The 57671-nt window shown below is 71.4% G+C and carries 48 protein-coding genes and 1 tRNA gene (1 of these 49 running past the window's edge); 29 read left to right on the forward strand and 20 right to left on the reverse strand.

What is annotated here, in order from left to right; translation table 11 throughout:
• Together NYZ98_RS27190 and NYZ98_RS27195 are read right to left on the reverse strand one after the other, a co-directional pair.
• The coding region (locus NYZ98_RS27190) for a hypothetical protein (RefSeq protein WP_262846381.1) at positions 1-768 on the reverse strand (768 nt) is incomplete at its 3' end.
• Positions 765-1385, reverse strand: coding sequence for a hypothetical protein (locus tag NYZ98_RS27195; protein WP_262846383.1), 621 nt, complete (start codon positions 1383-1385; stop codon positions 765-767). The genes NYZ98_RS27195 and NYZ98_RS27190, both read right to left, overlap by 4 nt.
• A gap of 650 nt (positions 1386-2035) precedes the next feature.
• Between NYZ98_RS27195 and NYZ98_RS27200 the strand changes: the two genes are divergently transcribed.
• Positions 2036-5770, forward strand: a complete 3735-nt coding sequence (locus tag NYZ98_RS27200) for a glycoside hydrolase family 78 protein (RefSeq protein ID WP_262846385.1) — start codon at positions 2036-2038, stop codon at positions 5768-5770.
• 58 nt (positions 5771-5828) lie between these two features.
• Here the strand turns inward: NYZ98_RS27200 and NYZ98_RS27205 are convergent, their stop codons facing one another.
• Positions 5829-6491, reverse strand: a complete 663-nt coding sequence (locus NYZ98_RS27205; RefSeq protein WP_262846386.1) for a hypothetical protein — start codon at positions 6489-6491, stop codon at positions 5829-5831.
• Positions 6492-6905: 414 nt separating this feature from the next.
• Here NYZ98_RS27205 and NYZ98_RS27210 point away from each other — a divergent pair, with 414 nt between their 5' ends.
• From NYZ98_RS27210 to NYZ98_RS27225, 4 genes are all read left to right on the forward strand, one after another.
• Positions 6906-7889, forward strand: a complete 984-nt coding sequence (locus NYZ98_RS27210; RefSeq protein WP_262846387.1) for a fimbrial biogenesis chaperone — start codon at positions 6906-6908, stop codon at positions 7887-7889.
• The gene (locus NYZ98_RS27215) at positions 7882-17040 is read left to right on the forward strand and encodes a DUF7927 domain-containing protein (protein ID WP_262846389.1); all 9159 of its coding nucleotides are present in this window, start codon (positions 7882-7884) and stop codon (positions 17038-17040) included. The genes NYZ98_RS27210 and NYZ98_RS27215 overlap by 8 nt, the downstream gene beginning before the upstream one ends.
• A 184-nt stretch (positions 17041-17224) precedes the next feature.
• Positions 17225-17734 carry a hypothetical protein gene (locus NYZ98_RS27220; protein ID WP_262846391.1) on the forward strand — a complete coding sequence of 170 codons (510 nt, stop codon included), beginning with the start codon at positions 17225-17227 and terminating at the stop codon, positions 17732-17734.
• A gap of 174 nt (positions 17735-17908) precedes the next feature.
• On the forward strand, positions 17909-18571 hold the full coding sequence (locus NYZ98_RS27225) for a DUF11 domain-containing protein (protein WP_262846392.1): 663 nt from the start codon (positions 17909-17911) through the stop codon (positions 18569-18571).
• A 76-nt stretch (positions 18572-18647) separates the two neighbouring features.
• Here the strand turns inward: NYZ98_RS27225 and NYZ98_RS27230 are convergent, their stop codons facing one another.
• Together NYZ98_RS27230 and NYZ98_RS27235 are read right to left on the reverse strand one after the other, a co-directional pair.
• Positions 18648-19337, reverse strand: coding sequence for a DUF4230 domain-containing protein (locus NYZ98_RS27230; RefSeq protein ID WP_262846393.1), 690 nt, complete (start codon positions 19335-19337; stop codon positions 18648-18650).
• A 73-nt stretch (positions 19338-19410) separates the two neighbouring features.
• Positions 19411-20787, reverse strand: a complete 1377-nt coding sequence (locus NYZ98_RS27235; RefSeq protein WP_262846394.1) for a hypothetical protein — start codon at positions 20785-20787, stop codon at positions 19411-19413.
• A 352-nt stretch (positions 20788-21139) separates the two neighbouring features.
• Between NYZ98_RS27235 and NYZ98_RS27240 the strand changes: the two genes are divergently transcribed.
• Positions 21140-21715, forward strand: a complete 576-nt coding sequence (locus NYZ98_RS27240; RefSeq protein ID WP_262846458.1) for a MarR family winged helix-turn-helix transcriptional regulator — start codon at positions 21140-21142, stop codon at positions 21713-21715.
• Positions 21716-21721: 6 nt separating this feature from the next.
• Here NYZ98_RS27240 and NYZ98_RS27245 read toward each other — a convergent pair whose 3' ends face one another.
• Complete coding sequence (locus NYZ98_RS27245) at positions 21722-23440, reverse strand: S8 family serine peptidase (protein WP_262846396.1); 1719 nt, start codon at positions 23438-23440, stop codon at positions 21722-21724.
• 165 nt (positions 23441-23605) lie between these two features.
• Between NYZ98_RS27245 and NYZ98_RS27250 the strand changes: the two genes are divergently transcribed.
• Complete coding sequence (locus tag NYZ98_RS27250; RefSeq protein ID WP_262846398.1) at positions 23606-24571, forward strand: tetratricopeptide repeat protein; 966 nt, start codon at positions 23606-23608, stop codon at positions 24569-24571.
• Positions 24572-24807: 236 nt separating this feature from the next.
• Entirely contained in the window at positions 24808-26217 is a 1410-nt protein-coding gene (locus NYZ98_RS27255) for an NAD-dependent malic enzyme (RefSeq protein WP_262846399.1), read from the forward strand.
• 79 nt (positions 26218-26296) lie between these two features.
• Here the strand turns inward: NYZ98_RS27255 and NYZ98_RS27260 are convergent, their stop codons facing one another.
• Positions 26297-27121, reverse strand: coding sequence for a hypothetical protein (locus NYZ98_RS27260; protein ID WP_262846400.1), 825 nt, complete (start codon positions 27119-27121; stop codon positions 26297-26299).
• A 184-nt stretch (positions 27122-27305) separates the two neighbouring features.
• Between NYZ98_RS27260 and NYZ98_RS27265 the strand changes: the two genes are divergently transcribed.
• On the forward strand, positions 27306-27884 hold the full coding sequence (locus tag NYZ98_RS27265; RefSeq protein WP_262846401.1) for a YqgE/AlgH family protein: 579 nt from the start codon (positions 27306-27308) through the stop codon (positions 27882-27884).
• Here NYZ98_RS27265 and NYZ98_RS27270 read toward each other — a convergent pair.
• The gene (locus NYZ98_RS27270) at positions 27827-28489 is read right to left on the reverse strand and encodes a TetR/AcrR family transcriptional regulator (RefSeq protein WP_262846402.1); all 663 of its coding nucleotides are present in this window, start codon (positions 28487-28489) and stop codon (positions 27827-27829) included. The two genes, NYZ98_RS27265 and NYZ98_RS27270, sit on opposite strands and share 58 nt — an antisense overlap.
• Before the next feature lie 138 nt (positions 28490-28627).
• On the opposite strand from NYZ98_RS27270, the gene NYZ98_RS27275 reads away from it, so the two are divergent.
• The 5 genes from NYZ98_RS27275 to NYZ98_RS27295 all read left to right on the forward strand — a co-directional run bounded on the left by NYZ98_RS27275 (position 28628) and on the right by NYZ98_RS27295 (position 34446).
• Complete coding sequence (locus tag NYZ98_RS27275) at positions 28628-30199, forward strand: DHA2 family efflux MFS transporter permease subunit (protein ID WP_262846403.1); 1572 nt, start codon at positions 28628-28630, stop codon at positions 30197-30199.
• Positions 30200-30335: 136 nt separating this feature from the next.
• The gene (locus tag NYZ98_RS27280) at positions 30336-30593 is read left to right on the forward strand and encodes a DUF3039 domain-containing protein (protein ID WP_262846404.1); all 258 of its coding nucleotides are present in this window, start codon (positions 30336-30338) and stop codon (positions 30591-30593) included.
• 101 nt (positions 30594-30694) lie between these two features.
• Positions 30695-31561: a zinc metalloprotease gene (locus tag NYZ98_RS27285; protein ID WP_262846459.1), complete on the forward strand. Its 867-nt coding sequence runs from the start codon at positions 30695-30697 to the stop codon at positions 31559-31561.
• Positions 31562-31745: 184 nt separating this feature from the next.
• The gene (locus NYZ98_RS27290) at positions 31746-32426 is read left to right on the forward strand and encodes a hypothetical protein (RefSeq protein ID WP_262846405.1); all 681 of its coding nucleotides are present in this window, start codon (positions 31746-31748) and stop codon (positions 32424-32426) included.
• 262 nt (positions 32427-32688) lie between these two features.
• A complete protein-coding gene (locus tag NYZ98_RS27295; protein WP_262846406.1) occupies positions 32689-34446 on the forward strand; it encodes a DEAD/DEAH box helicase in 1758 nt (585 codons plus the stop codon).
• 87 nt (positions 34447-34533) lie between these two features.
• On the opposite strand, the gene NYZ98_RS27300 is transcribed toward NYZ98_RS27295, so the two are convergent.
• Together NYZ98_RS27300 and NYZ98_RS27305 are read right to left on the reverse strand one after the other, a co-directional pair.
• Complete coding sequence (locus NYZ98_RS27300; protein WP_262846407.1) at positions 34534-35109, reverse strand: isochorismatase family protein; 576 nt, start codon at positions 35107-35109, stop codon at positions 34534-34536.
• A gap of 79 nt (positions 35110-35188) precedes the next feature.
• Positions 35189-36475 carry a nicotinate phosphoribosyltransferase gene (locus tag NYZ98_RS27305; RefSeq protein ID WP_262846408.1) on the reverse strand — a complete coding sequence of 429 codons (1287 nt, stop codon included), beginning with the start codon at positions 36473-36475 and terminating at the stop codon, positions 35189-35191.
• A 45-nt stretch (positions 36476-36520) separates the two neighbouring features.
• Between NYZ98_RS27305 and clpS the strand changes: the two genes are divergently transcribed.
• The 5 genes from clpS (at position 36521) to NYZ98_RS27330 (ending at position 39236) form a co-directional block, all read left to right on the forward strand.
• Positions 36521-36811: an ATP-dependent Clp protease adapter ClpS gene (gene clpS, locus NYZ98_RS27310; protein ID WP_262846409.1), complete on the forward strand. Its 291-nt coding sequence runs from the start codon at positions 36521-36523 to the stop codon at positions 36809-36811.
• A complete protein-coding gene (locus tag NYZ98_RS27315; protein ID WP_262846410.1) occupies positions 36808-37335 on the forward strand; it encodes a DUF2017 domain-containing protein in 528 nt (175 codons plus the stop codon). Before clpS ends, NYZ98_RS27315 begins: the two co-directional genes overlap by 4 nt.
• 9 nt (positions 37336-37344) lie before the next feature.
• On the forward strand, positions 37345-37755 hold the full coding sequence (locus NYZ98_RS27320; RefSeq protein WP_262846411.1) for a M67 family metallopeptidase: 411 nt from the start codon (positions 37345-37347) through the stop codon (positions 37753-37755).
• Positions 37756-38007: 252 nt separating this feature from the next.
• Positions 38008-38286 (forward strand): MoaD/ThiS family protein, encoded by a 279-nt coding sequence (locus NYZ98_RS27325; RefSeq protein WP_262846412.1) that lies wholly within the window; start codon positions 38008-38010, stop codon positions 38284-38286.
• Between the two features lie 2 nt (positions 38287-38288).
• On the forward strand, positions 38289-39236 hold the full coding sequence (locus tag NYZ98_RS27330; protein WP_262846413.1) for a PLP-dependent cysteine synthase family protein: 948 nt from the start codon (positions 38289-38291) through the stop codon (positions 39234-39236).
• A gap of 208 nt (positions 39237-39444) precedes the next feature.
• On the opposite strand, the gene NYZ98_RS27335 is transcribed toward NYZ98_RS27330, so the two are convergent.
• Positions 39445-41253 (reverse strand): DUF3352 domain-containing protein, encoded by a 1809-nt coding sequence (locus NYZ98_RS27335; protein ID WP_262846414.1) that lies wholly within the window; start codon positions 41251-41253, stop codon positions 39445-39447.
• Between the two features lie 200 nt (positions 41254-41453).
• On the opposite strand from NYZ98_RS27335, the gene NYZ98_RS27340 reads away from it, so the two are divergent.
• The 8 genes from NYZ98_RS27340 (at position 41454) to NYZ98_RS27375 (ending at position 48558) form a co-directional block, all read left to right on the forward strand.
• Entirely contained in the window at positions 41454-42245 is a 792-nt protein-coding gene (locus tag NYZ98_RS27340) for a thioesterase family protein (RefSeq protein WP_262846415.1), read from the forward strand.
• A 92-nt stretch (positions 42246-42337) separates the two neighbouring features.
• Complete coding sequence (gene murI, locus NYZ98_RS27345; protein WP_262846416.1) at positions 42338-43240, forward strand: glutamate racemase; 903 nt, start codon at positions 42338-42340, stop codon at positions 43238-43240.
• A gap of 9 nt (positions 43241-43249) precedes the next feature.
• On the forward strand, positions 43250-44002 hold the full coding sequence (locus NYZ98_RS27350) for an MBL fold metallo-hydrolase (RefSeq protein WP_262846417.1): 753 nt from the start codon (positions 43250-43252) through the stop codon (positions 44000-44002).
• Positions 44003-44007: 5 nt separating this feature from the next.
• A complete protein-coding gene (gene rph / locus NYZ98_RS27355; RefSeq protein WP_262846418.1) occupies positions 44008-44724 on the forward strand; it encodes a ribonuclease PH in 717 nt (238 codons plus the stop codon).
• Entirely contained in the window at positions 44721-45338 is a 618-nt protein-coding gene (rdgB, locus tag NYZ98_RS27360) for an RdgB/HAM1 family non-canonical purine NTP pyrophosphatase (protein WP_262846419.1), read from the forward strand. Before rph ends, rdgB begins: the two co-directional genes overlap by 4 nt.
• A 138-nt stretch (positions 45339-45476) precedes the next feature.
• The gene (locus NYZ98_RS27365) at positions 45477-47192 is read left to right on the forward strand and encodes a molybdopterin-dependent oxidoreductase (RefSeq protein ID WP_262846420.1); all 1716 of its coding nucleotides are present in this window, start codon (positions 45477-45479) and stop codon (positions 47190-47192) included.
• Between the two features lie 116 nt (positions 47193-47308).
• On the forward strand, positions 47309-48277 hold the full coding sequence (locus NYZ98_RS27370; RefSeq protein ID WP_262846421.1) for a toxin glutamine deamidase domain-containing protein: 969 nt from the start codon (positions 47309-47311) through the stop codon (positions 48275-48277).
• Entirely contained in the window at positions 48274-48558 is a 285-nt protein-coding gene (locus NYZ98_RS27375) for a hypothetical protein (RefSeq protein ID WP_262846422.1), read from the forward strand. The genes NYZ98_RS27370 and NYZ98_RS27375 overlap by 4 nt, the downstream gene beginning before the upstream one ends.
• A gap of 88 nt (positions 48559-48646) precedes the next feature.
• Here the strand turns inward: NYZ98_RS27375 and NYZ98_RS27380 are convergent, their stop codons facing one another.
• From NYZ98_RS27380 to bcp, 8 genes are all read right to left on the reverse strand, one after another.
• On the reverse strand, positions 48647-51196 hold the full coding sequence (locus tag NYZ98_RS27380; RefSeq protein ID WP_262846423.1) for an ABC transporter permease: 2550 nt from the start codon (positions 51194-51196) through the stop codon (positions 48647-48649).
• A 2-nt stretch (positions 51197-51198) separates the two neighbouring features.
• On the reverse strand, positions 51199-51957 hold the full coding sequence (locus NYZ98_RS27385; protein ID WP_262846424.1) for an ABC transporter ATP-binding protein: 759 nt from the start codon (positions 51955-51957) through the stop codon (positions 51199-51201).
• A gap of 180 nt (positions 51958-52137) precedes the next feature.
• Complete coding sequence (locus NYZ98_RS27390) at positions 52138-52815, reverse strand: response regulator (RefSeq protein WP_262846425.1); 678 nt, start codon at positions 52813-52815, stop codon at positions 52138-52140.
• On the reverse strand, positions 52812-53993 hold the full coding sequence (locus tag NYZ98_RS27395; RefSeq protein WP_262846426.1) for a sensor histidine kinase: 1182 nt from the start codon (positions 53991-53993) through the stop codon (positions 52812-52814). Before NYZ98_RS27395 ends, NYZ98_RS27390 begins: the two co-directional genes overlap by 4 nt.
• Positions 53994-54309: 316 nt before the next feature.
• Positions 54310-55371 carry a hypothetical protein gene (locus NYZ98_RS27400; RefSeq protein WP_262846427.1) on the reverse strand — a complete coding sequence of 354 codons (1062 nt, stop codon included), beginning with the start codon at positions 55369-55371 and terminating at the stop codon, positions 54310-54312.
• A gap of 95 nt (positions 55372-55466) precedes the next feature.
• Positions 55467-55589, reverse strand: a complete 123-nt coding sequence (locus NYZ98_RS27405; protein ID WP_262846428.1) for a hypothetical protein — start codon at positions 55587-55589, stop codon at positions 55467-55469.
• Positions 55565-55638: transfer RNA gene (locus NYZ98_RS27410), tRNA-Leu, on the reverse strand. The genes NYZ98_RS27405 and NYZ98_RS27410 overlap by 25 nt, the downstream gene beginning before the upstream one ends.
• 55 nt (positions 55639-55693) lie before the next feature.
• Positions 55694-56167 (reverse strand): thioredoxin-dependent thiol peroxidase, encoded by a 474-nt coding sequence (gene bcp / locus NYZ98_RS27415; protein WP_262846429.1) that lies wholly within the window; start codon positions 56165-56167, stop codon positions 55694-55696.
• A 123-nt stretch (positions 56168-56290) separates the two neighbouring features.
• On the opposite strand from bcp, the gene NYZ98_RS27420 reads away from it, so the two are divergent.
• Together NYZ98_RS27420 and NYZ98_RS27425 are read left to right on the forward strand one after the other, a co-directional pair.
• Positions 56291-56650: a DUF3618 domain-containing protein gene (locus tag NYZ98_RS27420; protein WP_262846430.1), complete on the forward strand. Its 360-nt coding sequence runs from the start codon at positions 56291-56293 to the stop codon at positions 56648-56650.
• 233 nt (positions 56651-56883) lie between these two features.
• A complete protein-coding gene (locus NYZ98_RS27425; RefSeq protein WP_262846431.1) occupies positions 56884-57363 on the forward strand; it encodes a subtilase-type protease inhibitor in 480 nt (159 codons plus the stop codon).
• A gap of 119 nt (positions 57364-57482) precedes the next feature.
• Here NYZ98_RS27425 and NYZ98_RS27430 read toward each other — a convergent pair whose 3' ends face one another.
• A protein-coding gene (locus NYZ98_RS27430) for an amino acid deaminase/aldolase (protein WP_262846432.1) crosses the window boundary here: on the reverse strand, positions 57483-57671 show its 3' end. The gene runs 999 nt beyond the window's last position; only the last 189 of its 1188 coding nucleotides appear in the window; the start codon falls outside the window, past its right edge; its stop codon occupies positions 57483-57485.

The raw sequence follows: 57671 nt of genomic DNA on the forward strand, positions 1-57671 counted from the left end.
CGGTCCCCCCTCGACCGCCCCGCCCGGTCCCCCCTCGACCGCCTCGCCCGATACCTGCCCGGCCGTCACGCCTCCGCCGTGCCCGTCCGTGACCGGCCGATCCGTGACCCGCTCGTAGTGCGCCCGCCCGCCCGCGACCCGCTCGTCGTGGGGACGGGATGCCCGGCCGGTGGGCGGGCTCGCCGCCAGGGCGTGCAGGAACGCCTCGATCTCCGGCGTGCCGCGGTCGTGCTGGAAGACGAGTTCGAGGGTGTCGTAGGTCAGCTCCCGCGCCCGGCCGGCGTCGATCCCCTGGGCGCGCAGACGGTCGCCGAACGCGGCGGCGGCCCGCCCCAGCACCGCCTCGCCGTCCGTGCCCTGCGGCACCGCTCCGTGCGTCACCGGCCCGGTCGTGGTGGCCGGCGGCGGCGTTCCGGGGGCCGCCGGGGTGTCGGCCTGGTCGTCGGAGGGGGTCGCGCCCAGACGGCGCATGGCCAGCAGGGCAAGCAGGTCCACGAGAGGGTGGGCGGAGACCAGGTCCAGCAGGTTCTCGGTGATGTGCCGCAGGCCGTCCAGCACGATGGGCAGCTCGCCGGGGCCGACGACCCCGCCGAAGCCGCCCGGTTCGGCGCCGGCGGCGCGCAGCAGGTCGCGGCGCCGCCGTCCGCCCGCGACGTACGCGGCGCCGATCCGCCCGGCGGATGCCGCCTCGGCGGGGGTCACCCGCTCGGCGATCCGCCGGGACCAGGCGGCGACGGGGTCCACGGAGCCGCCCACCTGTGGGTTCACGCGGTGAAGACGACGCGGAAGGCGTAGAAGCCCTCGTTGGTGGAGCCGGTCAGCGTGAGCCGGGCCCCGCTGCCGCCGATCACGCCGGTGATGCGGGCGCCGGTCTTGAGCGCGTAGACCATGGGAATGCTCCCGAGGCCGTCACGGCAGGGGATCAGCGCCTGCTGGCCGTAGAACGTGTTGTAGGTCGTCGCCTTGTCGCTGTGGGTGGCGACCAGCCGTCCGGAGAACCGCCCGCTCGCGCTGTAGGTGCTGGTCCAGTAGCCGAGCAGGACGCCCGGCGGCTTGGCTACCGCCGCCGAGCCGAGCTGGAACGACCCGGTCGAGCCGATGGAGCCCGCGTAGAAGAGCCAGGTGAAGGGGTTCCGCTCGACGTACCCGCCGTACGACTTGCGCGGCCCGGTGCTGAACTGGGCGGAGGTGCGGTAGGTGGTCCGGCCGGTCAGCCGCCTGCCGCCGCCGCTGCCGCAGTAGTCGTAGGACTCCAGGGTCACGGTCGCCCGGCCACGGAAGACCTTGGCGGCGGCGGATTGCGCGGCGGCGGCGGCGGGGGTGGCCAGCCCGGTCGCCAGAGTCAGTGTGATCAGGGCGCCTAACGTGATCAGCCTGTTTCTCATCGGTGTCCTCCAGAGCCCATTGGTCCGAGAGCGCACCGCGATGCTGTCAGTTTTGGAACGGTTCAACCTCATCGAATGATGGGATTTTCCCGCAATCCCATTCGTGCCGGGTGCGGGCGTTTTTATGGAAATACGATGATTTATCCCCTGGCGCGCGGCACCGGCCGTCCCGTGCCAATGCGCCCCCGTGCCAATGCGCCCTCGTCCCGCCCCCCGCCGCCGAGCCGCCCACGGCGGGGGAGGGCCCGGCATCGACGGCGGACGGTACGGCGTCCGGCCGAGCGGGCGGGGCGTGAGCCCGCTGGGGATAGGGCGCGGGTTTCACAACCGGATGAGGTCGGTGGTTAAGGGGCTATTGACGGCTTCGACGGGCTGATTTATCGTCCTCTCGAAATTAAAACGTTTTTTGACGGCTGCCCTTGGAGACCCCATGACCGGCACTGCCAGCATGCGCGCGTTCGGACCAGGGACCCTCCCGGCCCCGGCCGGAACGGTCGATGATCCGACGTCGCGGCGCCGATGCCCGGCACCGTCACCGCGCGGCCGGACCCCGGCGCGGCCGTCCCGCACCGCCACACCCGCTTAAACCGTTTTACCAGCACCTGATCCGCCTGTTCCGTACCCCCCAACGGATCTTCAGGAGAGTCGGTATGCCCCCCACCCCCTCCCGTCCGCCACGCCCGCGCACGATCGCGGCCCTCTTCCTGGCCCTGGCCGCCCTGCTGTTCGGCCTGACCCCCGTGCCGACGGCCGCCCAGGCCGCCGCCCTCGTCGACCTCACCGGCGCCGGCTGGATCTGGTACCCCGAAGGAAGCCCCGGCCAGTCCGCGCCCGCCGGCACCCGCTACCTGCGGCGCACCTTCACCGTCCCCTCGGGCGCCGTCACCGACGCCCAGCTCGTCGTCACCGGCGACGACACGCTGGACGTCTGGCTGAACGGGGTGCCGCTCGCGGGCTCGTCCCGGAGCACCGACTCCTGGCAGCGGTCGATCTATGTCGACCTGGCGTCCGCCGTCCGCGCGGGGTCCAACACGGTCGCGGTCGCGGCGCGCAACACCTCGGCGGGACCGGCGGGCGTGATCGCCAGGCTGAGGGTGACCACCGCGGGCGGCACGACCGAGCTGGTCACCGACGGCGCCTGGAAGGCCGCGAACACGGTCACCCCCGGCTGGATCGAGCCGTCCTACGCCGACGGCTCCTGGCCGGCCGCGGCCGTCTCCGGCACCTACGGGGCCGCCCCGTGGGGCACCGGCGTGGCCGCCCCCGACCTCGCCGCCGCGTCACCGCTGGCCGTCACCGGCCCCGTCACCGAACGCCGGGCGACGCCCATCGGCATCGAGGCGACCGGCCCCCGCTTCGGCTGGACGCTGACCGGCGGGGGAGGCGCGCAGGTCCAGGCCGCGTACCAGATCGTCGTCGCCACCACCGAGGCCGCCGCCCAGGCGGGCACCGGCAACGTCTGGGACAGCGGCCGGGTGGTCTCCGGGCGGTCGGTGGACGCCGCGTACGGCGGCGCCGCGCTGGCGTCCGCCACGCGCTACTACTGGCGCGTGCGGGTGTGGGACTCCCAGGGCCGCACGGGCGCGTGGGGTCCTGTCACCTGGTTCGAGACCGGCCTGCGCGACCCGTCGGCGGAGTGGCAGGCCGGTTTCGTCGGCGCTCCCGCCGGCGCGCCCGCCGTGTCCGGGGCGAACTGGATCTGGTACCCCGAAGGCGACCCCGCGACGAACGCGCCGCAGGCCACCCGCTACCTCCGCCGCTCGTTCACCCTGCCCGCCGGGACGATCGGGCGGGCCCGGCTCACCGTCACCGGCGACGACACCGCCGACGTGTGGGTCAACGGCACCCAGGTGAGCACCTCGCCGCGCGCCGTGGACTCCTGGAAGTCGGCCGCCGTCCTGGACGTCGCCGCCCGCCTGCACTCCGGCGCCAACACCCTCGCGATCGCGGCGCAGAACACCACGGTGTCCCCGGCCGGGGTGCTCGCCGCCCTGGAGGTCGACGTGGCCGGGGCGGGCACCACCCGGCTGGTCACCGACACCGCATGGAAGGCGTCGCAGAGCGGGCCGTCCGGCTGGCAGCAGCCGGGCTTCGACGACTCCGCCTGGCCGGCCGCCCGCGTCGCCGCCGCCTACGGCAGCGGGCCCTGGGCCGCGAACGTGTCGGTGACCGAGCCCGCGCCCTACCTCCGCAAGGGGTTCAACCTGGCCAAACCGGTCGCGAGCGCGCGCCTGATGGTCACCGCGCTCGGCCTGCACGAGACCCGGATCAACGGCGCGAAGGTCGGCACCGAGGCGCTGGCGCCCGGCTGGACCGACTACGGCAAGCGCCTGGCCTACCGCACCTTCGACGTGACCGCCCAGGTCCACCAGGGGGACAACGCCCTCGGCGCGCTGCTCGGCAACGGCTGGTACTCCGGTTCCATCGGCTTCGCGGGCAGTCAGAGGTACGGCACCCACCCGTGGTACTCCGCCCAGCTGGCCGTGCGCTTCACCGACGGCACCACCCAGACCGTAAGGACCGACTCCTCCTGGCGGACGGCGCCGAGCCCGATCCGCTCCGACGACCTCTACCACGGCGAGGAGTACGATGCCCAGGCCGCCCGCGCGGGCTGGGACACGGCCGGCTACTCCGACGCGGGCTGGTCGGCGGTGACGGTACGCACCGGCGCGGTGCCGCGTCTGGTGGCCGCCGTCGACCCCGGCGTGGCCGTGCAGGCGAGCATCACCCCGGTGTCGGTGGCCCAGCCCAAGCCCGGCGTGTGGGTGCTGGACCTGGGGCAGAACTTCGCGGGATGGAACCGGCTGCGCGTGCGCGGGCCGGCGGGCACCACCGTGACGATGCGCCACGCCGAGGTGCTCAACCCCGACGGCACCATCTACACGGCCAACCTCCGCGCCGCGCGGGCGACCGACCGGTTCACCCTCGCGGGCACCGGCGCCGACGAGGTGTACGAGCCGAGGTTCACCGTCCACGGCTACCGGTACGTCGAGCTGACCGGCTTCCCCGGCACGCCGACGACGGCCAGTGTGACGGGCCTGGCCGCGTGGACCGGCGGCGCGGTGACCGGCACGTTCGACTCCTCCAGCGCGCTGGTCGACCAGCTCCAGCACAACATCCTGTGGGGGGCGCGCTCCAACATGCTGTCGGTGCCCACCGACTGCCCCCAGCGTGACGAACGGCTCGGCTGGACCGGGGACATCGCCATCTTCGCCGGCACCTCGACGTTCAACTTCGACGTGCACGGCCTGCTGGACAAGTTCGCGGACGACCTCACCGACGCCCAGCACGCGGACGGCGCGTTCACCGACGTGGCGCCGGACGTCTGCTGCGGCGCGGGCAAGGCCGGCTGGGCCGACGCCGGCGTCATCGTCCCCTACACCGTGTGGCAGCGATACGGGGACCTGCGGGTCGTCGACGAGCACTACACGGCGATGAAGCGCTGGGTCGACTACTCCAGGAGCACCTCGGGAGCGGACCTGATCCGCAACCAGGACACCTACGGGGACTGGCTCAACGTCAACGACAACACCGCGAACGACCTGATCTCCACCGCCTACTTCGGGCACGTCGCCCGGCTGCTCGCGCGGATGGCCGCCGCGACCGGGCGCACCGCCGACGCCGCCTCCTACGGCACGCTCGCCGACCAGGTGGCGCAGGCGTTCACCGCCAGGTTCGTGGCGGCGGACGGCACCGTCTCGGGGAACACCCAGACCGGTTACGTCCTGGCGCTGTCGTTCGGCCTGGTGCCCTCCGGCCGGGTGCAGGCGGTCGCCGACAAGCTCGCGGCCAAGGTGGCGGCCAGTGGCGGTCACCTCAGCGTCGGCTTCCTCGGCGTCGAGAACCTGCTGCCGGTGCTCGCCGACCACGGCCACCTCGACACCGCCTACCAGGTGCTCCTGCAGCCAGGCTACCCCGGGTGGGGCTACATGAGCGGCCGAGGCGCCACCACGATCTGGGAGCGCTGGGACGGCATCCGCACCGACGGGTCCTTCCAGGACCCCGGCATGAACTCCTTCAACCACTACGGTCTCGGGTCGGTCGGCGACTGGCTGTACCGCTCGGTCGGCGGGCTCGGGCCCGACGACCGCGACCCGGGCTACCGCCGGCTCGTCATCGCCCCGCGCCCGGGCGGCGGCCTGACCTCCGGCAAGTCCGACCTGCGCACCCCGTACGGCCGCGCGCTCAGCGACTGGTCCATCAGCGCGGGGACGCTGACGTTGCAAGTGGAGGTCCCGGCGAACGCCACCGCCACCGTCCGGGTCCCGGCGACCGCGTCCGCGACCGTCACCGCGCCGGCTCAGGCCGTGTCCATGGGCTACGCCGACGGCGCGGCCACCTACCAGCTCGGCGCGGGCTCCTACACCTTCACCACCCCTGCCTGACGCCGGACCGTACGGTGGGGCGGCCCGCACTCCGCGAGCCGCCCCACCACATTCGCGTTCAGCCCGGGGTCGGCCGGTCGCGCCTGGAACGCCGCCCGGCGGAGATCTGGAGCAGCAGAACACCCAGCAGGATCGCGCAGATCCCGCCGGCGACGGCGAGTCCGAGTACTCGGGAGTCCGTCCCGGTGAAAGGCAGCTCGGATTTACTCGGTCCGCGATATCCTGGTTTGTCGCCCGTCGGCCCCGTTTTCCCGGTCAGGTCGCCCGGCCCCGTTTTCCCGGTCAGGTCGCCCGGCCTCGTTCTTCCGGTCACCTCGCCCGATCCCGTGCTTCCGGTCAGGTCACCCGATCGGGTCGAGCCACCTGATTCAGGTGCCTCGCCGTATTCGATCGAACGGGAGTACTCCCCGGACGTGATGAATTCCCGGGGATCGCTGAATTCGAGCGAGCTACCGGATTCATCGGATTTGGGAACGATAGTGAAGGAAGTAGCTGTATCGCCGGATTTGGGGGGTTGTGGGATGGGGCCTGTGGAAGGATAGACGCGCACCGCCACCTGGCCGTCGGGCAGGCGGGCCGGGTCCTTACCGGAGGCCGTGTCGTCGGCCGCCCGCCTGCCGCCGTCCGCTCCGTCCCCGCCACGGGCGAATGCCGCCGTCGGAATGCAAAGGGCGAGCACGACCCCGATGCCGAGCAGGATTGGTATGAGCCGTCCGTACATTACTTTCCCCCGAAGAACCAAAAATTTCGTCCACTGACCGCCGGTTGAACATGTCAGGCTGTCGTTGGTTTACCCGTTTCTCATGGGATCTCACCACGATTGCGATGTATCGTGCTCGTCCGTACGTCTCTGATGCTTCGGGACGGATCGGGTGGGATGTGGCCGGATGTCGCATGCTTATAAGTGCCATGGTGGAGATGATGCTTAATGGCAGCGAATTCGCGTTTATCGAACAACAAATATTCGCCCTATCGGTGCGGATGCCGCCTGAATCGGAATTGCGGACGACACGGTCATAAGGCGAAGACCCCGTCCCACAAGCGGAGAACGACCCGCGTAGGCCACAATCCTTGACACTCTCTGTGATCATGCGAATACTTCCTGCTGTTGATCAACATGGGCCGCGGGGGCAGCATGTCAAGAGGTCGAAACCGCGTGGGCGTGCCGATGGTGGGCATCACGGGCCGGATCCGGCGAGCGGCGAGCGGTGGGCTGGCCGTCGTCTGCCTGCAGTGGGCGAACTGTCCGGTCCTCCTCGCCGACTCCAAGCCGGCACCCACCTTCTCGCTGCAGGTGAGCCCGACCCGTCTGGTCGTGCCGGCCGGCACGACCGCCACCTCGCAGCACTTCCAGCTGACCAACGGTGGCCGGTCGCCCTTCGTCGTGACCGTCGAGAAGGCCGACTTCACCGCGGACGTGCACGGTGCGCTGCGCTTCCGCCCCAACGCCCCCTACGCCGCCTCGAACTGGGTCGAAGTCCAGCCGACGAGCTTCCGCATGGCACCCGGCACCACGAAGGACGTGTCGGTGAGGATCAACGTGCCCGGCATGTCGGAACCGGGAGACCATCAGCTCGCCGTGCTCTTCAAGGTCCCGGCCGGCCGTAACGGGGCCAACATCAGGATCAACCGGGTGGTGGCCGCCCCGGTGCTGATCGCGGTTCCGGGCTCCATCGATGATTCGGTCGCCATAGCGGGCCTTCACGCGCCCGGGTTCGTCATGGGCGGCCCCGTCCCCATCACCACGACGATCCGCAGCGTCGGCACGATCCACCGCGACTTCCGGGGCGTCCGGCGGCTGCGGGTCCGGGTCGGCGGCGACAACGTCCAGTTCCCGGACTTCACCGTGCTCCGTGGCCTGGACCGTGAGGTCACCGCCCGCTGGAACCCACCGCTGATCTGCGTCTGTCACGCGACCGTGTCCATCACCGGCCCCGGTGGGACCAAGCGGGCCGCCACCGTGCGGATCGTCGTCCTTCCGCTGGACCTCCTGGCGATCATTCTCGCCGTGGTCCTGGCACTGCTCAATCTCGGCTGGTATCTGCGGCGCCGGTACCGGGCCAAGGTCCTGGCCGCCGCCGCCGCTCTGAACGCGCGTGAGGACGGCCTCGATGCCTAGGCCGCACCGCCGCCCCGTACCCGGCCGCCGTCGGTCCGCCCTGACCGTGCGATGGGCGCGGAAGCCGCGCCGCGCGATCGCGCGAGTAGCGCTGGTCGGCCTGCTCGGCTCAGTACTGGCCGTGCCCCTGAACGGGGTGCCGGCCGCACGCGCGGCCGGCACCCTGCTGTTCAACCAGCCCTTCCACAACAACACCGTGGACCCGACCTATCCGGTGACGATCCCCGCGCTGCCCACCGGCGCGGCCGGGACCAACGGCGCCTGCCTGACGGCGGTCGGCAACCCCAGCGGCGCCGGCCTGCACAGCTGCGCGACCAACACCGACGCCCAGGGGCTCGGCGCGCTCCGTCTCACCAACACGTCGACCTTCCAGGAGGGCGGCGTCTTCGGTGCCACCAGCGCGCCCACCTCCGAGGGCCTCGACGTGACGTTCAACGCCTACCAGTACGGAGGCGGCTCCGCGGACGGTATGACCTTCGTGGCGGCGGCCGTGGATCCCGCCGTCCCGCTGCCGCCCGCGAACATCGGCCAGCCCGGCGGTGCGCTCGGCTACTCGTCGACCAAGCAGGGAAACCTCGTGGGCCTGGCGAACGCCTACCTCGGGGTCGGATTCGACGTCTTCGGGAACTTCAGCAACAACGTTTACGAAGGCAGCGGCTGCACCGACCCCCCCTACATCAGCACGACGGGCGCCAGGGTGCCCGGGCAGGTGGTCGTGCGTGGTCCCGGGAACGGCATCGTCGGCTACTGCGCCATAAACAGCACCGCCACGACCGTCACATCCCCCGTGGTCCCCCTGCACGGGACCACACGTGCCGCGTCCAAAGTGCCGGTCGAGGTGGTCATCAATCCCACCGGGTCGAGTTTCACCACGGTCTCGGGTGTGGTGGTCGCCGCCGGCGCGTACAAGGTGGTGTTCACTCCGGTCGGCGGATCACCCAGGACGCTGGCGGGCACCTTGCCCACGGTCTCCTCCACGCTGTATCCCTCGACCACCTGGCTCAACGCCGCCGGCATCCCCCGCCAGCTGGTGTTCGGCTGGGTGGGGGCCACCGGGTCGGTGACCGACTTCCACGAGATCGACAACGCGAACGTGGTGACCTTCAACCCGGTCCCGAGCTTGAACGTCGCCCAGACCAGCTACAACGGATCCTCCCCGCAGCCTGGTGACCCGGTCACCTACACCGTCGTCCCCAGCGTCAGCTCGACGGGCAGCAACGAGACCTCGCCGATCTCGGTCACCGAGACGATGCCCGCCGGGACCGTCCCCGTGGGAGCGTTCGGGACGGGCTGGGTCTGCGCGGCACCCGTCGGTCAGAAGATCACCTGTACCAACAGCAACGCCCCCTTCGCCGCCGGGTCGTCCCTGTCGCCGATCACGGTCGTCGGCATCGTCACCGGCAGTAGCGTCACCCCCGCCCTGATCCAGTCCTCGTCCACCGTGACGGCCTCGTCGATCGACGCCGACCCCGGCATCGCGCTCACGACGACCGCCGGGACGATCCCCGCGAACCCCTCCGGCATCACCGTCACCCCGTCCAGCAGCACGATCGCCGGAGGGGTCGCCGTCACGGTGGGCGGGAGCAACCTGTCGGGCGCGACCGCGATCGAGATCGGTACCACCGCCGAGCAGCGCGCGGGCACGCCGGTGGTGCTGCTGCCGTGCGCGTCCGGCCCGGCCGCGGGGTGCTTCACCGTGAACGCCAACGGGAGTCTGCAGATCTCCTCGATGCCGTCGCGCACGTCGGCCGCCGCGGTGACGGTGACGGTGGTGACCCAGGGCGTCGCCGGTGCCGCGGCCTACGTGTACACCGACAAGCCCGCCACCCCCGCCGCCCCGGTCGCCACGGCAGGTTCGTCCAGCGCCACCGTCACCTGGGTGGCTCCGGCGAGCAACGGCAGTACCATCACCGGATACCTCGTGACCCCCTACCGCAACGGGGTCGCCCAGACCGTCCAGTCCTTCGACGCCTCCACCACCACCCGGACGCTGACCGGGCTGACCGTGGGGGCGACCTACACCTTCACCGTCGCGGCGGTGAACTCGCTGGGCACCAGTACGGCCAGCCCTCCGTCCAACGCGGTGGTCCCGTACACGGTGCCGGGCCAGCCGGCCGTCCCCACGGCGGTCGCCGGAGACTCGCAGGCCACGGTGACCTGGACCGCCCCGGCGACCGGCGGGAGTCCCATCACCGGATACGTCGTCACGCCGTACATCGGTCTGGTGGCACAGACCCCGCAGACCTTCACCGGTACCGCGACGACGCAGACGGTGACCGGCCTGACGCCGGGCACCGCCTACACCTTCACCGTGGCGGCGCAGAACGTGGCCGGGACCGGCCCTGCGTCGGCACGGTCGGCGGCCGTGACCCCCAACGCCTCACCGGCCCTGACCTTCGCGCCGCCGCCCGCCGGGCAGGTCGCGATCGCCTACAGCGACCAGTTGACGTTCAGCGGGGGGACCGGGCCGTACGTCTGGTCGGTGAGCGCGGGCACCCTGCCACCGGGTATCACCCTGAACGCGAGCACCGGTCTGCTGTCGGGCACGCCCACGACGGGCGGGAGCTCCTCCTTCACCGTCAGGCTCGTCGACGCGAACAACCAGAGCGACACCAGGGCGGCGACCATCGTCATCGCGGCCAGCCCGACGCTGACCTTCGCGCCGCCGCCGGCCGGGCAGGTCGGGGCCCCCTACAGTGACCAGCTGACGTTCAGCGGGGGGACCGGGCCGTACGTCTGGTCGGTGAGCGCGGGCAGCCTGCCGCCGGGTATCACCCTGAACACCGGCACCGGCCTGCTGTCGGGCACGCCCACCACCACCGGGAGCTCGTCCTTCACCATCAAGATCGTCGACGCGAACAACCAGAGCGACACCAGGGCGGCGAGCCTCGTCATCGGGGTCGGCCCCGTGGTGATCACCAAGACGGCCGACACCCAGGCGGCCACGGCGGGCACGACCGTTCACTACACGATCACGGTACACAACACCGGGACGAGCGCCTTCACCGGCGTGAGCTTCACCGACCCGCTGACGGACGTCCTGGACGACGCCACCTACAACAGCGACGTCACGGCCTCATCCGGGACTGCCGCCTTCACCAGCCCGAACGTGACCTGGACCGGCAACCTGGCGGCCGGCGCCACGGCGACGATCACCTATTCGATGACCGTCAAGCCCCTGGGCTCGGGAGACGGCGCGATGTCCAACACCGTCACCTCCACCACCCTCGGCGCCAACTGCGCGGCCGGTGTGCTCGACTCCCGATGCGCGGTCACGATCACCCTCCTCGGCCTGACGATCACCAAGCTCTCCGACGTCCTCACCACGACCCCGGGCACGACCGTGCACTACACGATCACGGTGACCAACACCGGGCAGACGGCGTACGCGGCGGCGAACTTCTCCGATCCGCTCGCGGGGGTGCTGGACGACGCGACCTACAACGCCGACGCCTCGGCCACCTCGGGCACGGTCTCGTTCGCGAGCCAGACGCTGTCCTGGACCGGAGGCCTGGCGCCTGGGGGATCCGCGAGCATCACCTACTCGGTGACGGTGAAGGACCCGGACACCGGAGACAAGAACCTGACGAACACGGTGACATCCGCCAGCGCGGGCAACAACTGCCCGTCAGGGGGCACCGACCCGCGCTGCACCACCACGATCACGGCGCTGATCCCGAAGCTGACGATCGTCTCCAGCACTGATGTGAGCACGGTGGTCCCGACGGGGGTGGTTCGGTACACGGTGACGGTGACCAACACCGGGCAGACCCCGTACACGGGTGCCAACTTCAACTTCTGGCTGGCCGGGGCGCTGGACAACGCGACCTACAACGGGGACGCCACCACCACCTCGGGCAACCTGGTATTCAACCTGGACGGGTCGGTCACCTGGACCGGGAACGTGCCGATCGGCGGGACGGTCACCCTGAGCGCCTCGCTCACGGTCAACAACCCCCCCACCGGGGGCAGCACCATGACCTCCACCCTGACCTCCACCACCCCGGGCAGCAACTGCCCCATCGGGGGCACCGCCCCGGCCTGCGCCACCACCGTCACCATCTTGATCCCGGCCCTGACCATCACCAAGACCGCCGACACGGCCACCACCACCCCCGGCCAGACCATCACCTACACCACCGTCATCGCCAACACCGGGCAGACCCCCTACACCGGAGCCACCATCAACGACTCCCTGACCGGGGTGCTCACCGACGCCACCTACAACGCCGACGCCACCACCACCACCGGCACCCTGACCTACACCGCACCCAACCTCGGCTGGACCGGCAACCTGGCCATCGGCGCCACCGCCACCATCACCTACACCGCCACCGTCCTCAACCCCGACCCCGGCGACAAACAAATCTTCAACACCATCACCTCCACCGAACTCGGCAACAACTGCCCAACCGGCAGCACCGACACCGCCTGCACCGCCCGCGTCACCGTCCTGACCCCCGCCCTCACCATCACCAAGACCTCCAGCACCCCCACCGTGGTCGGCGGCGGCACCCTCACCTACACGATCACCGTCGCCAACACCGGCCAGACCCCCTACACCGGCGCCACCCTCACCGATGACCTCACCGGGATCCTGGACGACGCCACCTACAACGCCGACGCCACCGCCACCACCGGCACCGCCACCTACACCGCACCCGACCTGACCTGGACCGGCAATCTGGCCATCGGCGCCACCGCCACCATCACCTACACCATGACCATGCACAGCGCCGGCGTCGGCTCGGGGAACGGCACCCTCACCAACACGGTCACCTCCGCCACCCCCGGCAACAACTGCCCCGCCGGTGGCTCCGACCCGCGCTGCACGGTCACGGTCAAGCTCTCCCAGCTGCTGCTCACCCAGAGCTACTCGTCTCTCACGACGACACCGGGGTCGGTGATCAACCTCAACGCCACGTTCACCAATGTCGGTCAGACCCCCTACGTAGGGATCAGAGTCCTCGCCGGGAGCGCGGGGACCATCGACGACGCCATTCCCAATGGTGACCAGGTCGCCAGCTCAGGCACGCTGTTGCTGACCGCCACCGGAATCACCTGGATCGGGAACATCCCCGTCGGCGGTGTCGTCACTGTTACCGGCAGCCTGACCGTGAAGAACCCGGACACCGGGGACAAGATCATCACTGGCACGCTCGTCTCGGCCGCCCCGGGCAACAACTGCCCCGCCGGAGGCACTGATCCGCTGTGCACCGCCCGGACGGACGTGCTGACCCCGGCCCTGTCCATCACCAAGACCGCCGACACCGCCACCCAGGTCCCGGGTGGAGCTGTCGGATACACGGTCGTCATCCAGAACACCGGCCAGACCCCCTACACAGGCGCGACGGTGACCGACGACCTGAGCGGCGTGCTCACCGACGCGACCTACGCCGCCGACGCCGCCGCGACCGCCGGCTCGGTCTCCTACTCCGCCCCGGTGCTGACCTGGACCGGTGATCTGGCGGTCGGCGCCACAGTGACCGTGACCTACAGTGTCACCGTCCTCGATCCGGATCCGGGCAACAAATCGCTGATCAACACGGCGGTCTCCAGCGACGTCGGCAGCACCTGTCCTCCCAATAGCGGGAACCCGGCCTGTGTAGCGTTCGTCACCGTCCTCACTCCTGCACTGACCATCGTCAAGACCTCCGGCCAGCCGTTCACGACGGCGGGTGGCACCGTCGCCTACACGATCACGGTCACCAACAGCGGGCAGACGCCCTACACCGGAGCCGCCCTGGCCGATGACCTGTCCGGGGTCCTGGACGACGCGACCTACGGCGCGGACGCCTCGGCGACGTCGGGCACGGTGGGCTACACCGCGCCGAACCTGACCTGGACCGGGAACCTGGCGGTGGGCGCCGCGGCGACCATCACCTACACCGTCAACGTCGACAACCCCGACCCTGGGGACGCGAGCCTGGTCAACACCGTCACCTCGCCCACCACGGGCAGCAACTGCCCGTCGGCGGCGCCGAACCTGTTGTGCACCGCGACCGTCGCGGTCACTCCGACCACCGCGCTGACCTTCATCAAGACCGCCGGGGCGCCCTCGACCGTGCGAGGAGCGGTGGTGAGTTACACCATCACCATCGCCAACTCCGCCGCGTCCCCCTATCTCGCCGCGACCTTCACCGACCCGCTGACCGGCGTGCTGGACGACGCCACCTACAACGCCAACGCCTCGGCCACCTCCGGGACCGTGGGATATTCGGCGCCCAACCTCACCTGGACCGGTGACGTGCCGGCGGGCGGGTCGGTCACCGTCACCTATTCGGTGACCGTGCACGCGTCGCCCACCGGTGACGACACGCTGGCCAACACCCTCGTCTCCAGCGCGACGGACGGCAACTGTCCCTCCGGGGGGAACGACCCCCGCTGCAAGGCCAAGGTGACCGTCTCCAGCCTTACGCTCCTCAACACCGCCGACACCGCGACCACGACACCGGGCGGGGTCGTCCGGCTGACCTCCACCTTCACCAACACCGGCCAGACCCCCTACGCGCAGATCAGCGTCACCCTGTCCAGTGACGACCTGCTGGACGATGTGACGCCGAAGGGCGACGAGACCGCCAGTTCGGGGACCCTGCTGCTGGGCCCGACCGGGCTGGTGTGGCGGGGGGACATCCTGCCCGGCGACTCCGTGTCCGTTACGTCGAGTTTCACGGTCAACGATCCCGACACCGGGGACAAGCACATCGTCTCCACTTCGGTGTCGAACACCCCCGGGAGCAACTGCCCGACCGGGAGCTCCGACCCACGGTGCAGTGCCACTGTGGAGGTGCTGATACCAGAACTCACCATCGCCAAGACCGCCAGCGCCCCGACGACGGTCCCGGGCGGCATGATCGGTTACACGCTCACCATTCACAACACGGGTGAGACGCCGTACACGGGGATCAGCGTCACCGACTCGCTGACGGGCATGCTGGACGACGCCGTATACAACGGAGACGGAGCCGCGGCCACCGGCACGGTGTCGTTCTCCAGCCCTGTCCTGACCTGGACGGGCGATGTCCCGCTCGGCGCCACGGTGACCGTGACCTATTCGGTGACCGTCCGCAACCCAGATCCGGGTGGCAAGCTCATGGTCAATAGCGTGACGTCCACGGCCCAAGGGAGCACCTGCACATCCAAGGTCACGAGCGCGGCCTGCATCACCAGCGTGGGCGTGCTCACGCCGCTTCTGATCATCGTGAAGTCCTCGAACGTCGCCACGACGACGTCGGGGGCGACCGTGCGCTACACGGTGACGGTGACCAACCGTGGCCAGACATCGTATGCGGTGGCAGGGTTCTCCGATCCGCTGGCGGGGGTGCTGGACGACGCGACCTACAACGCCGACGCCTCGACCACCTCGGGCACGGTCTCGTTCGCGAGCCAGACGGTGTCCTGGACCGGCAGTCTGGGCGTGAGCAGCGCCGCCACGATCACCTACTCGGTGACGGTGAAGACTCCCGATACGGGGGACAAGAGCTTGACCAACACCGTCATCTCGGCCACCTCGGGGAACAACTGCCCCTCAGGCGGCAGCGACCCCCGGTGTACGACCACGGTGCCGGCCGCCGTGCTGACGATCACTTCGAGTACTGATGTGAGCACGGTGGTCCCGACGGGGGTGGTGCGGTACACGGTGACGGTGACCAACACCGGGCAGACCCCGTACACGGGTGCCAACTTCAACTTCTGGCTGGCCGGGGCGCTGGACAACGCCACCTACAACGGGGACGCCACCACCACCTCGGGCAACCTGGACTTCAACCTCGACGGGTCGGTCACCTGGACCGGGAACGTGCCGATCGGCGGGACGGTCACCCTGAGCGCCTCGGTCACCGTCAACAACCCGCCCACCGGCGGCAGCACCATGACCTCCACCCTGACCTCCACCACCCCGGGCAACAACTGCCCCATCGGGGGCACCGACCCGGCCTGCGCCACCACCGTCACCATCCTGATCCCGGCCCTGACCATCACCAAGACCGCCGACATGTCCACCGCGACTCCCGGTTCGACCATCACCTACACGGTCCTGATCGCCAACACCGGACAAAGCGCTTACACCGCCGCTGTTGTCGACGACTCCCTGGCCGGAGTGCTCACCGACGCCACCTACGGCAACGACGCCACCGCCACCACCGGCTCCCTGGCCTACACCGCCCCCACCCTGACCTGGACCGGGAACCTGGCGGTCGGCGCCACCGCCACCATCACCTACACCGCCACCGTCCTGAACCCCGACCCCGGCGACAAACAAATCTTCAACACCATCACCTCCACCGAACTCGGCAGCAACTGCCCCACCATCGGAATCGATCCCGCCTGCACCGCCCGCATCACCGTCCTGGTCCCCGCCCTCACCATCACCAAGACCTCTGACGCCCCCTCCATCGTGATCGGCGGCACATCCTCCATCGTGGCCGGTGACGTCGTCTCTTACACGATCACCGTCGCCAACACCGGTCAGACCGCCTACACGGGCGCCGCCCTCACCGACGACCTCACCGGAGTCCTGGACGACGCCGCCTACGGCAACGACGCCACCGCCACCAGCGGCACCGTCACGTACACCGCCCCCAACCTGGGCTGGACCGGGGACCTGGCCATCGGTGCCACCGCCACCATCACCTACAGCGTCACCACGATCAGCCCCGACCTCGGCGACGGCGTCCTGACCAACACCACGGCCTCCGCGACCGCCGGCAGCAACTGCCCGGCGGCGAGCCTTGACGTCCGCTGCGCCACGTCGGTCATCGTCATCGCGCAGAGCATCACCCTGGGCGTCCTCACCGACGGGTTCACGCTGACCGGAGTCCCGGACACCACTGTGCGAAGGGACGGCGTGGTGACCTTGACGGTCGCCAGCAACGCTCCCGGGGGCTACAACGTCATGCTGCGGGCAGTCTCGCCGGTGCTGACCACGCCCCTCGACACCGCCACGATCCCGATCGCCAATCTGAAGGTCCGCGAAACGGGCACATCCACGTTCCAGCCCCTCTCGTCCATCACCTCGATCCCCATCCACAGTCAATCCGAGCCATCGGCGCTGGAGGGTGACGCACTGAGCAATGACTACGAGGTTGACATTCCATTTGTCCCATCTGGTCGGTATTCGGGGATTCTCGAGTACATTACCAGTACGCTGTGATAATTAATGACCGATTTGGCTGATCTGCCGCTTAAATTCTGATCCGGGTTGGATTCTCTCGACAAAGGTGGGCGCGGGGTGCTCCGGGAGTTTAGCCAGAGCATAATCGGGTGATCACTGGAAATACAGGGGAATATTCCAAGGGGGCGATATGTCTTATATCCGGAGAGCTCGCGTCGTGTGCATGGGAATCATGCTGGTGGGCACGGCGACGGCGGTCGGGACGTTGGGCTCGAACGTCCTGCCCGCTCAGGCCGACACCGACGCGGACACCACGATCGCGAACGTCGACGTGAGCTCGTCGATCACGCTGACGAACCTGACCCCGTCGTTCACGCTGACCGGCGCGCCCGGGTCGGTGCCGACGACCGGGGCGACTCCGGTGACCATGACCGTGACCACCAACAACTTCGCGGGCTACAACGTCACGGTCGTGCCCGCGACCGCGAACCTCGTCGGCGCCATACCGGGGAACACCGACGTCATCCCGTCGAACGACCTGGAGGTCAACGGCCCGGCCCAGGGGGCCGCCTATGTGCACCTGATATTCGGCACCCCGATCGTCGTGGCCACCAAGGCCTCGGCGTCGGAGCCGGACGGCGACACGATCACCAACAATTACCGGATCACCGTCCCGTTCGTCCGCCCGGACATCTACACCGGCACTCTGAACTACGTCGCCACCACTTTGTAGCCGGGGGCGGAAAAGGTGTTTTGGCGGCGGGCCGTCGACTCGCCAGGACGATATGCGGCGCTTCGGCCCGGGGCCGGGGGAAAATGGTTCCGTCGGCTCTGCCGTCCGCCCGGGTTCTCCATCGGACGCGGGTCGAAAGGGGCATGAATTCAGCACTTCAGGGGGTACAGAGATATGACCTCGCGCGCCACCCGGGTCCGTGAAGGCGCCGCGCGCGGTTTTCGCGCGCCGGCCCGCCGTCTCGGTGCCGCGGCGGTCGTCTCGCTCGTCGTGATGCCCTCCGGGACGGTCGCGGCGTGGGCCGCCGTGCCCTCCCCGGCCGCCACGGAACGGGCGTACGCGCTGCGCATCGGCATCGACGACGGGCACAGCAGCGTCCGGCAGGGTGACCGGCTCACCTACACCACCAAGGTCAGCAACACCGGCAGCGCCGGCTCGCCCCCACTAGTGCTCACGCAGACCCTGACGCCCGGCCTGAAACTCCTGTCCTCAACACCCAAGGGCAAGGTCTTCCCGGACCGGATCGCCTGGAACAGGACACTGGCCGCCGGGAAGACCGACCAGTTCAGCGTCACCGTCGAGGTCGGACGGCTGCCCGCCAAACTGGAGCGGCTGGCGGCCGTGGCGTGCGCCTCGGCCAGGAGCGACAAACGGCCCATCGTCTGCGCCAGCCACCTGGACCGCCTGCCGGGCTCCTCGCCGGAGACGCTCCAGGGCCCGATACCCGGTCTGGTCTCCGGCCGTGGCCTGTGGTTCGCGGTCGCCGGAGCGGCGGCGGTGCTGACGGCGTCGCTGGGACTGGCCGTCAGAAGACGCAGGACGCGCCCCCGGACCTGACGCTGGGACCGTGTCAGGTCCGGAGTACGAGGTCCGGACGCGCGTCAGGTTTCGGACCCCCTGTCCGGGGTCCGCGTCAGGGCTCGTCGGCGAACTTCACCGTCACCTTCGTGAACCCGAGTGACTTGAGCATGCCCTCAAGCATGATCTTGGTGTTCTGGTTGGCGCGGTTGAGCAGGTCGCTGGACCGCGCGGCCTCGGAGATCTTCTTCTCGGCCAGGACGTAGAGCTCCTGCTGGTTCTCGGGCGAACTGGACAGCATGCCCTGGACCCGGTCCAGGATGCCGCGCTCCTGGGCGTAGACGTAGGACTTGCTGTTGTCGAGGTTGGTCTTCTCCAGTTGCGCGCGGGGCAGCCGCACGGTGACCTCGGTGCGGTCGGCGGAGACGGTGAGCGCGTCCTTGCCCATCGCCGAGAAGTCGACGTAGGCGTCCACGCTCCCCGCGCCCACGAACAGCGTGCGCGAGCCCTTGATGGCGTCCGGGAGGAACGCGGCGTCCTTCTCCAGGTCCACGATGACCTGGAAGTTGCCGCTCGCGGACTGGAACCGGCTCATGTTCTGGATCGACTGGAGGAGGACCGGCTGGCTGCGGTCGATCGTCGATTCGCCGAACGGGTTGAGGTACGACCAGGTCAGCCTGGCGCCGACGACGAGAAGGACGAGCACGGTGATGGCGCCCGCGAGAAAGCGCCAGCCGCGTCGTGACCGGCGCTCGGCCGGTTCCGCTGCCACCGCTGTCTGGGGGGTCGACGTCTGACGGTTCACGGCAGTTTCCTTCCCGAGATGGACCCCTTCTCACATCATGTCCGGGAAGATGATGGTCCGTGCGCCGCCCCTGTCAGCCGGGTGGGGCGGGCATGGTGGGGTAGGGCGAGCCGGGGACGGGGGATTGGACCTGGTAGGCGGTGGCCGCCCCCCGGCCCGGCGGGGACGCCACCGGACGGACGCTCCCGTACATCATGGGGCGTGGCACGACCTGGTTCGCCACCCCGCCGAAATGACCCGTCTTCAGGCCGCACGTGGCGAAGTCGGTGTAGAACATGCGCAGCCAGTCGCGACGCTGGCTCTCGGTCAGCCCGGAGAACCACGTGGCCGCCGCCTGCTGCCCGGCCACCGGGCCGCTGGGCAGCGGATCCCCCCGCAGCCAGGCGGTGACGATGGCGCGGTAGCCGCCCGCGGGGCCGTCCCCGCACGGGCGGGCCAGCCTCTCCACGAACTCCGCCGCCGCCCGCTCGGCGTACCCGGGCGTGAGGTCGTCGACGTGGATCGGCACCACGCCGGGAGCGGGCACCGAGGCGTCCTCGCGCGGGCGCTGCTCGACCCGGGAGAACGCGGCGGGCGTGCCGGTCAGCCGGGCGGCGAGCGTGGTGAACGTGGCGCCGAGGTCGGTCAGCCCGCTGCGCATCCCCGGATGGACGCAGACCGTGATCGGCCACTCCTGGCAGGAGTAGACCATCGGCTCGGTGGCGGCGACGGCCTGCGGCTCGCCCAGCAGCCGGGCCATGCCCGTGCCCGCCGCGAGGACCGCCACCATCGCCCCGGCGAGCACGAGCGCGCGCCGGGTGACCACCGCCGTCCAGGTGAGGAACAGCGCGGCGGTGACGCCGACCAGCCAGAGCGTCTGGTTGGCGAACGCCACCGGGCGCAGGCCCTCGAACGGGTCGTACGGCTCCGAGGTGCTGGGCGCCAGCCGGGCGGCCCACAGCGAGCCGCCGGCCAGGGACGTGAACAGGCCGTACGCGCCGAGACCCGCCAGGACGGGCGTGACCGCCCAGGGCAGCATCCAGCCCGTGATCCACCCCGACACCGCATAGAGCGCGAGCCCGGCCGCCCCCACGGCCAGGCCGGTGGGCGCCAGATGGCCCGCCTGCTCGGTCAGGACGGCCTTGATCGCGAGCATGGTCACCGTGGCGCCGAACGCGCCCACGACGACCGCGAGGACCGCCAGCGGCGCCCTCAGCACCCGCCAGCCGCCCAGCACCCGGCCCCGCAGGGCGCGGCGTTTTCGCACGGCCACCCACGCGGCGAACGCCGCCGCCACCGGGCCGGTCAGCCGGAGCGATCCGATGACCGCGACGACGATGTTCTCCCATGCGGCGATACCTGGGACAAGGACGCTCCAAGCGGCGAGCAGGCCCAGCGCGAGCAGTATTCCTACCGCCACCAGCGCGCTGTGCTTCAGCTCCTCGCGTGAAACGCCCCTTTGCTCAAGCACGGTCCCGCGTGGACCGGAGATCCGGCCACGCCGCCCGTGCCACTGCACTGCTGCTGTTCATTCAGGACCCCCCGTGCCTGGATGAGCGGCGCTCAAGGCTCTGGGTGCCGGCCCCTTGGCACCCGTGCCCGATCCAACCGCCACGCCGTACGTCCACGGGATCGCGTGAGCGCGCCTCGCGTCGCACGGCGCGGCTTTCCCCGTGCTTTGGACCGGGCTTTGCCGCGCCTCACCTCTTGACATGCACACCATAACGGAGCGTGATGTTTGCCGTCCCGCTTCTTGGGGAACCTGTGAGACTTGGTCACCCTGGGTCAGCCACCGGGGCAGGCGCTAGCGTAGCGGTGTGTCCATCGGTGTACCCAAACCGCTCAACCTGCCGTTCGATCCCATCGAGCGCGCCGCCGAAACCTGGCGTGTCCACTTCGGGCCGTCGTCCGCGATGGCGGCCGTCACATCGATCATGAGAGCGCACCAGATCCTCCTGGGGCAACTGGACACGCTGCTCAGGCCGCATGACTTGACGTTCGCGCGATATGAGGCGCTCGTCCTGCTGACCTTCAGCAGGACCGGCTCCCTTCCGCTGTCGCGGATCGGCGAGCGGCTCATGGTCCATCCCACCAGCGTGACCAACACCGTCGACCGCCTGGAGCGCGCGGGGCTCGTCCGCCGCGCGCGCAACCCCAAGGACGGGCGCGGCGTCCTCGCCGAGATCAGCGACAAGGGCCGCGAGGCCGTGGAGCGGGCGACCGCCGATCTCATGGGCGCCGGCTTCTGCATGACGATGTACGGCGAGACCGACCTGTCGGAGATGTTCGGCCTGCTGCGCACGATCAGGGTGGCCGCCGGCGACTTCGAGGGCGGCGAGGGGCCCGGAACGCCGGAAGGGGGCCCGCCCGGTACGGACGAGCCCCCTGGCCGGGACTGATCGAGGTCAGTGGCGCACGGCGCGCAGGGCGTCGACGATGCCCTTGCCGTAGAAGCCGTTCGACCCCGTGGTGCCCTCGCACACGTGGGTCGCGGTGACCGTGTTACCCGCGGGCAGGTGGCGGGTGTAGGTGTAGGCGGGCGGGCTCGGGCACGCCGTCTTGGTGGCCGTGCCCTTCAGGATGGCCTCGACGACGCCGGGGTCCAGCGTCTTGCCGCCGGTGCGCCCGTCGCGGCGGCCGTACTCGCTGACGATCAGCGCCGCGACGCCCACCGCGCGGGGCGAGGCCATCGAGGTGCCCTGCAGGTACTGGTAGTACGCGCAGGTCGCGCCGGCGCAGTCCTTCACGACGTAGTTCACCGTCGGGTCGCCGTTGACGTCGATCTCGCCGTTCGCGACGGCGAGGGACTTGGGATAGGCCGCCAGCGTGGCCCTGGTGATGTCGCGGACGTTGTCCGGGTTGTCGTAGGTGTCGCCGCCGGGCGAGGCGACGTCCACATAGCCGTTGCCGTAGTCGGAGTAGTACGCCTTGCGCTTGCTGATGCCGGTCGAGGAGACCGAGATGACGTGCTCGCCCTCGCTGGGCATGGAGACGCAGCTCGGCGGGATGGTGCGCGCGTGGGGTTTCTCGCCGGGCTCGCTGGCGAAGTCGGGGCTGGAGGCGTCGGCGAGCTCCTTGGTGTAGTCGGTGCCGCCGTTGCCCGCGGCCGACACCAGCGTGACGCCGTGGCGGTGGGCGTAGTTCAGGGCGCGCTGGGTGGCCCGGATGACCGTCGCCTGCTCCAGCCGGTCGGCCGGCGAGTCCGCCGGGTTGTCGGTGCAGTTGAACAGCCACGGGTCGATGTAGTAGCTCATGTTGACGACGTCGACGCCGATGTCGCCCGCGTAGGTGAGCGCGTCCACGGTGGGCTGGAGGAAGAAGTAGCCGGAGTCCTGGCCCGCGCGCAGGTTGACCAGCGTGACCTTGGGCGCCACGCCGGAGATCCCGAGCTTGTTGATCGGGGAGGCGATCGAGGAGGCCACGTGGGTGCCGTGCCCGTCCTCGTCCACGTTGTTCGGGTCCTGGCAGGACTGGTCCGGCTCCTCCTCGCAGGGGCCGTCGATCGGGTCGCCGTTGGCGTCGGCGGGGATGTCGACGGTGAAGTTGCGGCTCAGCGACCGGTTGAAGTTCGGCGCGATGTCAGGGTGGGAGCCGTCGATGCCGGTGTCCAGGACGCCGACCAGGACCCCCGGGTCGCCCTTCTCGTACTTGTGCGCCTCCTCGGCGTGGATCTGCTTCATGTCCCACTGGAGTTCCGAGAGGGGCTCGGCCTTGGTGCTCCGGCCGTGCCGGAGCGCCCCGCTCTCACGGCCCTCCCGCTCCACGGCCCGTGACCGCCCGGACTGGGAGCCGAGCGCCGACCGCGCGGCGGACTTCGGGACGCCGCCGATCACCCGGTCGTGGGAGACGCCGTCGATGACCGCGCTGGCGGAGATCGCCGAGGCGAAGCCGGGGTCGGCGGTGGTCACCGTGGCCAGCCCGACCGCCGTGTTCACCTTCACGACGCTGCCGCCCGCCGCCTCGATCGCCTTCTGCGCATCCGAGGCCGAAGCGCCTTCCTTGTAGAGGACGACGTACTGGTTGGTTCCCGAGGGCCCGGCCGTGGCCGGCCCGGCCTGCGCGGGAAGCGCCACGGCCGCCGTGATGACGGCCGCCGCGGCGGAGACGACGATGAAGCGTTTCACACCCACCTCCAGTGAGCTGAAGACATTCCGAGCCCATCGTTCGGGATAACCGCTCCCCATGACGGTTCCGTGCGAATTCGCGATGAAGGCGTGACATACCAAGGCCGGCCCCGGTGTCACCCGGTCACGACCATGAGCACGTCCGGGATGCGGCAGGATTGGACTATGAGCCCAGCGGACTTCACTCGACCGGCATCGTTGCAGGGGGCTGTCGACCTCGGCGCGCGTAAGCAGGCACTGGAAGCGCAGGCCCGTCGTGAGGCGGCCGCCGCGCAGCCCGCCTCAGGAGGCGCCCCGGGCACGCCCGGCGGTGCGGTGATCATCGACGTCACCGACGAGACCTTCGCCACCGACGTGATCGAGCGCTCCATGCGCACCCCGGTGGTCCTCGACCTGTGGGCCACGTGGTGCGAGCCGTGCAAGCAGCTCAGCCCGATCCTGGAGAAGCTCGCCGCCGAGGCGGCGGGGCGGTGGGTGCTCGCCAAGGTCGACGTGGACGCCAGCCCCCAGATCAGCGGCGCGCTCCAGGTGCAGAGCATCCCGACCGTGCTGGCCGTCTTCCAGGGCCAGGCGGTGACCGGCTTCCAGGGGGCGCTCCCCGAGGCGCAGGTGCGGCAGTGGCTCGACCAGCTCCTCCAGGCGCTCGCCCAGTACCTCCCGCCCCCCGGCGAGGCCCCGGTGGAGGACCCCGCCGCCCAGGAGCAGGACCTGCCGGCCGCCGACCCCGACCTGCTCGCGGCCGAGCAGGCCATCGACGACGGCGACCTCGACGCGGCGGCCGCCGCCTACGAGCGGCTGCTGGCCAGGGCCCCGGCCGACCAGGACGCCAAGATCGGCCTCGCCGGGGTGGGGCTCGTGCGCCGCACCCAGGACCTGGACCCCGGCGCCGTGCTCCGCGCCGCCGCCGAGGACCCCGCCGACATCGGCGCGCAGATACAGGCCGCCGACGTGGAGATGCTCGGGGGCCAGGTCGACGAGGCGTTCGACCGGCTGGTCGCGCTCGTGCGCCGCACCTCAGGCGACGACCGCGACCGCGCCAGGCGCCACCTCCTCGACCTGTTCGACGCCCTGCCCGCCGGGGACGCCTCGGTCGCCAAGGCCCGCAGAGGGCTCGCCAGCGCCCTGTTCTGACCCGACCGCCCCTCCCGTCCCACGACGCTCCCGCGCCCCACGGGCCGCGGGAGCGCCACCGGCCACCGTGGCCCACCCCTAGAAGGGCCCCAGGTGTGATCCTTCGCCGCCGGACGGCGGAAGCTCACGGCCGGGTCTGGCACGATGGGTATCCCGAACGAGCAGGCGAGCCGGATGCGCGACAGCGAGCACCCGAGCGAGCGCGACCATGACCACCCGCAAAGGAGCGGATCGACGTGGCCACCGTGCCGAGCGTGTCGTACTCGATCACCGTCCGTCTTGAGGTGCCGGCGGGCGGCAAGGCCGTCAGCCAGCTGACCCACGCCGTGGAGAACGCCGGCGGCGTCGTGACCGCCCTCGACGTGACCAACGCCGGTCACGAGAAGCTGCGCATCGACGTCACCTGCGCCGCCAGGGACACCGACCACGCCCAGATCATCGTCGACAGCCTCGAGTCCGTCGAGGGCGTCGTCCTGCACAAGGTCAGCGACCGCACCTTCCTGATGCACCTCGGCGGCAAGATCGAGATGCAGTCCAAGGTCCCGCTGCGCAACCGCGACGAACTGTCGATGGCCTACACCCCGGGGGTGGCGCGGGTCTCGCTGGCCATCGCGCGCAACCCCGAGGACGCCCGCCGCCTGACGATCAAGCGCAACACCGTCGCGGTGGTCACCGACGGGTCGGCCGTGCTCGGCCTCGGCAACATCGGCCCGGCGGCGGCGCTGCCGGTCATGGAGGGCAAGGCCGCCCTGTTCAAGCGGTTCGCCGGCATCGACGCCTGGCCGCTCTGCCTGGACACCCAGGACGTCGACACCATCGTGGAGGTCGTCCGCTGCATCGCCCCCGGGTTCGGCGGCATCAACCTGGAGGACATCTCGGCGCCGCGCTGCTTCGAGATCGAGCGTCGGCTGCGCGAGCTGCTGGACATCCCGGTCTTCCACGACGACCAGCACGGCACGGCCATCTGCGTCCTCGCGGCGCTGACCAACGCGCTGCGCGTCGTCGGCAAGGCCCTGCCCGACGTGCGGATCGCCATGGCCGGGGCCGGCGCGGCCGGCACCGCCGTGCTGCGCCTGCTGCGCGCGGCCGGGGCGCGCAACGTGGTCGTGTGCGACTACCTCGGCGCGGTGCACAAGGGCCGTGACGACCTCGACGAGTCGCTGCGGTGGATCGCCGAGAACACCAACGCCGACGGGTACGTCGGCGACCTGCGCGGCGCGGTGAAGGGCGCCGACGTGTTCATCGGCGTCTCGGCCCCCGGCATCCTCACCAAGGACGACATCGCCACCATGGCCGAGTCGGCCGTGGTCTTCGCGCTGGCCAACCCCGAGCCCGAGGTGTCGCCCGACGACGCCAGGGAGCACGCCGCGGTGGTCGCCACCGGCCGGTCGGACTACCCGAACCAGATCAACAACGTGCTGGCCTTCCCCGGCGTCTTCCGCGGCCTGCTGGACGCGCAGTCGCGCATGGTCACCGAGTCCATGCTGCTGGCCGCCGCCAACGCCCTGGCGAACGTCGTGTCCGAGGAGGAGCTCGGCCCGAACTACATCGTCCCCAGCGTCTTCCACCCCGACGTCGCCACCGCGGTCGCCGCGGCCGTGCGCGAGTCGGCGGGCGGCAAGGTCCGCGGCCTGACCGAGGCCTAGGACCCACGTCCGGGGCGCGGGGCGGCGCACAGGGCTGTCCGGGCGCGGGACCGCGCCCAGGGCTCCGGGAAGGCCTCGGCTACGGTGCCGGGTAGCGGCGCCGGCCGTAGGGGGAGCGCGGGCGCAAGAGGGGCTCGGCGGGGGTGCGGCGCGGCCAGATCAGCGCGACCCACCACAGCATGCCGCCGAAGACCATCAGCCCCACGGCGGTCGCCACCTTGCCCCACAGGTCGGCGGGCGGCCCGGTGTAGGGCAGATGGCGGATCGACCGGTACTCCATGTGGGTCACCGGATGCCGGTGCAGCAGCGGGTTGTACCGATGGGACAGCAGGCCCTCGCTCCGCCCCTCGCCGCCCCGCTCGTCGTCGCTCTCGCTGTAGACCGACTCGCGGTACTCGCCGTAGGACTCCTCCTCGGGCCGGCACCGCGACCACACCTGGTACCTGCCGGTGCCCTGGCCGGCGAGGGTGACCGCGATGCGCTCGGTCGCCCGGGGCTCGACGTGCACCGGGATGGTGCGCTCGACGCCCGGCCACAGCACGCCGTTCCTGACGAGCGTGTCGCCGCGGCGGACGGAGTACTCGACGGTGCCGTGGTCGCGCGGCGCGGTCATCACGACGTTGGCGTCCCCGGACGGGCACTCGACGCGGGACACGGCCACGTCCACGCGCCCGTCGCGGTCGTCCCGGTCGTCCCGGGAGTCCCGGAGCCCCCGGGAGCCGTACAGGTCGCGGTCCAGGTCGCGCTCGTCGTCGCCGTCGCGCCCGTGCGCGCCGGTGAGGGCGTGGGAGTGGTGGGAGGCGCGTTCGGCCCCGCCGAGGCCGGCGGCGTGCGATCCGCGGCTCGCGGGGACGGCGACGGCGGCGCCCACGGCCATGAGCGCCACAAGGAGCAGGCGGGTCACCCGGGCACTCCCTTCTCTCCACGACTTTCCGCACGGCGCGGTTTCGGCAAACTGATCCCCCAGTGGGCGATCTCTGCAACGGAGAGTTCCCGCTCGATCGCCATGAGTAACATATGGCGAGGTGAAAGCCCTCTCTGCCCAGGGTCAGGCGCGCGTTCGGGGCATCACACGTCATGATGGATGCATGGCGGAGGCGATCTACGTCGGCGGGCTGCTGGTGGCGACGCCACTGCTGGACGACCCGAATTTCCGGCGCGGCGTCGTGTTGATCCTTGAACACGACGAGGACGGGGGGACCCTCGGCGTCATGCTCAACCGGCCGAGCGAGGTCACCGTGACCCAGGTGCTGCCCTCATGGGACGCGCTGGTGACCGGGCCTCCTGTGCTGTTCGAGGGAGGGCCCGTGCAGACCGACAGCGCGCTGGCCCTGGCCTCGGTGCCGAGCGGGGAGGAGCCCCTCGGGTGGCGCAGGCTCCACGCGGGCAGCTCCGCGGTCTCCAAGCTCGGCACGGTGGACCTGGACGCGCCGCCGGAGATCCTGGCCGGTGAGATCACGCAGATGCGCATCTTCGCGGGGTACGCCGGCTGGACGGCGGGCCAGCTCGAGGCCGAGATCCGCGAGGGTTCGTGGTACGTGGTGGAGGCCGAGCCCGGCGACACCTTCGACTCGCTGCCGACGAACCTGTGGCGGTCGGTGCTGCGCCGTCAGCCCGGCGAGCTGGCCTTCGTCGCGACCTGCCCGGACGACCCCAAGCTCAACTGACCCCACCCGGGGGTCAGCGCCGCCTCGGCGAGGTTCAGCAGGTCGGTCACGTTGCCGACCAGGCCGACGAGCTGGCAGTCGCGCTCGGCGGCGCACTCGAAGCCGACGCGCAGCGCCGATGTGATCAACGCCACGAGCAGGCGGGGGCGCGGGTCGGCCGCGGGATCGGTGCCCTGGCGCCTGGCCAGCTCGGCGGTGAGCTTCTTCTCGGTCTCGGCCATGCGGGCGAAGCCGGTCGCCAGCAGCGCGGGGTTGGCGTCGATCACCCGCCGGTGCTTGAGGAAACGCTCGGTGTCGTCGGCCGCGTTGGCCTCCATCTGGTGGATGAACTCGCGGAACGCCGTGGCGAGGGCGGCCAGGGGCGCCTCGCCGGCCGGGCGGGCGGCGAGGGCGGTGGTGACGAGCTCCTCGTACTCGACGGTGAAGTCGAGGGCGAGGTCCTCCTTGCTGCCGAAGTACCGGAAGAACGTGCGGGGTGAGACGTCCACCGCGGCGGCGATCTGGTCGACGGTGGTCGCTTCGTACCCCTGGACCAGGAAGAGGTCGAAGGCCGCGTCGATCAGAGCCAACCGGGTCTGATGCTTCTTGCGCTCGCGAAGACCCATGCCAGACACCTCCTCGAAACCTTCACTTCACATTCTGCCATAAGTCACCATCTGTCGTATAAAAGAGTTTGTCATCTGTCATGGACTGACATAAATTACCCGCAGGCTGACCATTCATCGAATCGGGGGGACCCACTCATGGCACAAGCGCTGGCCGCGCCGCCCGCCGCGCCGGAGCGACGCGGGCACGGCCATCCTTGGCTCACACTGCTCGCCGTCGCGCTCGGCGTGATCATGGTAATGCTCGACGGCACCGTCGTCGCCATCGCCAACCCGGTGATCGGCAAGGACCTGGGGGCCTCGCTCTCGGACCTTCAGTGGATCACCAGCGGCTACCTGCTCGCCCTGGCCGTCTTCCTGATCACCGCCGGCAAACTCGGCGACCTGTTCGGGCACAAGCGGGTCTTCCTCGTCGGCATCGCGGGCTTCGCGCTCACCTCGCTCGCCATCGGCCTCACCTCCTCGATCGGCGTGCTGATCGCCCTGCGGGTGCTCCAGGGCCTGTTCGGCGCGCTGCTCCAGCCCGCGGCCCTCGCGCTGCTGCGCGCCGCCTTCCCGGCCGAGCGGCTCAACATGGCGATCGGCATCTGGGGCGCGGCGATCGGCCTGTCGAGCGCCGCCGGCCCGATCGTCGGCGGCGTGCTGGTGGAGAACGTGAGCTGGCAGTCGGTCTTCTTCATCAACGTGCCCGTCGGCGTGGTCGCGCTGATCGTCGGGCTCTGGGTGATCAAGGAGAGCAGGGCCGAGTCCCTGTCGAGGATCGACGCACCCGGCGTGCTGCTGCTGTCCGGCGCGATGTTCTGCCTGGTGTGGGCGATCATCAAGGCCCCGGGCTACGGCTGGGGCGACACCAGGACCATCGCGTTCTTCGCGGGCGCCCTCGTCCTCGGGGTCGCGTTCGTCCTGTGGCAGCGCAGGGCGGCCGAGCCGCTGCTGCCCCTCAGCCTGTTCCACAACGCGTCGGTCTCCATCGGCACCGCGCTCATGGTGCTGATGGCCTTCTCGATGTTCGGCGCCATGTTCTTCCTCACCTTCTACTTCCAGGGCGTGCACGGCCTGTCCCCGCTGGAGTCGGGCATGCGCATGCTCCCGATGAGCGCCGGCATGATCGTCGCCTCGCCGCTGGCCGGCTTCGCGCTCAGCAAGTTCGGCCCCCGGGTGCCGATCGCCCTCGGCATGATCATCACCGCGGCCTCGATGTTCCTGCTCTCCCGCCTCGGGCTGGAGGCCTCCTACTTCGACACCGCCATCCCGTTCGTGCTACTCGCCTTCGGCCTGTCGCCGGTCATGGTGGGCGCCACGGAGGTCATCGTCGGCAACTCGCCCGAGGAGCTGAGCGGCGTCGCCGGAGGCATGCAGCAGTCGGCCATGCAGGTGGGCGGCTCGCTCGGCACCGCCGTGCTCGGCGCGCTGATCACCGCCAAGGTGGCCGACGTCCTGCCCGGCAACCTCGCCGCGGTCAAGCTGCCCTCCACCCCCGCCCAGATCGACGCGATGAAGAACGCCGTCGCGCTCGGCGTCGCGCCCGTGCCGCCCGGGGCCCCCAAGCCGGTGGCCGACGCGCTCACCCAGGCCGCGCACCTCTCCTTCCTTGAGGGCATGCACTTCGGCTTCGGCGTGGCCGTCGCGGTGGCCGTGCTCGCGGCGATCCTCGCGCTGTTCGTCAAGGCGGGCCGCAAGACCGACGCCGCGGCCGTGCACGTGGGCTGACGACCCCTCTCTACCGGTACGGCCCGCGCGCCCGCGCGGGCCGTACGCCGTCGTGCGGCCTCCTCGCCGGCCCGCGCGGGCCGATTGGGAGGTTCGTCCGCCTGAGCGGCCCTGGGCGCACGTAGACTCGGGTGTTGTGAGCACGAAGATCCTTCCCGAGAGCGAAGTGCGGCCGAACCTCTCCCACGGTGACGATGGAGATCACGAGCGGTTCTCGCACTACGCCGACAAGAACAAGATCACCGAGAGCATGGTCTCCGGTACTCCCATCCGGGCCCTCTGCGGCAAGATCTGGGTCCCCAGCCGCGACCCCAAGAAGTACCCGGTGTGCCCCGAGTGCAAAGAGATCTACGAGGGCCTGCCGATGGGCGGCCAACCCGGCGGCGGCAAGTGAGTGTTGCTCCCGCCTGATCGGCGCCGCTGGAGCTAGCGTCAGCACTTCGACCTGCGAAAACGGGGGAGTGCATGGTGCGGCGCGCGGTGGCCGTGGGTTTGGTGTGCCTGTTGGCGTCCGGAGGTGTGCCCGGCCCGGCCCGCGCCGCGGTCGCGCGCACCTGTCCCGACGCGCGGGCGCCCGGGGCCGGGGCGCGGCCCGCCGAGCCGGGCACGCCCGACGCCCGTGAGTCCGCCCTCATGCTCGCCGACATGCGCCGGCGGCTCCGCGCCTCGCACGCCCGGGTCCGCGCGACGGACCTGATCGTGGTGCCGCTGTGGATCCACGTCATCACCGACACGCGCATGGGCGCCCCCGACATCGCGCTCGGCCCGCAGGTCGAGGCGCTCAACGCCGCGTACGGCGGGCGGCTGGGCGGGGCGGACACCCGCGTCCGGTTCGCCCTGCGCGGGGTGACGCACACCGACAACGCGACCTGGTTCCGCGCGCCCCTCGCCAACGAGGCGCCGATGAAGGAGGCGCTGCACCGAGGCGGCGCTGAGACGCTGAACCTCTACGTGGCGCAGCTCGGCGAGCTGGTGCTCGGGTACTCCACCTACCCTCACTGGTACCGCGGCCGGCCCGCCCTGGACGGCGTGGTGATCGACTGGCGCAGCCTGCCCGGCGGCTCGCTGCGCGACTTCTCCAGGGGGTACACCGGCGTCCACGAGATCGGCCACTGGCTCGGACTGCTGCACACCTTCGAGAACGGTTGCGCCCCGCCGGGGGACTCGGTCGACGACACCCCGCCCGAGGCCGTCCCCACGCAGGGCTGCCCGGCGCGCAAGGACTCCTGCCCGGAGCCCGGCGACGACCCGTCGCACAACTTCATGGACTACGCGCACGACCGCTGCATGTCCGAGTTCACCGCCGGGCAGGCCACCCGCATGCACGAGATGTGGGCCGCCTACCGCCTCTCACCCGTCTGACCGTCCCTCTCCCGCCCGAGGCGCCCGCCGTCACTCGCGCCACACCGGTCACACCCGTCACACCGCGCGGCCGCGCGCCGGGATCCGGTGGCCCCAGGTGATGCTTTTCCGGGCGACATGCACGGTGTTCGTTGACGGATGGGCGTCCCGGGTGCCGATACTCAGTGCACCGGGAGGAGGCGCGGTGGACGAGCACTGGACCGAGCGACGGCCGTACGGCGACCACACGTGGCCCGCGCCGCAGGAGGAGGGCCTGCCGCCGTCCGCGAGGCTGTACGGGGCGCCCGCGCCGCCATCGAGGGTCAGGATGCCCTCGTGGCTCAGGAGGGCGCTGGTCCTCGTCGTGGGGCTCGCCGCAGGGGTCGCGGTGGTCGCCGGGGCCGTCGCCCTGGTCATGTCCCGCCTCAACGCCCCCGGGCCCCCCGTGGACGTCGTGGACACCGCGGCCGGCGTGAGCTACCCGGTGCCCGAGGGATGGCGGCGCGGAACGGTCCCGCCGGTCACCGGCTTCACCTCCGTCGCCGGCGCCGACGGGGCCGCGCTGGTCATGTCCCGGCCGGGGGAGTCGGTCGACGTCTCCGGGCCGAGGGCCGCCGCGATCGACCTCGCCGACCTTTACTCCCGGCTGCTCCTGCACGGCGACACCGTCGACGTGGTGGACGATCGCACGGTGAGCGCGGGCGGGTTCACCGGTCATTCACGGGCGCTGCGGGCGAGCTACACCGACGTGGTCAACCAGCCGTCCTATCTGCGCGTGACGCTTCTCACCAAGGACGGCAGGACCGTGGTCCTCCTCGGCATGGCGCAGCCCGACGACCCGAGGCGGCGCGCCGAGATCGACGCCGTGCTCAAGGGCGTGAGATAGCGGTGACACCCGTGCTCAACGGGGGTGGGACAGGCCTGCGACCGGCCCGGGGACCCCGCCAGGGGCGGCCGGGCGGCGCCGCCGTGGACGCCCGTAGCACGAACGGCCGGGTATGGCGAGAATCCCCGGGCCCGGCACGTCTTGTCGGTGGCCCCCACTATGGTGGCTTCACTGTGAGGGAGCGAAACAAGCGCGACGACAAGATCATAAATCGGGGCGAAGGCCCGGTGGCCCGGAGAGGCCATCTGACCAGGAGGTCGGCGTGAGCTCGTCTGCCGCATCCCATCTGTCACCCGCCTATCCCGACCGCGCCGCGTGGGGCACCGCCCCGAAACTGCGCGCGTGGCAGCAGGAGGCCCTCGACCTCTACTTCCGGCGCGAGCCCCGTGACTTCCTCACGGTGGCGACCCCCGGCGCGGGCAAGACGACGTACGCGCTGCGCATCGCGAGCGAGCTGCTGAGCCGCGGCGTCGTGCGCGCCGTGACGATCGTCACCCCCACCGAGCACCTCAAGCGGCAGTGGGCCGACGCCGCCGGCCGGGTGGGCATCGCCATCGACCCCGAGTTCACGAACAGCCAGGGCAAGCCCTCCCCCGACTACACCGGCGTCGCGGTGACCTACGCCCAGGTGGCGATGCACCCCGCGCTCCACCGCAACCGCACCGAGGACCACCGCACGCTGGTCATCTTCGACGAGATCCACCACGCGGGCGACGCCAAGTCCTGGGGCGACGGCATCAGCGAGGCCTTCGAGCCCGCCACGCGGCGGCTGGGCCTCACCGGCACCCCGTTCCGCTCCGACACCAGCCCGATCCCGTTCGTCACCTACGCCGAGGACGGCGAGGGCGTCCGGCGCAGCATGTCCGACTACTCCTACGGGTACGGGCCCGCGCTCGCCGACGGGGTGGTCCGCCCGGTCATCTTCCTGGCCTACGCCGGCGCGATGCGCTGGCGCACCCGCGCCGGCGACGAGATCACCGCCACGCTCGGCACGCCGCTGACCAAGGACCAGCTCGGCCAGGCCTGGCGCGCCGCCCTCGACCCGAAGGGCGACTGGATCCGCCAGGTCCTGATCGCCGCCGACAAACGGCTCACCGAAGTGCGCAGGGGCGTCCCCGACGCCGGCGCCATGGTGATCGCGACCGACCACGAGACGGCCCGCGCGTACGCCAAGCACCTCCGGGCGATCACCGGCCAGGGCGCCACGGTCGTGCTGTCCGACGACCCCGGCGCCTCCGACAAGATCAAGTCGTTCGGCGCCTCGGAGCAGCGCTGGCTGGTCGCGGTGCGCATGGTGTCGGAAGGCGTGGACATCCCGCGCCTGGCCGTCGGCGTCTACGCGACCAGCGTCTCCACCCCGCTGTTCTTCGCCCAGGCGGTGGGGCGTTTCGTCCGCGCGCGCAGGCGGGGGGAGACCGCCTCGGTGTTCCTGCCCTCGGTGCCCACCCTCATGGGCCTGGCCGGCGAGATGGAGACCGAGCGCGACCACGTCCTCGACCGCAAGCTCCCCGAGGAGGGCCTCGACGACTTCCTGGTCGAGGAGGCCCAGCAGAAGAAGGACAATCCCGACGTCCTCGGTGACGAACTGCCGTTCGAGACCGTCGAGGCGTCCGCCACCTTCGACCGGGTGCTGTTCGACGGCGGCGAGTTCGGCACGGCCGCCGAGACCGGCTCGGCCGAGGAGGAGGACTTCCTCGGCCTGCCCGGCCTGCTGGAGCCCGACCAGGTGGCGGTGCTGCTGCGCAAGCACCAGGCCGACCAGCAGGCCGCCAGGCGCCGCAAGGCGGCCGATCCCCGCCCCGAGCCGGTCCTTGCCCCCCACGAGGTGATGGGCGCCCTGCGCAAGGAGCTGAACGGCCTCGTGGGCGCCTGGAACCACCGCACCGGCCAGCCGCACGGCGTCATCCACGCCGAGCTCCGCCGCGCCTGCGGGGGCCCCGCCATCGCCCAGGCGTCCGCCGACCAGATCCGGCAGCGCATCGGCCAGATCCGCAAGTGGGCCGCCCAGCGCACCCGCTGAGCGCCGGCCGTTCTGAAACGCCCGCGCCCAGTGTTCCCGCTGGGCGCGTTCTGAAAGCGGCCCGCCCGGCGTTGGGCGGGCCGGCCGTCAGGCCGTTCTGACGATGGGGGTGCCGACCAGCTCGACGCCGGCCGAGCCCAGCTCGGTGAGCGCCGTCGCGGTCGTGGCCTCGGCCACCCCCGCCGTCAGGTCGAGCAGCACGCGCGTCGCGAAGCCGTTCGCGGCGGCGTCCAGCGCGGTGGCCCGCACACAGTGGTCGATGGCGATGCCGACCACGTCCACCCGCTCGACCCCGCGCGAGCGCAGCCACTCCGCCAGGCCGGTGCCGTCGCCGCTCGCGCCCTCGAAGCCGCTGTAGGCGGCGCTGTGCCGGCCCTTGCTGAAGATCTCCTCGACGGCCGAGGTGTCGAGCGCCGGGTGGAAACCGGCCCCGTCGGTGCCGACCACGCAGTGCGGCGGCCAGCTGTGCACGTAGTCGGGCCGGTCGGCGAAGTGGGCACCGGGGTCCACGTGGTAGTCGCGGGTGGCGACCACGTGGTCGTACCCGCCGGACGCGGCGCGCGGGCCGATGGCCGCGGCCACCTCCGCGCCGCCGCCGACCGCGAGGCTGCCGCCCTCGCAGAAGTCGTTCTGCACGTCAACGATGACAAGAGTGGTCTTCATCGGGCTCACCTCGCCGATCAGGGGTGGTCAGGGCCGGGGGAGAAGGGTCAGAGGCCGGGAAGGGCCCGGGGGAGAGGGGTCAGGAGAAGACGGTCGGGATCGCCGGGTCGCCCTGGGAGAGCTGGTGGGCCGAGGAGGGGAGCTCCGCCATCGAGGCGCGGTGCCGTTCCCGCGCGGCCGCCAGTGGCTCGCGCCCGACGATCTCGCCGCCCCGCACCAGCTCGCGCAGCAGCGTCCGCGCGCCCTCGGGAGCGGCCTCCCCGGGCACGGTGGTGACCAGCTCGGCGGTGGCGACGCCGTCCTCGACGGCGCGGAACGCGGCCTTCTGGCCGCCCTTGCTCGGCTTGCCGACCGACTTCTTGGCCACCGGCGCGAGGACGCCGTCGCCCTCGTCCCGCGCGACGAGCTTGTAGACCATGGCCGCCGTCGGCGCCCCCGATCCGGTGGCGACCGAGGTGCCCACCCCGTACCCGTCGACCGGGGCCGAGGCCAGGGCGGCGATGGCGAACTCGTCCAGGTCGCTGGTGACCACGATGCGCGTGCCGGTGGCGCCGAGCGAGTCGAGCATCCGCCGCACCTCGTGGGCGGCCACGTCCAGGTCGCCGGAGTCGATGCGCACCGCCCCGAGCGCGGGACCGGCCAGCTCGACGGCGGTGCGCACGGCCTTGGCCACGTCGTAGGTGTCGACCAGCAGGGTGGTGCCGGGCCCGAGGGAGTCGATCTGCGCCTGGAAGGCCTCGTACTCCGAGCCGTGCAGCAGCGTGAAGGCGTGCGCGCTGGTCCCGGCGGTGGGCACGCCGTACCTGCTGCCGGCCATGAGGTTGGAGGTGGAGGAGAAGCCCGCGAGGTAGGCGGCCCGCGCGGAGGCGACCGCCGCCTGCTCGTGGGTGCGCCGCGAGCCCATCTCGATGATCGGGCGCGACCCGGCGGCGTGCACCATGCGGGAGGCCGCCATGGCGATCGCCGAGTCGTGGTTGAGTATGGAGAGGATCACGGTCTCCAGGAGCACGGCCTCGGCGAAGGCGCCCCGCACGACCATGATCGGAGAGCCGGGGAAGTAGCATTCGCCCTCGCGGTAGCCGAGCACGTCGCCCGAGAAGCGGTAGGACGCGAGGAAGTCCAGCGTCCGCTCGTTCACCACCTGGTGCCCGCGCAGGAACGCCAGTTCGGCGTCACCGAAGCGGAAGTCCTCGATCGCGTCCAGCACCCGCCCGGTGCCCGCGACAACCCCGTACCTGCGCCCGGCGGGAAGGTGGCGGGCGAAGACCTCGAAGACCGCGCTCCGGCCGGCCGCGCCGCTCTCCAGCGCCGCCTGCAGCATCGTCAGCTCATAGTGATCGGTAAGCAACGCGCTGCTCATGGGCATTGTCACAAGTCGAAGACTACGACCGGCGTAGGGCAGGATGGGAATGTGGGTAGTACCGCTCCAGCCGAAGTCGAACGTCCCGCATCAGACGTCCGCCCCGACCTTCCATGGCTGACGCTCGTCTGGAACGACCCGGTGAATCTCATGTCATACGTGACCTACGTGCTGCAGACCGTCTTCGGCTATCCCAAGGCGAAGGCCGAGAAGCTCATGCTCGACGTGCACCACAAGGGCAGGGCCGTGGTGTCCAGTGGCACGCGTGAGGAGATGGAACGCGACGTGCAGATCCTTCACTCCTACGGGCTGTGGGCGACCGTCCAGCGGGACTCCGCGTGAGCACGGGCTTCAGCTCCGCGGGCCGTGGCGGGGCGAGCATTCTGCTGGACGCGGGGGAGGCCTCGATCCTCCGCTCGCTGGTCGAGCAGGTGCTCGGCCTGGTCGAGCCCGGCGAGACCGGTGACGACCCCCTGCAGAAGGCGCTCGGCATCGGCTCGGCCGAGGTGCCGTCCGACCCCGTGCTCGCCCGCCTGTTCCCCTCCGCGTACGCCGACGACGACAAGGCCTCGGCGGAGTTCCGCCGCTACACCGAGGCCACCCTTCGCGAGGGCAAGCGCGCCGACGCCGAGACGCTGCTGGAGACCGCCGAGCAAGGAAAGGTCGAGCTCACCGCCGAGCAGGCGCAGTCGTGGCTGCGGGCGCTCAACGACGTCCGGCTGGCGCTGGGCGTGCGCCTTGAGGTCACCGAGGAGATCCACGAGGAACTGGCCGACATGGCCGAGAACGACCCGCGCTACCCGGCGTACGTCACCTACGACTGGCTCACCTACCTCCAGGACACGCTGGTCCGGGCGCTTTGGTAGCTTCCAGGCATGCTGACGATCTCACGGGAGCTGGTCGACAAGATCATCGCCCATGCCTGGGCCGATCACCCCGACGAGGCCTGCGGGGTGATCGCCGGGCCGGCCGGCTCCGACCGCCCCGAACGCTTCGTCCCCATGGAGAACGCCGAGCGGTCGCCGACGTTCTACCGCTTCGACTCCATGGAGCAGTTCCGCGTATGGCGTGACATGGACGAAGCCGACGAGGAGCCGGTGGTCGTCTACCACTCCCACACCTCCACCGAGGCCTACCCCTCGCGCACCGACGTGACCTACGCCTCCGAGCCGGGCGCCCATTACGTGCTGGTCTCCACGGCCGATCCGGACAGCGTGCAGTTCCGCTCCTTCCGCGTGGTCGACGGTGTGGTGACCGAGGAGAAGGTCGAGATCGTCGAGGTGTGACCCCCGGTGACGGCCATCGGCGCGAACCCCGGGAAGCGGTAGAGTTGGGACCATGCTGACGACTGACCCGCTGACCGGGGGCGCCGCGGTGCGCCCTGGGGATTCGTCGCCCGTGCAGAACCACCTCTTCGCGCACACTCCCTTCGCCGTCGTCTACGACTGTTCCTGATCTTCAGGAATCCCCGTCCAAACAGCCGTGTTCGCACTCTTCGGGTGCCCGTGACGACCACTGAACAAGGAGATTGACCCGCGATGGCCATCGAGGTTCGCATTCCCACCATTCTTCGCACCTATACCGACGGGGCCAAGTCGGTCGACGCCGCCGGTGCGACGCTGTCCGACCTGATCGGCGACCTGGAGTCCCGGCACCCGGGCCTGCGGGCCCGCATCGTCGACGACTCCGGCCTGCGCCGGTTCGTCAACGTCTACCTCAACGACGAGGACGTCCGGTTCCTCGGCGGCCTGGACACCCCGGTCGCCGACGGCGACACCGTGACCGTGCTGCCCGCCGTGGCCGGAGGCCGTCGCTAGCCATGCGCTTCGACTCGCTGATCGACTCGGTCGGGGGCACTCCGCTGGTCGGGCTGCCGCGCCTGTCCCCCTCCGGGGACGTGCGCATCTGGGCCAAGCTGGAGGACCGCAACCCGACCGGGTCGGTCAAGGACCGTCCCGCGCTGTGGATGATCGAGCAGGCCGAGAAGGAGGGCCTGCTCGCCCCCGGCTGCACGATCTTGGAGCCGACCTCCGGCAACACCGGCATCTCGCTGGCGATGTCGGCCCGCCTCAAGGGCTACAAGCTGATCTGCGTGATGCCGGAGAACACCTCCGAGGAACGCCGCCAGCTCCTGCGCATGTACGGCGCGGAGATCATCTCCTCGCCGGCGGCGGGCGGCTCCAACGAGGCGGTGCGCGTCGCCAAGGCGCTGTCGGCCGAGCATCCCGACTGGGTGATGCTCTACCAGTACGGCAACCCGGCCAACTGGCGCTCCCACTACGAGTCGACCGGCCCGGAGATCCTCGCGGACCTCCCGTCGATCACGCACTTCGTCGCCGGGCTCGGCACCACCGGCACGCTCATGGGCGTCGGCCGCTACCTGCGCGAGCACGTCCCCGGCGTCCAGATCGTGGCCGCCGAGCCGAGGTACGGCGAGCTGGTGTACGGCCTGCGCAACGTGGACGAGGGCTTCATCCCCGAGATCTACGACGCCGACGTGCTGACCACGCGGTTCTCGGTGACCTCGGCCGACGCGCTGCGCCGTACGCGCGAACTGCTCGGCACCGAGGGCATCTTCGCCGGCGTCTCCACCGGCTGCGCCCTGCACGCCGCCCTGGGCATGGCCGCCAAGGCCGTGAAGGCGGGGGAGCGGGCCGACATCGCCTTCATCGTGGCCGACGGCGGCTGGAAGTACCTGTCCACCGGCGCCTACGAGGGCACCCTCGACGAGGCGGAGGACCGCCTCGAAGGCCAGCTCTGGGCCTGACCGCCCCCCTGCTTCGCCCTAGGGCTCGGCCTGGTCTGCGAACGCCTGGCCTCGCCGTGAGACCCCGGACCGAGCGCGTGCGCGCGGGCCCGGGAACGCGGACAGGGCCCGGCCTTGGGCGGCCGAGCCCTGCGATCCCGTCGTCCGGTGGGCCATGGGGCCCGGGGCGACGTGCCAGGCGCTCAGTGGATCAGCGCCCGAGGGGTGCTCAGTTGAACAGCACCCGGAGGCTGAACGACGTGGTGTCGCCGGACTGCTTGCCGCTCAGGCCGACGGCGCGCAGCGTCTTGAGGTTGGCGCGCTCCTCGCCCTGAAGGCTTCCGAGGTAGTACTTCTCGATCTTGTCGAGGTCGACGTAGACCGCCGCGGTCGCGGAGTCCGCGTCCGGGATGGCGATCTTGAAGGTCTCGCTCTCGCCGAGCGTCCCCTCCTTGGCCAGCGAGCCGGCGTACCCCTGCGTGCTGGACAGGATCAGACGCCCGTCCGCCTGCGCCTTGGCGATCTGCGGTGCGGCGGTCCCCGAAGCGGCGAGGAATCCCTCGATCTTGGTGATGACCGCCTGGGCCTTGGCGGTGTCGGTGGTGAGCACGGCGCCGACGTTGGGCGTGGCCCCGTCGAGACCCTGCCCGTCCAGCGCGACCGTCAGGTTCTTGCCGAGCAGGGTGACCAGGTCGCCGGGAAGGGCGATCCCGCTCTGCGCGGCCTGGGCGGTGATGTCGGTGGCGCCCGCGCTCTCGGCCGCCTTCATGAGCTGCGGCCACTGCTTGGCGAAGGTCTCGCCGAGCCCGGAGACCGACAGCGCCGCCGCGGTCGTGGCCGGGAGCTGGGACAGCCGGATCGCCTCGGGGTCGGCCGCGGTCTTCATGTCGCTGCCCCGGGAGATGCCGGTGAGCTCCACGTAGCCGCTGTCGAACCGCAGGGCGCCCGCGAAGCGCGCGTCCTTGACCAGTGCCAGGGCGCCGGCCTCCGTGGCCGCGGGGGTCCCGGAGATCTTGGCGAGCTTGGCGGCGTCGCCCCAGAAGGACAGCACGCCGGGCTCACCGAGGGCCTGCAGGTCGCCCGAGAACGTGGGGTCGCCCGACAGCGGCGCCGCCTTGGCGTAGCCGTCGGCCGCCGCCTGGGTGGCGGCGAGGATCGCGTAGTCGTCGCGGAACGCCAGGCCGCTCATCGCGTCGCCCATGTTCAGCTTCTTCAGCCCGGCGCGGGCGCCGGTCTCGTCGGTGACCTGGAGGGCCACCACGATGTCGGGCGAGGAGCCCTCCTTGGGCGCGAGGACGCCGACGCCGAGGCGCGAGCCGAGCCAGGGCTCGATGTCGCGGGCGTAGTCGACCTTGGCCAGGTCCTTGCTGTCCTTGCTGATCAGGTCGAACAGCGCCTTGCGCGGGTCGTCGCCGGTGAAGCTGGATCGCGTGGCGGAGAACTTCCTGGCCAGGTTGAACAGCGCCACCTTCTGGTTGGCCGCCGGGTCGAGGTCGACCCGCACGTAGGCCAGGCTCCCGGCGGGGAGCACGTCCTCAGGCTGCGTGCCGCCCCCGCTGAGCAGGGAGACCGCGAACACGCCACCGCCGGTGACGACGGCCACCACGACGGCGGCGATGATCGCCACCAGCCATCCGCGCCCCCGCTTGCGGGGGGGCGATAAGGGGGTGCCCAGCTCCCCCTGCTGCCAGGCCGGCTGCCCGCCGGACTGGTCCCAATGAGTCTGGGCGCCACCCTGGTCCCAGTGGGTCTGCGCGCCACCCTGGTCCCAGTGGGTCTGGCCGCCGGACTGGTCCCAGTGGGCCTGGGCCCCGCCCTGGTTCCATTGGGGCTGACCGCCCTGGGGCGGGGCGGCGTGCTGCGGGCCTCCGTGCTGCGGGCCTCCGTGCTGCGGGGCCGCGTGCTGCGGGGCCGCGTGCTGCGGGCCACCTTGCTGCGGCGCGGCGTGCTGCGGGCCTCCGTGCTGCGGCGCGCCGTGCTGCTGCGGGTACTGCTGGGCGTACGGGCCCGGGGCGTCTTCGGGTCGCCGATAGGACACGGTCCTGTCGGGGTCCTGGCCGAAAGGATAGGGGGGACGCGGTTGGTCTGGCATGGTCCACTCTCGCTGCGGTGAGGAAGGGGTTCGTCTGAAAGGTAGATCCTCGTGGTAGCGAGACACTTGCAGGGCACTTTCCACCGATTAGGCTGACGACCCAGAACAACATTCGGTCGACCGGCGAAGCGGGGCGAAGGGTACAGATGACGAAATTCGACGAGGCGACGCAGGCGATCAGGGTCGACGAGACCACCTATGACGTGTGCCTCGACCCCGGCTACTCCATCGGCGGCCCGCTCAACGGCGGCTACCTCATGGCCGCGATACTGCGCGCCGTCGTCGACGCCTCGCCCTACGTTCACCCCGTCTCCACCGCCGCCCAGTTCCTCCGCGCGCCGAGGCCCGGCCCCGCCCGCGTCCGGCTGGAGCCGCTCAAGACCGGCAGGACCGCCACCATGACCCGGGCGACCCTCGTCCAGGACGACGCCGCCTACATCGAGGCCCTCGTGACCACCGCCACCCTCGGCGGCGCCGCGAGCGAGTGGGCCGGCGCGCCCGCGGTGGCCATGCCCCCGGTCGAGGAGTGCGTCGCGCTGCCGGACCCCAAGCCCATGTCGAACATGACCCTCAACGCCCAGATGCGCCTGCTCTTCGACCCCCCGACCATCGGCTGGCTGACCGGCGAGCCCTCCGGCCGGCCGGAGTCGCGGGCCTACTTCCGCATGGCCGAGCCCCAGGACCCCGACCCGTTCGTCCTGGCCCTGGCCGTCGACGCCCTGCCGCCGGTCGTCTTCTCCGCCGGCCGGCGCGGGTGGGCGCCGACGGTCGAGCTGACCTGGCACCTCCGGGCGCTCCCGGCCCCCGGCTGGCTGATCCTCGCCGGCCAGGGACGGCTGATCAGGGACGGCTGGTTCGACGAGGACGTCGAGGTGTGGGACTCCGAGGGGAACCTGGTCGCCCAGTCGCGCCAGCTCGCCCGCCTCGGCCGCTCCTGAGCCGGTACGGCGCGTCCCGGCCCGGAGGGATTACTCCGATGTGAGGATTCTTACCGCGAGCGATTGTGCGCGGTCCCCTAACCTTGTGAATCATGTCGGACATCGGGAGCGTCGCCCACGCGCCATGGGTCAGCGTCATCGAGACCTCGGACGAGCACCACGACCGGGAGGATCCCGCGATCGGGATCTTCGACAGCGGCGTGGGAGGCCTCACCGTCGCGCGGGCGATCATCGACCAGCTCCCGAACGAGCCGATCCTGTACGTCGCCGACACCGCGCGCCAGCCGTACGGGCCCAAACGCATCGCCGAGGTGCGCGCGTACGCGCTCGAAGTGATGGACCACCTCGTCGAGCACGACGTGAAGATGCTCGTGATCGCCTGCAACAGCGCCAGCGCCGCCGTGCTGAGGGACGCCAGGGAGCGGTACGAGGTCCCGGTGGTCGAGGTCATCCAGCCGGCGACGCGCAGGGCCGTGCGGGCCACCAGGAACGGCCGGGTGGGCGTCATCGCGACCCGGGCCACCATCGGCTCCATGGCCTACCAGGACGCCTTCGCGGCGGCGCCCGACGTGCGCCTCACGGGTGTGGCCGCCCCCCGGCTGGTGGAGTTCGTCGAGCGCGGCGAGACCATGAGCGACGAGGTCATCCAGGTCGCCCGCGAGTACCTCCAGCCGGTGGTCGACGACGGCTGCGACACCCTGATCCTCGGCTGCACCCACTACCCGCTGCTCGCCGGGGCGATCTCGTACGTCATGGGGAACGACGTCACGCTGGTCTCCAGCGCGGACGAGACCGCCAAGGACGTCTTCCGCGTGCTGCACGACCGCGGGCTGGCGGGCCAGGGCTCACGGCCCCGCCACCGGTTCCGCGCGACCGGTGACGGCGACCTGTTCGCCCACCTGGGCCGCCGGTTCCTCGGGCCCGAGATCGGCACCGTCGAGCGAGCGCTGGTCGGAGATGTTTCGGGCGAAGAGGCGTTGACCGCGCCCAGTTAGGAGGCAGCCGTGAAGTTGACGATCGTCGGGTGCTCGGGGAGTTTTCCCGGTCCGGAGAGCCCCGCGTCGTGTTACCTGCTGGAGGCCGAGGGCTTCCGGTTGCTCCTCGACTTCGGCAACGGCTCCCTTGGGGTCCTGCAACGGCATATCGGGCTGTACGAGGTGGACGCCATCTGCCTGTCCCACCTGCACGCCGACCACTGCCTCGACCTGTGCGCCTACCACGTGGTGCGCACCTACTCGCCCGCCCGCCCGCTGCCCCGCGTGCCCGTCTACGCCCCCGCCGACGCCCCGCGCCGGCTCGCCGCCGCGTACGGCATGGCCGAGGAGCCCGGCCTGGAGACCGCCTTCGACTTCACGCGCCTGCTGCCCGGCACGTTCTCGGTGGGCCCTTTCGAGGTGACGGCCGCGCTGATGAACCACCCCGTGGAGACGTACGGCTTCCGCGTCTCCCACGGCGGCCACTCGGTGGCGTACTCCGCCGACACCGGTGAGTCGACCGAGCTGGTGAAGCTCGCCGAGGGCGCGGACATCCTGCTGTGCGAGGCGTCCTTTCTCGACCGGCCGGGCATCCCGGCCGACCTCCACCTGACCGGCAGGCAGGCCGCCGAGCACGCCGCGCGCGCGGGCGTCGGCACGCTCGTGCTCACCCATCTGGTGCCCTGGTACGACCAGTCCGAAATCTTCGGCGACGCCTGCCGGGGAGGCTTCGACGGCCGTGTTGAACTCGCTCGGAGCGGGGCCGTGTATGACCTAAGGTGAGGCTCATGGCACGCGACGATGGACGCAGTCCCGACCAGCTTCGGCCGGTGACGATCACCCGGAACTGGCTCGCCCACGCCGAGGGCTCGGTCCTCGTGGAGTTCGGCGGCACCAAGGTGCTGTGCGCCGCCTCCGTCCAGGACAGCGTGCCCCGGTGGCGCCGGGGCAGCGGCCTCGGCTGGATCACCGCCGAGTACGCCATGCTGCCGCGCGCCACCAACACGCGCAGCGACCGCGAGTCGGTGCGCGGCAAGATCGGCGGGCGCACGCACGAGATCTCCCGGCTGATCGGGCGGTCGCTGCGGGCGTGCGTCGACTACAAGGTCCTCGGCGAGAACTCCATCGTGCTCGACTGCGACGTGCTCCAGGCCGACGGCGGCACCCGCACGGCCGCGATCACCGGGGCGTACGTCGCGCTGGCCGACGCCATCGCCTGGATGCGCAAGCGCAAGATGTGCAACGGCGACCCGCTGGTCGACTCGGTGGCCGCCGTCTCGGTCGGCATCGTGGGCTCGACCCCCCTGCTCGACCTCTGCTACACCGAGGACGTCGCCGCCGAGACCGACATGAACGTCGTGATGACCGGCTCGGGGGAGTTCGTCGAGGTCCAGGGCACCGCCGAGGGCGTGCCGTTCGACCGTTCGACCCTGGACGCCCTGCTCGACCTCGCCGGCGCGGGCTGCGCCGAGCTGACCCTGCGCCAGCGGGAGGCCCTGTCGTGACCGCGTCGTGGCGGGTGGTGCTGGCGACCCGCAACCAGGGCAAGATCGTCGAGCTGCGGCGGATCCTGGCGGAGGCCGACCAGAAGACCGAGATCGTCGGGCTCGACGCGTTCCCCGAGATCGGCGACGTCGCGGAGACCGGCCTGACCTTCGCCGAGAACGCCCTGCTCAAGGCGCACGCCGTCGCCTCGGCGAGCGGCCTGCCCGCCATCGCCGACGACTCCGGGCTCTGCGTGGACGCGCTGAGCGGCATGCCCGGCATCTTCTCCGCCCGCTGGTCGGGCTCCCACGGCGACGACGCCGCGAACCTGCGGTTGCTGCTCGCCCAGATCTCCGACGTCCCCGAAGGCCACCGCGGCGCCCATTTCGCCTGCGCGGCGGCGCTCGCGCTGCCGTCGGGCGAGGAGCGCGTCGTCGAGGGCACGCTCGCCGGCTCGGTGATCCACGTCCCGCGCGGGACCGGCGGGTTCGGGTACGACCCGGTGTTCGTGCCCGAGGGCGAGACCCGCACGACCGCCGAGATGACCCCTGCGGAGAAGGACGCCATCAGCCACCGCGGCCGTGCCTTCCGCGCCCTGGTCCCCGTGATCGCCGAGACCCTGGGCGCCCTCTGAGGGCTTCGCCGGGCCTTGCCTGGTCGCTTCGCCGGGTCTCTACTGGTCGCTTCGCTGGGCTTCGCCTGGTCGCGGGAGGGTTCCACCGTAACCAGGGTGTAAGAACCCTGGTGGTGTTATGGGCGTAGCGTTCGTTTCGTGAACAAGAACCAACCCCGCCCCCACGGTCCCGCGTGGGCGGCGGCCCTCATAGGCGTGGTCGCGGGTGCGGTGGCCCTCGGCGTCGGCCAGCTCGCGGCGGGCGTGATCAATCCCAAGGCGTCCCCGGTCATCGTCGTCGGCGACGCCGCCGTCGACCGCACTCCGGCGGCGGTGAAGGACTGGGCGATCCGGTCCTTCGGCTCGAACGACAAACTGGTGCTGATCAGCGGCATCGTCGTGGTGCTCGCCCTCATCGCCGCCGGTCTCGGGCTGCTGGCCCGCAGGCGGGTGGGGTACGGCACGACCGGCCTGATGATCTTCGGCGTGGTCGGCGTCGCGGCCGCGATCAGCCGCCCCGACTCGGGCCCGTTCGACATCCTTCCTTCGGTGATCGGCGCGGGCGCGGGCGCCTGGGCGCTCACCATCCTGGCCCGCCGGACCTGGCCGGTCGTGGAACCCGGCTACGAGGACCTCCGCCCCTACCGCTCCGAGGAATCCACCTCCACTTCCCCGGAACCCGCCCCCACCTCCCCGGAACCCCCCTCGCCGGAGCCCGGCTCCTCCGAAGATCCGGCGCCGGCGGGCGTGCCCGGGACGGGGCGGGCGGAGCTGCCGCCGGTCATGCGGGCGGGCGGCCGGCTCTACGAGTTCGACCGGCGCGGCCTGCTGACCGGTGTCGTCGTCGGCGCGGTCGCCGCCGGGGCCACCGAGCTGGCCGGGCGGGCCCTGGCCGGGCGGCTGGACGTCGACACCGAACGCGCGGGCATCGCGCTGCCCAAGCCCGCGACGCCGGCCAAGCCCCTGCCCGCCGGGGTCGACCTGCACATCAAGGAACTCTCCCCCTTCAGCACCCCGAACCGGGACTTCTACCGCGTCGACACCGCGCTGGTCATCCCTCAGGTGGACCCCAAGACCTGGACCCTGAAAATCCACGGCATGGTCGACAAGCCCGTCGAGCTGACCTTCGCCGACCTGCTCAAGCGGCCGCTCATGGAGGCCGACGTGACGCTGACCTGCGTGTCCAATGACGTCGGCGGCCCGTATGTCGGCAACGCCCGGTGGCTCGGCGCCCGCCTGGCCGACGTGCTGCGCCAGGCCGGCCTGCGGTCGGGGGCCGACATGCTGCTGTCCACCTCCTCCGACGGCTTCACCGCGGGCACCCCGATCGACATCGTGATGGACGGGCGTGACGCGATGCTCGCCATCGCGATGAACGGCGAGGTCCTTCCCCAGGCCCACGGCTTCCCGGTGCGCCAGGTCGTGCCCGGCCTGTACGGCTACGTGTCGGCGACCAAGTGGATCACCGACATCAAGGTCACCCGCTACGACCAGGACGAGGCGTACTGGACACCGCGCGGATGGGCGCCCAAGGGCCCGATCAAGACCGGGTCCCGCATCGACGTGCCCGTGGGCGGCTCCACGATCCCCGCGGGCCGGACGGCCATCGCGGGCGTCGCGTGGGCGCAGCATCGCGGCGTGGCCGGCGTGGAGGTGCAGGTCGACAAGGGTCCCTGGCAGCCGGCGCGGCTGGCCGAGGTGCCCGGCCCCGACACCTGGCGCCAGTGGACCATCGACTGGCAGGCCACCCCCGGCAAGCACACCGTCGCGGTCCGGGCCACCGACGCGGCCGGCCACACCCAGACCGAGGAGTACGCGCCGCCCGCCCCCGACGGGGCCACCGGCTGGCACTCCATCCTCGTCGTCGTCAAGTGAAGCCCGTGCGGGCCCGGGGTGTGGTCCCAGGTGAATCCTGGAATCGGCCGCCGCCCGTTCGCCGCGCCCCTACGATCGGCCTCTGACCGGGTCTGTTCGGTAGTGGGGGGAACGCATTGTCCGGAACCAGTCACGGTGATCCGTCACGGCCGGGGGCGCTCTGGCGGTTCGGCGGGGTGGGCTACAACCCCGTCGTCACCTCCGACGGCGTCCGCTGGCGCGACTACGAGCTCGCGGCGGAGTCGCCGGGCCCGGCTCGCGCACGCGGCGGCCCGTCGCCCAAGGGGTACGCCGCCCCGGACCCGCAGCGGGACGCCCTGCTGGCCCGGCGGCTCGAAGGACTGCTGCCCCGCTGGCCCGAGCGCCTCCAGCCCCACCGCCCCGACGCGCCACCGTCCCCCCACTCCGGCGGGTTCCCGCCGCAGTGGAGCGGGCGGGAGGTGGCCGCGTGGGCCCGTCCGGACGACGACTGGTTCGACGATCCCCGCCGGCCCGTCCGGCTGGACGCCTCGCGGTCGTACGGCACCCCCGGCGGGCTCGCGTGGCCCGATCCCCAGGTCCAGGAGGACCTGTGCCAGGCCGTGCCCGGCGGGGTCCGCTTCCCCGACCCGCGCGGCGCCTGGATCCGCCTGGTCAACGGTGAGGGCCCCTCCGAGGACCCCTTCCGGGCGACCAACTCCCTCGACTGCGCGCTCGCGGTCGTGTCGACCTGGCACGGCGAGCCGGCCGTGGCCGCCCCGCGGCAGCCCGAGTACAACCGGGTGGGCATGCCGTCGCTGAGCGGCGAGACCGGCGGGGTGGCCAGGGCCGAGCGCTGGCTGGGCCACCGCTTCGAGTACGCCGGGCAGGGGCGCCGGGTGTACGCGGCGGTCGCCCGGCGGCTGGAGGCGGGCGGGCACGGCTCCGCCGCCGTGCTGATCACCCGCTGGCCCTCCGGGGGCAGCCACGCGTGGAACGCGGTGAACGCGGGAGGCGAGGTGGTGTGGGTCGACGCCCAGCGCGGGCACACCTCCGTGGACCCGCCCGCCGGGCCGGTCACCGGCGTCTTCTGCGTCGTCCTCGACCGGCGGGGGCGGCGCCTGTGAGCGGCCGGCCGGTGACGGCGGAGCAGGCCCGCGTGCTGGCCGAGGAGTACTTCAACGGCCCCCTGCCCGCCGCCGAGGCGACCGAAGTCGGCCTGTACGCCTTCGAGGAGGGGTACGTCGCCTGGGCCAGGGGCCCCGAGCCCCGCGAGCCGAGCACCCTGCCCGCCACCGTCGGCGGCGGGTGCGTCGTCATCGACAAGGCCACCGGCGAGCTCTCCATCCGCCCGCTGCTGAACCCGCAGAACGTCGCCGACCAGTGGCCGGGCCACCACCCCCGCTGACCCCCGCCCCCCGGTCGCCGGTCGTCGCCCAGCGGCCGGGGACGCAGGCGGGCGGCCAGGGGGCGCCGGGCGACGACCGGGAGCGCGGTCAGTCGCTGGCCAGGGAGGCGACGATGGACGCGCGGGCCGCGCGCCGGGCGGGGAACACGGCCGCGAGGACGCCGGCCAGTCCCGACAGGGCGACCAGCCCCGCGACCTGCGCGAGGGGCACCCTGAACAGGATGTCCGCCATGAGGGTCTGTGCGGCCACCCACCCGAACACCAGGCCCAGTGCCACGCCGACGATCGCCCCGATGAGCCCGAGGATGAGCGCCTCGGCCGACAGCATCCGCCGCAACTGCCCCCGGGTCAGGCCGAGCGCCCTGAGCAGGGCCGACTCGCGGGAACGCTCGTGCACCGACAGGCTGAGCGTGTTGGCGATGCCGAGCAGCGAGATGAGCACCGCGAGGCCCAGCAGCCCCACGATGATCATGAGGGTCATGTCGAGCGTCTCGTCGAACTCGCGCCGCACCTCGGTCGAGCTGACGACCTGCGCGGTCGGGTACGGCATGGCCGCGGCCTCGACCGCCTTCCTGGAGACGTCGGCGGCCACACCGTCCTTGGCGTTGACCAGGATCCGGTCGTCGCCGACCGCGCCGAAGTAGGTGTCGAAGGCGCCGTCGGGCACGGTGACGCCCGGCAGCGCCTCGGTCTCCCCGTCGAAGGTCCCGAGGACCCGCACCTCGACGGTGCCCGCCTTGGGGGTGGTCAGCGTGATCGTCCCGCCGGGCGCCACCCCGAGGTCCTTGGCCACGGAGTCGGACACCAGCGCGGAACCGGCCGTGAAGCCGGTCATGGAGCCGCCGCGCAGCGCGGGCTTGTACGGCCCGCTGAACGTCCCGACGGTGAGCTTGCCGCCGCCCGACCCGCCGCCCGACCCGCCGCCCGTCCCGCCGCCCCGGCCGGCGCGGGCCTGCCGGATCTCCACGACCGAGGTCAGCTCCGGCCTGGCCCGCAGCGCACCGGCCAGGTCCCGGGGGACCGAGGAGTTCTCCGACTCGCCGGCCTGCGCCGACACCATGTAGTCGACCGGGAACTGCTCGTCCAGCTTGACGGTGTACGTGGCCCGCATGGTGGCGGTGATGACCGAGATCAGGGTCATCAGCGTGACGCCGATCGTCAGCGCGACGGTCGTCGTGGCCGAACGCTTCGGGTTGCGCCGTGAGTTGTCCATGGCGAGCCGCCCCGGGACCCCGAACAGCTTCGCGGGCGCCCAGCCGGCGAACGCGCTCAGCGGCCGGACGATGACCGGCCCGAGGACCAGCACCGCGCAGAAGGTCAGCGTGCCGCCGCCCATGGCCACGTAGAGCGCCACCGGCCCCGGGTCCGCCACGACCGCGGCCACGGTCAGGCCGCCGCCGGTCAGCAGGAACAGCGCGGCGAACGCGATCCGCAGCATTCCGGTGGTGAACGTCTGCTCGTCGGTCTGGGTGCGCAGCGCCGCGATGGGCGCCACCCTGGTGGCCGTGCGTGCCGGGAGCAGCGCGGCGCCGACGGTGACGACCAGCCCGACGGCCAGCGCGATGGCGATGGTCCGGGGCGCGAGCGCGACGCCCGCCGAGGGCAGGTTCTGCCCGGTCGCCTTCAGCACGGCGAGCGCCCCGGCGCCGAGGCCGAGCCCGGTCAGCAGGCCGAGAGCCGACGAGATGAGCCCGACCACCGCCGACTCCAGCAGGATGGAGCCGAAGACCTGCCTGCGGGTGGCGCCGATGCAGCGCAGCAGCGCCATCTCCCTGGTGCGCTGGGCGACCAGGATGTTGAACGTGTTGTAGATGACCAGGGCAGCGACGAGCATCGCGACCAGGCCGAACATCAGCAGACCCAGGGTGAGGATCTCGGTGTCGGCGCCGTTGCTCCTGGCCAGTTGCTGGGCGAGCTGCTGCCCGGTCCAGACCGTGGCACCGGTGCCGCCGAGCGCCGAGGTGATCGCGGCCCGCAGATTCTCGGGGGTGACGCCGTCCGAGGCCGCGATGTCGATCTCGTGGAAGCCGGTCTCCCCGGTCATCGCCTGCGCGGTGGCGGTGGTGAACCCGACCGCGCCGGTGTAGGCGAGCATCTGGTCGACGCCGACGTCCACGAGCCCGGTCACCTGGAACGCGTGCGGCCGGTGCCGGGAGTCCAGCACCGTCACGGTGTCGCCTGTGGTGAAGCCCCTGGTCTTCGCGGTGTTGGTGTCGATGACCACCTGCCCGGCGGCGGTCGGCGCGGTGCCGGAGGCGATCGTCGTGCGGTCCAGCCTGCCGGTGACGACGGAGAAGCCCGTGGTGGGGGCGCTGCCGACCGCCTTGCCGTCCTTGCCGACGAGCGCCGCGTCCCCCCGGACCAGTCCCTGCGCCTCGGCGACCCCGGCCACGCCGCGGATCCGGGTCAGGTCGGCGGTGCTGAGCCGGGGCGCCTTCTCGCCGCCCGACTCGGCCGGGCGCACCGCCACGTCCACCTTGTCGGCGGAGGCGGCGATGCGCTGGGTGAAGCCCGCCTGGAGGGTGTCGGTGAGCACGAACGTGCCCGCGATGAACCCCACCCCCAGGGTGATCGCCAGCGAGGTGAGCAGCAGCCGGAGCTTGTGCGCCAGCAACCCCGCCAGTGTCGTTCTGAGCACGTTCAGGCCTCCAGCTTCAGGAGCGTGTCGAGCACGGTCTGGGGGGTCGGCGCGGCCAGCTCGGTGACCAGCGCGCCGTCCCTGAGGAACACCACGCGGTCGGCGTACGAGGCGGCGACCGGGTCGTGGGTGACCATGACAATGGTCTGGTGGAGGTCGCGCACGGAGGTGCGCAGGAAGGACAGCACCTCCGCGCCGCTGCGCGAGTCGAGGTTGCCGGTCGGCTCGTCGGCGAAGATCACCTGCGGTTTGCTGATGAGCGCGCGGGCGACCGCGACGCGCTGCTGCTGGCCGCCGGACAGTTCGCTCGGCCGGTGCCCGAGCCGGTCGGCGAGGCCGACGGTGCCGATGACGGTGTCGAAGAGCTCCTGGTCGACCTGCCGCCCGGCGATGTCCACGGGCAGGCGGATGTTCTGCTCGGCGGTCAGGGTGGGGAGCAGGTTGAAGGCCTGGAAGATGAAGCCCACCCGGTCGCGTCGCAACAGCGTGAGCCGCTTGTCGCCGAGCCGGGTGATGTCGACGTCGCCGATGCGCACCTCGCCTTCGGTGACGGTGTCCAGCCCCGCCAGGCAGTGCATCAGCGTGGACTTCCCCGAGCCCGACGGGCCCATGATCGCGGTGAAGGCACCGGTGTCGAACCCGACGTCGACGCCGCGCAGCGCGTGGACGGCGGCGTCGCCGTGGCCGTAGATCTTCGTCACACCCTTGGCGGCGACGGCGGGCATGGTCCGGCGGCCGGTCTCTGCTCCGGTGACGGTCATGTCTGACTCCTCAGGCGATAGCCGTGAAATGCGGAAATATCTATGCACTTCACGCTATTGCCGTGATCACCGAGGTTCATGGCCCCTGCGAACGGACCTCGCCTACCCCCGCAGGGTGGCCGCCGGAGGCCGGTGCGACCCCTGATGTACCCGCGAGTCAGCCTTTCGGCCGACCCGGCGTCACTTCTCCGGGGACGGGCCGGCCGGGATGATCAGGCCGGTCTCGTAGGCGTACACGACGGCCTGCGCGCGGTCGCGGACGCCGAGCTTGGCGAGCACCCGGCCCAGATGGGTCTTGACCGTCGCCTCCGCCAGGGTGAGCCGCCTGGCGATCTCCAGGTTGGACAGGCCCCGCCCGACCAGCACCAGGACCTCGCGCTCGCGGGCGGTGAGCTGGCGGAGGCCGTCCGGCTCGGCCGACGTGGTGGCCGGCAGGTGGACGGCGAACCGCCGCAGCAGCCGCATGGTCGTGCTGGGCGCCACCACCGCGTCCCCGGCGTGCACGGCGTGGATCGCGCTGATCAGGTCGCCGGGCGGCACGTCCTTCAGCAGGAACCCCGAGGCCCCGGCCTTCAGCGCCGCGAAGGCGTACTCGTCGAGGTCGAACGTCGTCAGGATCAGCACCTTGGGCGGGTCGTCCATGGCCATGATCAGCCGGGTCGCCTCCACGCCGTCCATGCGCGGCATCCGCACGTCCATCAGGACCACGTCGGCGGCGATCGTGCCGAGCAGCCGCACGGCCGCGGCGCCGTCGGCGGCCTCCCCGACGACGTCGATGTCCGGCTGGGCGCCGAGCACCATGCGGAACCCGGCGCGGACGAGCTCCTGGTCGTCGACCAGCACCACCTGGATGCTCACGCTGCCCTGCCCACCGGAAGCCGTACGTCCACCTGGAATCCTCCTCCGGCCCGGGGAGAGGCGCGCACGCTCCCGTCGTACATCGCGACGCGCTCACGCATGCCGATCAGCCCGTGCCCGTCGATGCTGCGGGGCGCGGACGCGCCGCGCCCGTCGTCGGTCACCCGCAACGAGATCTCCCGGGGACCGTACTCCATCCGCACCCGGGCGCGGGTGCCGGGCCCGCCGTGCTTGAGGGTGTTGGTGAGCGCCTCCTGGACGATGCGGTAGATGACCAGCTGCTCGCCCTCGGGCAGGTCGCGGCGGGCGCCGTCCACGACGAACTCCACCGGCAGGCCGGATCGGCGCACCTGGGCCACCAGCTCGTCGAGTTCGGCGACGCCCGGCTGCGGCGCGTAGTCCTCGTCGCCCCCGCCGTCCTGCCGCAGCACCCCGACCAGGCGGCGCATCTCGGCCAGCGCCTGCCGCCCGGTGCTGGAGATCGTCTGCACGGCGTGGCGCGCCTGCTCGGGGTCGCGGTCGATGGTGTAGCCGGCCCCGTCGGCCTGGACGATCATCACGCTGACGTTGTGGGCCACCACGTCGTGCAGCTCCCGGGCGATGCGCGCCCGCTCGGCAGCGGCGGCGATGCGGGCCTGCTGGTCGCGCTCGTGCTCGGCGCGCTCGGCCCGTTCCTCCAGGCTTTCGAGGTACCGCTGCCTGGTGTTGGCGTAGATGCCGCTGATCCAGGTCACGACGGTGAACAGCGAGCCGGAGGCGAAGGCCAGGAAGTTCAGCTCGCTCCAGCGGATCAGCGCCAGGCACACCCCGAGCTCGGCGACCGCCCCGGCGGCCAGGGCCCAGCGCAGGGTGCACCGGGTGGCGACGCCGTACATCGCGACGAGCACGGCGACGTTGGCCGGGACCGGCTCGACGGGGGCCAGCCACTGGACGAAGCTGACGAGCGAGACCGCGGCGAACACGTGGACGGGACGGCTGCGCCGCCAGGCGAGCGGGGCCAGGAGCAGGGTGGACAGCAGGAGGTATCCGGGGATGCCGAGGTGGATCGCCCCCGGGAGGTGGTTGTCCTGCGCGTAGTTCCTGACCGGTATCAGGCACATGATCGCCAGTGGCACCATGATGAGGGCGTTGACCAGCCCACCATGGCGCGAGACCCAAGCACGTACTCTGCCGAACACGATTTCAACCCTACGTTCGCCCAGTTCACCGACCTTCCCTCTGAAGAGGGATCTCTGCCTACGACCCTGGTCGTAGGTGACAAATCGCCTTACACCGGTCTTACGGCTCGTGCGGCATAGTTCTTTTTGGGAGCACCTCCGGGTGAGTAAAGGGAGATAGGGATGTTGGGGTAAAAGACGAAGGGTCGTGTGGCAGGGGGAACGCCACGCGACCCGGAGGACCCTGACAGAGATCTCCGTTTTCCCGCGCCTGACGCCCACTGCCCAGCGGGCCGATGCGGACGAGCCGCCTCCATGTGGAGGCGGCTTTCGTGTGTCACCGGCCGTGTACGGCGTCCGTGGTGGCCTTCTCGGCGACCGCCCAGTTGCCGCCCGCCGTGGCCAGCATGGGCAGCCAGGTGCCGACCGTGTCCACGCCGCCCGCGAGCTGGTCGGCCGCGCCGTTGCGCACGGCGCTGAAGGCGTGGGCCACCGGGATGCCGATCACCCCGAATCCGGGCAGGCCGACCTCGTTGGTGCGGGCCGCGTCCAGGGCCCGGCCTAGGGTCGCGCCGACGGTGCTCTCCAGCGCCTTGCCCAGGGCGCGGATCGCGTCCGGGTGGACGAGCTTCAGGTCCTTGGACTGCGCGGCCCGGTAGCCGGTGGGCACCGGCTCCCCGTCCTTGATCTCCTTGGGCCAGGGCACGGTGCGCACGTCCCCCGTGAGGGCCGAGCCGAAGGGACCGCTCAGGATGTAGGCGCCGGGCACGCCCGTGAGGGCACCGTTGACCGCGAACGCGCTGAACCGCCGCACACCCGCGTTCTTGATCACCTGCGAGGCGGCGTGGGAGAAGATCTTCGCCATCAGGCGGTTGACCTCGTCGACGTACTTGGTGAGGGACACCACCCGCTCACGGGCGCCCGCCAGCGCCGCGTTGCCCACCGCCTGGCCCGCGAGGCCGTTCGAGAAGGCGGTCCGCGCGATGGCGAGGGTCGCCGCCCCGATGACCGCGGAGGCGATCCCGAGCGTGCTGTAGGCCACGGCGCCCGATTTGAGTGTGTCGCCGAGATCGTCGTACATGGCCGCGGCCTCGTCGAGCGCCCGCCCGTAGGGCTCGACGCGGCTGGTGACGAAGGCGTCCTTCCCCTTCTCGTTCCACTCGCGCGTGCCGGCCGCGATCTCGTCCCCGAGCAGGGTGCCCGCCGAGCGCACGAGCGTCGCGACGTGCTCGAACCTGTCGGCGGCGTGCCATATCTGGGCGGGGTCGGAGACGAACGTCGTCAGCGCGGCCGCGATGGGCAGGCCCACGAGGGGCAGCACATAGGCGGCGGCCACGGCCTGGGCCGCGCCCGAGACACTCGGCGCCGAGGTGATCACGTCCGCTTTGGTAACGCCCATGAGGACCGCTTTCCAAGGGAGCCCGGAGACTATGGCAATCGATCACCAAAGGTACGAACGATGGCACGGCTTGGCAACAGGATGTGATGGCCGAGTCACGTGATGATCATCAGGAAACGATCGCCGGCGCACGTGATGATCACCAGGATCGTGGTCCGCGCGCTGGCGACCTGGAACGCCGGATCGGTCTCGGTGGGGTCGGTGGGATTCGAACCCACACTGTCAGGTACCTAAAACCTGTGCCTCCTGCCATTGGGCTACGACCCCGTGCCCGGTGCGGCTTGCGCCATCTTAGTTGAGGGCGCGGCGGCAACCGTACTGATTAGTCGAGGCCGAGTTCCTTGCGCAGGCGGGCGACGTGCCCCGTCGCCCGCACCTTGTAGAGCGCCTTCTCGATCTTCCCCTCGGCGTCGATGACGAACGTCGACCGCAGCACCCCGACGGTCGTCCGGCCGTACATGGTCTTCTCGCCGTAGGCGCCGTACGCCTGGTGGGTCGTGAGATCGGGGTCCGACAGCAGCGGGAACGTCAGGGCGTCGCGCTCGGCGAACTTCGCCAGCTTCTGCGGGGTGTCCTTCGACACGCCGAGGACGACGAACCCGGAGGCGGCCAGGGCGTCGAGGCTGTCGCGGAAGTCGCACGCCTGCTTGGTGCACCCGGGCGTCATCGCGGCGGGGTAGAAGTAGAGGATGACCCGTTTGCCGCGAAAGGACTTCAGGCTGGTGTTGTCGCCGGTCGCGTCGGGCAGGGTGAAGTCGGGTGCGGCGTCGCCGGGCTCGAGTCTCGTCTGCGTCACGGGAACAACCTACCGGCACGCCCCGCGTGCCGGGTGGTGACCGGACCTGACAGACTGATCGCTCAAACGTAGCGGCGGGCCGGCGAAGGCGGCCCGTCCGGGGACGAGGAGAAGGGGATCGTCATGGCGGACACCGGTCCCGAGGCGCTCGAGCGGGACATAGAGCGCACCCGGGCGGAGCTGGCATACACCGTGGACGCCATCGTGGACCGCGTCAGCCCCAAGCGGGTCGCGGAGCGCGGCGTCGCCAAGGTCAAGGCCAACGCCGGGGAACTGGTCGCGGCGGCTCGCGACCTGGTCGCGGGTCACCCGCCCAGGCACGCCGAGCTGAGGGCCTACGGCGGCGAGCCGGCGGCGTACGGCGAGGACGATGGCTGGCAGGACGACTTCCCCGCGAGGAACCTCGCCCCGATCCTCATCGGCGTGGGCGCCATCGTCGTGGTCGGCGCCCTGATAGCCATCCGCCGCCGCCGCACCCGCTGACCACCCCATCCCTTCGCGCGCCCGCTGACCACCACGTCTGTTTGCGCGCCCGCTGACCCTCACGTCCGTTCGCGCGCCCGCTGACAACCACGTCCGTTCGCGTGCCCGCTGACCACCCCTTCCCTTCGCGGGGTCGAGACGCATTCATTGCCTGAGCTCGCGGTGTCGGTCGTTGGTTCGCCGGGGGCCGTGCAGCACGCTGGGGAGTTGTCCCCTTCGGCGATGGGTGTGGGATGAGACGTTTCACGGGACGCGCGGCCCTCCTCGGCGTGATCGTGTTCACGCTCGCCGCGATCGGCCGCCCGGCCGTGTGGGCGGCTCCGTCCGGCGCCGCCGTGGCCGGCTCCGCGTCCGAGTCCGCGTCCGGATCCGCCTTTGCGTCCGGCTCCGCGTCCGCGCAGGAGGACTGGGTGCTACTGGCGATCAGCAAGGGCACCACGACCTGGCCGGTCGACCGGGTCGTGCTGCTGCGGTGTTCCCCCGTCGTCGGCGGCACCCATCCGCAGGCGAGCGCGGCCTGCGCGGTCCTCCGGCAGGTCGGGGGCGACCTGAGCCGGCTCAGGGGCCCGGCGGGCAGGGCGTGCACGTTCGACTACCGCCCGGTGACGGTGTCGGCGACCGGAAGGTGGGAAGGGCGGCCGATCTCGTTCGTGTCGACCTACGGCAACCCGTGCGTGATGATGCGCAACCTGGGCGTGGTGGCCGGCTTCTGACCTCCGGCCGTCGCCCCCGCCGTGATGCCCGGCTTCTGACCTCCGGGCATCGCCCTCAGCCGTGATGCCCGGCCGCGCCGCCGGTCCCTGTGCCGGCCCTGGGTCCGGGCCGGCCCCGATCACAGGAAGGTCTTGCCCTCGCCTCGATAGGTCGGCACGGTCTCGACCACGCGGTCGCCCTCCACAAGGTGCAGCGCGTCGAAGCGTTCGCACAGCTCCCCGGCCTTGGCGTGGCGGAACCACACGCGGTCGCCGACGCGCAGGTCGTGGGCGGCCTGGCCGATCAGCGGCGTCTGCACCTCGCCCGC

It is taken from the genome of Sphaerisporangium corydalis (genome assembly GCF_025506355.1).
GTDB lineage: Bacteria > Actinomycetota > Actinomycetes > Streptosporangiales > Streptosporangiaceae > Sphaerisporangium > Sphaerisporangium corydalis.

Excerpts from the sequence above, each read along its gene's own strand:
- NYZ98_RS27195 (WP_262846383.1), bottom strand. The coding sequence starts at position 1,385 with ATGAGAAACAGGCTGATCACGTTAGGCGCCCTGATCACACTGACTCTG.
- NYZ98_RS27200 (WP_262846385.1), top strand. The coding sequence starts at position 2,036 with ATGCCCCCCACCCCCTCCCGTCCGCCACGCCCGCGCACGATCGCGGCC.
- NYZ98_RS27205 (WP_262846386.1), bottom strand. The coding sequence starts at position 6,491 with ATGTACGGACGGCTCATACCAATCCTGCTCGGCATCGGGGTCGTGCTC.
- NYZ98_RS27210 (WP_262846387.1), top strand. The coding sequence starts at position 6,906 with ATGTCAAGAGGTCGAAACCGCGTGGGCGTGCCGATGGTGGGCATCACG.
- NYZ98_RS27215 (WP_262846389.1), top strand. The coding sequence starts at position 7,882 with ATGCCTAGGCCGCACCGCCGCCCCGTACCCGGCCGCCGTCGGTCCGCC.
- NYZ98_RS27220 (WP_262846391.1), top strand. The coding sequence starts at position 17,225 with ATGGGAATCATGCTGGTGGGCACGGCGACGGCGGTCGGGACGTTGGGC.
- NYZ98_RS27225 (WP_262846392.1), top strand. The coding sequence starts at position 17,909 with ATGACCTCGCGCGCCACCCGGGTCCGTGAAGGCGCCGCGCGCGGTTTT.
- NYZ98_RS27250 (WP_262846398.1), top strand. The coding sequence starts at position 23,606 with ATGAGCCCAGCGGACTTCACTCGACCGGCATCGTTGCAGGGGGCTGTC.
- NYZ98_RS27265 (WP_262846401.1), top strand. The coding sequence starts at position 27,306 with ATGGCGGAGGCGATCTACGTCGGCGGGCTGCTGGTGGCGACGCCACTG.
- NYZ98_RS27270 (WP_262846402.1), bottom strand. The coding sequence starts at position 28,489 with ATGGGTCTTCGCGAGCGCAAGAAGCATCAGACCCGGTTGGCTCTGATC.
- NYZ98_RS27275 (WP_262846403.1), top strand. The coding sequence starts at position 28,628 with ATGGCACAAGCGCTGGCCGCGCCGCCCGCCGCGCCGGAGCGACGCGGG.
- NYZ98_RS27300 (WP_262846407.1), bottom strand. The coding sequence starts at position 35,109 with ATGAAGACCACTCTTGTCATCGTTGACGTGCAGAACGACTTCTGCGAG.
- NYZ98_RS27305 (WP_262846408.1), bottom strand. The coding sequence starts at position 36,475 with ATGCCCATGAGCAGCGCGTTGCTTACCGATCACTATGAGCTGACGATG.
- NYZ98_RS27320 (WP_262846411.1), top strand. The coding sequence starts at position 37,345 with ATGCTGACGATCTCACGGGAGCTGGTCGACAAGATCATCGCCCATGCC.
- NYZ98_RS27325 (WP_262846412.1), top strand. The coding sequence starts at position 38,008 with ATGGCCATCGAGGTTCGCATTCCCACCATTCTTCGCACCTATACCGAC.
- NYZ98_RS27330 (WP_262846413.1), top strand. The coding sequence starts at position 38,289 with ATGCGCTTCGACTCGCTGATCGACTCGGTCGGGGGCACTCCGCTGGTC.
- NYZ98_RS27340 (WP_262846415.1), top strand. The coding sequence starts at position 41,454 with ATGACGAAATTCGACGAGGCGACGCAGGCGATCAGGGTCGACGAGACC.
- murI (WP_262846416.1), top strand. The coding sequence starts at position 42,338 with ATGTCGGACATCGGGAGCGTCGCCCACGCGCCATGGGTCAGCGTCATC.
- rph (WP_262846418.1), top strand. The coding sequence starts at position 44,008 with ATGGCACGCGACGATGGACGCAGTCCCGACCAGCTTCGGCCGGTGACG.
- NYZ98_RS27385 (WP_262846424.1), bottom strand. The coding sequence starts at position 51,957 with ATGACCGTCACCGGAGCAGAGACCGGCCGCCGGACCATGCCCGCCGTC.
- NYZ98_RS27400 (WP_262846427.1), bottom strand. The coding sequence starts at position 55,371 with ATGGGCGTTACCAAAGCGGACGTGATCACCTCGGCGCCGAGTGTCTCG.
- NYZ98_RS27420 (WP_262846430.1), top strand. The coding sequence starts at position 56,291 with ATGGCGGACACCGGTCCCGAGGCGCTCGAGCGGGACATAGAGCGCACC.
- NYZ98_RS27425 (WP_262846431.1), top strand. The coding sequence starts at position 56,884 with ATGAGACGTTTCACGGGACGCGCGGCCCTCCTCGGCGTGATCGTGTTC.